Source organism: Niabella hirudinis, from assembly GCF_051201075.1.
Classification (GTDB): domain Bacteria; phylum Bacteroidota; class Bacteroidia; order Chitinophagales; family Chitinophagaceae; genus Niabella; species Niabella hirudinis.
Genome location: NZ_JBPEHJ010000006.1, coordinates 57,672 through 115,342 on the forward strand (window position 1 = coordinate 57,672; position 57,671 = coordinate 115,342).

Annotated in this window: 53 protein-coding genes and 1 tRNA gene (2 of these 54 cut by a window edge); 26 read left to right on the plus strand and 28 right to left on the minus strand. The window is 46.9% G+C overall.

Annotated features, from left to right (window positions below):
- On the minus strand, positions 1–1,691 hold the 5' portion of the coding sequence (locus tag GGU45_RS13035) for a hypothetical protein (protein ID WP_435225371.1). 859 nt of this gene lie to the left of the window's left edge; only the first 1,691 of its 2,550 coding nucleotides appear in the window; it begins with the start codon at positions 1,689–1,691; its stop codon lies beyond the left edge, outside the window.
- Between the two features lie 523 nt (positions 1,692–2,214).
- Positions 2,215–2,298, minus strand: a tRNA-Leu gene (locus GGU45_RS13040).
- A gap of 258 nt (positions 2,299–2,556) precedes the next feature.
- On the opposite strand from GGU45_RS13040, the gene GGU45_RS13045 reads away from it, so the two are divergent.
- The 4 genes from GGU45_RS13045 (at position 2,557) to GGU45_RS13060 (ending at position 6,988) form a co-directional block, all read left to right on the plus strand.
- Positions 2,557–3,777 (plus strand): NAD(P)-dependent oxidoreductase, encoded by a 1,221-nt coding sequence (locus tag GGU45_RS13045; RefSeq protein WP_435225372.1) that lies wholly within the window; start codon positions 2,557–2,559, stop codon positions 3,775–3,777.
- 50 nt (positions 3,778–3,827) lie between these two features.
- Positions 3,828–5,066, plus strand: a complete 1,239-nt coding sequence (locus GGU45_RS13050) for a sterol desaturase family protein (protein WP_435225374.1) — start codon at positions 3,828–3,830, stop codon at positions 5,064–5,066.
- A gap of 207 nt (positions 5,067–5,273) precedes the next feature.
- Positions 5,274–6,527, plus strand: coding sequence for a replication-associated recombination protein A (locus GGU45_RS13055; RefSeq protein WP_435225376.1), 1,254 nt, complete (start codon positions 5,274–5,276; stop codon positions 6,525–6,527).
- The gene (locus GGU45_RS13060) at positions 6,527–6,988 is read left to right on the plus strand and encodes a GNAT family N-acetyltransferase (protein ID WP_435225377.1); all 462 of its coding nucleotides are present in this window, start codon (positions 6,527–6,529) and stop codon (positions 6,986–6,988) included. Before GGU45_RS13055 ends, GGU45_RS13060 begins: the two co-directional genes overlap by 1 nt.
- A gap of 109 nt (positions 6,989–7,097) precedes the next feature.
- On the opposite strand, the gene GGU45_RS13065 is transcribed toward GGU45_RS13060, so the two are convergent.
- Positions 7,098–9,293 (minus strand): M56 family metallopeptidase, encoded by a 2,196-nt coding sequence (locus tag GGU45_RS13065; RefSeq protein WP_435225378.1) that lies wholly within the window; start codon positions 9,291–9,293, stop codon positions 7,098–7,100.
- A gap of 143 nt (positions 9,294–9,436) precedes the next feature.
- Positions 9,437–9,799, minus strand: coding sequence for a BlaI/MecI/CopY family transcriptional regulator (locus tag GGU45_RS13070; RefSeq protein ID WP_435225380.1), 363 nt, complete (start codon positions 9,797–9,799; stop codon positions 9,437–9,439).
- A 139-nt stretch (positions 9,800–9,938) separates the two neighbouring features.
- Between GGU45_RS13070 and GGU45_RS13075 the strand changes: the two genes are divergently transcribed.
- From GGU45_RS13075 to GGU45_RS13090, 4 genes are all read left to right on the plus strand, one after another.
- Complete coding sequence (locus GGU45_RS13075) at positions 9,939–10,430, plus strand: peroxiredoxin family protein (protein ID WP_435225382.1); 492 nt, start codon at positions 9,939–9,941, stop codon at positions 10,428–10,430.
- Positions 10,431–10,635: 205 nt separating this feature from the next.
- Positions 10,636–12,264, plus strand: a complete 1,629-nt coding sequence (gene pafA / locus GGU45_RS13080) for an alkaline phosphatase PafA (protein WP_435225384.1) — start codon at positions 10,636–10,638, stop codon at positions 12,262–12,264.
- 4 nt (positions 12,265–12,268) lie between these two features.
- A complete protein-coding gene (locus GGU45_RS13085; protein WP_435225386.1) occupies positions 12,269–13,303 on the plus strand; it encodes a phosphatase PAP2 family protein in 1,035 nt (344 codons plus the stop codon).
- An 86-nt stretch (positions 13,304–13,389) separates the two neighbouring features.
- Positions 13,390–13,647 (plus strand): acyl-CoA-binding protein, encoded by a 258-nt coding sequence (locus GGU45_RS13090; RefSeq protein WP_435225387.1) that lies wholly within the window; start codon positions 13,390–13,392, stop codon positions 13,645–13,647.
- Here GGU45_RS13090 and GGU45_RS13095 read toward each other — a convergent pair whose 3' ends face one another.
- The 6 genes from GGU45_RS13095 to GGU45_RS13120 all read right to left on the minus strand — a co-directional run bounded on the left by GGU45_RS13095 (position 13,648) and on the right by GGU45_RS13120 (position 18,955).
- Positions 13,648–15,120 carry an AAA family ATPase gene (locus tag GGU45_RS13095; protein WP_435225389.1) on the minus strand — a complete coding sequence of 491 codons (1,473 nt, stop codon included), beginning with the start codon at positions 15,118–15,120 and terminating at the stop codon, positions 13,648–13,650.
- 197 nt (positions 15,121–15,317) lie between these two features.
- On the minus strand, positions 15,318–15,824 hold the full coding sequence (locus GGU45_RS13100; protein WP_435225391.1) for a DinB family protein: 507 nt from the start codon (positions 15,822–15,824) through the stop codon (positions 15,318–15,320).
- Positions 15,825–15,957: 133 nt separating this feature from the next.
- Positions 15,958–16,425 carry a 30S ribosomal protein S7 gene (gene rpsG, locus GGU45_RS13105; protein ID WP_435225393.1) on the minus strand — a complete coding sequence of 156 codons (468 nt, stop codon included), beginning with the start codon at positions 16,423–16,425 and terminating at the stop codon, positions 15,958–15,960.
- A 51-nt stretch (positions 16,426–16,476) separates the two neighbouring features.
- Complete coding sequence (gene rpsL, locus GGU45_RS13110) at positions 16,477–16,851, minus strand: 30S ribosomal protein S12 (protein WP_026310044.1); 375 nt, start codon at positions 16,849–16,851, stop codon at positions 16,477–16,479.
- Between the two features lie 287 nt (positions 16,852–17,138).
- Positions 17,139–17,732, minus strand: a complete 594-nt coding sequence (locus GGU45_RS13115; protein ID WP_435225395.1) for a hypothetical protein — start codon at positions 17,730–17,732, stop codon at positions 17,139–17,141.
- Positions 17,733–17,890: 158 nt separating this feature from the next.
- The gene (locus GGU45_RS13120; RefSeq protein WP_435225396.1) at positions 17,891–18,955 is read right to left on the minus strand and encodes a branched-chain amino acid aminotransferase; all 1,065 of its coding nucleotides are present in this window, start codon (positions 18,953–18,955) and stop codon (positions 17,891–17,893) included.
- Between the two features lie 134 nt (positions 18,956–19,089).
- Here GGU45_RS13120 and GGU45_RS13125 point away from each other — a divergent pair, with 134 nt between their 5' ends.
- From GGU45_RS13125 to GGU45_RS13140, 4 genes are all read left to right on the plus strand, one after another.
- The gene (locus tag GGU45_RS13125; RefSeq protein ID WP_435225397.1) at positions 19,090–19,638 is read left to right on the plus strand and encodes a hypothetical protein; all 549 of its coding nucleotides are present in this window, start codon (positions 19,090–19,092) and stop codon (positions 19,636–19,638) included.
- Positions 19,635–20,231 (plus strand): RdgB/HAM1 family non-canonical purine NTP pyrophosphatase, encoded by a 597-nt coding sequence (rdgB, locus tag GGU45_RS13130; protein WP_435225398.1) that lies wholly within the window; start codon positions 19,635–19,637, stop codon positions 20,229–20,231. The genes GGU45_RS13125 and rdgB overlap by 4 nt, the downstream gene beginning before the upstream one ends.
- An 87-nt stretch (positions 20,232–20,318) precedes the next feature.
- Positions 20,319–20,912, plus strand: a complete 594-nt coding sequence (locus GGU45_RS13135) for an RNA polymerase sigma factor (RefSeq protein WP_435225400.1) — start codon at positions 20,319–20,321, stop codon at positions 20,910–20,912.
- Positions 20,896–21,738 (plus strand): hypothetical protein, encoded by an 843-nt coding sequence (locus GGU45_RS13140; protein ID WP_435225402.1) that lies wholly within the window; start codon positions 20,896–20,898, stop codon positions 21,736–21,738. Before GGU45_RS13135 ends, GGU45_RS13140 begins: the two co-directional genes overlap by 17 nt.
- 70 nt (positions 21,739–21,808) lie before the next feature.
- On the opposite strand, the gene GGU45_RS13145 is transcribed toward GGU45_RS13140, so the two are convergent.
- Positions 21,809–23,713, minus strand: coding sequence for a DNA topoisomerase IV subunit B (locus GGU45_RS13145; protein WP_435225404.1), 1,905 nt, complete (start codon positions 23,711–23,713; stop codon positions 21,809–21,811).
- A 341-nt stretch (positions 23,714–24,054) separates the two neighbouring features.
- On the opposite strand from GGU45_RS13145, the gene GGU45_RS13150 reads away from it, so the two are divergent.
- Positions 24,055–24,573, plus strand: coding sequence for an Xre family toxin-antitoxin system antitoxin (locus GGU45_RS13150; protein WP_435225405.1), 519 nt, complete (start codon positions 24,055–24,057; stop codon positions 24,571–24,573).
- Positions 24,574–24,596: 23 nt separating this feature from the next.
- The gene (locus GGU45_RS13155) at positions 24,597–25,055 is read left to right on the plus strand and encodes an RES family NAD+ phosphorylase (protein ID WP_435225406.1); all 459 of its coding nucleotides are present in this window, start codon (positions 24,597–24,599) and stop codon (positions 25,053–25,055) included.
- A 57-nt stretch (positions 25,056–25,112) separates the two neighbouring features.
- Here GGU45_RS13155 and GGU45_RS13160 read toward each other — a convergent pair whose 3' ends face one another.
- Together GGU45_RS13160 and GGU45_RS13165 are read right to left on the minus strand one after the other, a co-directional pair.
- Entirely contained in the window at positions 25,113–25,364 is a 252-nt protein-coding gene (locus tag GGU45_RS13160) for a hypothetical protein (protein WP_435225407.1), read from the minus strand.
- A 110-nt stretch (positions 25,365–25,474) separates the two neighbouring features.
- The gene (locus GGU45_RS13165; protein WP_435225408.1) at positions 25,475–26,233 is read right to left on the minus strand and encodes a DUF6624 domain-containing protein; all 759 of its coding nucleotides are present in this window, start codon (positions 26,231–26,233) and stop codon (positions 25,475–25,477) included.
- 366 nt (positions 26,234–26,599) lie between these two features.
- On the opposite strand from GGU45_RS13165, the gene GGU45_RS13170 reads away from it, so the two are divergent.
- Positions 26,600–27,238, plus strand: coding sequence for a hypothetical protein (locus tag GGU45_RS13170; RefSeq protein ID WP_435225410.1), 639 nt, complete (start codon positions 26,600–26,602; stop codon positions 27,236–27,238).
- Positions 27,217–27,429, plus strand: a complete 213-nt coding sequence (locus GGU45_RS13175) for a DUF4943 family protein (RefSeq protein WP_435225412.1) — start codon at positions 27,217–27,219, stop codon at positions 27,427–27,429. The genes GGU45_RS13170 and GGU45_RS13175 overlap by 22 nt, the downstream gene beginning before the upstream one ends.
- Positions 27,430–27,518: 89 nt before the next feature.
- On the opposite strand, the gene pyrR is transcribed toward GGU45_RS13175, so the two are convergent.
- The 3 genes from pyrR to prfB all read right to left on the minus strand — a co-directional run bounded on the left by pyrR (position 27,519) and on the right by prfB (position 30,945).
- Positions 27,519–28,046: a bifunctional pyr operon transcriptional regulator/uracil phosphoribosyltransferase PyrR gene (gene pyrR, locus GGU45_RS13180; protein WP_435225413.1), complete on the minus strand. Its 528-nt coding sequence runs from the start codon at positions 28,044–28,046 to the stop codon at positions 27,519–27,521.
- A gap of 51 nt (positions 28,047–28,097) precedes the next feature.
- Entirely contained in the window at positions 28,098–29,729 is a 1,632-nt protein-coding gene (gene pruA, locus GGU45_RS13185; RefSeq protein WP_435225414.1) for an L-glutamate gamma-semialdehyde dehydrogenase, read from the minus strand.
- Positions 29,730–29,855: 126 nt separating this feature from the next.
- Positions 29,856–30,945, minus strand: a protein-coding gene (prfB, locus tag GGU45_RS13190) for a peptide chain release factor 2 (protein ID WP_435225416.1) whose coding sequence is annotated in 2 segments (ribosomal slippage) — positions 29,856–30,884 and positions 30,886–30,945 — 1,089 coding nt in all. Because the reading frame shifts where the segments join, the coding sequence is not laid out codon by codon here.
- Between the two features lie 136 nt (positions 30,946–31,081).
- Here prfB and GGU45_RS13195 point away from each other — a divergent pair.
- Together GGU45_RS13195 and GGU45_RS13200 are read left to right on the plus strand one after the other, a co-directional pair.
- Positions 31,082–32,392, plus strand: coding sequence for a cytochrome ubiquinol oxidase subunit I (locus GGU45_RS13195; protein WP_435225418.1), 1,311 nt, complete (start codon positions 31,082–31,084; stop codon positions 32,390–32,392).
- 74 nt (positions 32,393–32,466) lie between these two features.
- Complete coding sequence (locus GGU45_RS13200; RefSeq protein WP_435225419.1) at positions 32,467–33,480, plus strand: cytochrome d ubiquinol oxidase subunit II; 1,014 nt, start codon at positions 32,467–32,469, stop codon at positions 33,478–33,480.
- 100 nt (positions 33,481–33,580) lie between these two features.
- Here the strand turns inward: GGU45_RS13200 and GGU45_RS13205 are convergent, their stop codons facing one another.
- The 10 genes from GGU45_RS13205 to GGU45_RS13250 form a co-directional block, all read right to left on the minus strand.
- A complete protein-coding gene (locus GGU45_RS13205) occupies positions 33,581–34,264 on the minus strand; it encodes a YdcF family protein (protein WP_435225421.1) in 684 nt (227 codons plus the stop codon).
- A gap of 283 nt (positions 34,265–34,547) precedes the next feature.
- Entirely contained in the window at positions 34,548–36,134 is a 1,587-nt protein-coding gene (locus tag GGU45_RS13210) for a DHA2 family efflux MFS transporter permease subunit (RefSeq protein WP_435225423.1), read from the minus strand.
- A 262-nt stretch (positions 36,135–36,396) separates the two neighbouring features.
- The gene (locus GGU45_RS13215) at positions 36,397–37,506 is read right to left on the minus strand and encodes an HlyD family secretion protein (RefSeq protein ID WP_435225424.1); all 1,110 of its coding nucleotides are present in this window, start codon (positions 37,504–37,506) and stop codon (positions 36,397–36,399) included.
- 22 nt (positions 37,507–37,528) lie between these two features.
- Complete coding sequence (locus GGU45_RS13220) at positions 37,529–38,851, minus strand: TolC family protein (RefSeq protein WP_435225426.1); 1,323 nt, start codon at positions 38,849–38,851, stop codon at positions 37,529–37,531.
- 87 nt (positions 38,852–38,938) lie between these two features.
- Positions 38,939–39,583: a TetR/AcrR family transcriptional regulator gene (locus tag GGU45_RS13225; RefSeq protein ID WP_435225428.1), complete on the minus strand. Its 645-nt coding sequence runs from the start codon at positions 39,581–39,583 to the stop codon at positions 38,939–38,941.
- 268 nt (positions 39,584–39,851) lie between these two features.
- Positions 39,852–41,129 carry an amidohydrolase family protein gene (locus GGU45_RS13230; RefSeq protein ID WP_435225429.1) on the minus strand — a complete coding sequence of 426 codons (1,278 nt, stop codon included), beginning with the start codon at positions 41,127–41,129 and terminating at the stop codon, positions 39,852–39,854.
- Positions 41,130–41,146: 17 nt separating this feature from the next.
- Positions 41,147–44,194, minus strand: a complete 3,048-nt coding sequence (locus GGU45_RS13235; protein ID WP_435225431.1) for an amidohydrolase family protein — start codon at positions 44,192–44,194, stop codon at positions 41,147–41,149.
- 143 nt (positions 44,195–44,337) lie between these two features.
- The gene (locus GGU45_RS13240; protein ID WP_435225432.1) at positions 44,338–45,657 is read right to left on the minus strand and encodes an ammonium transporter; all 1,320 of its coding nucleotides are present in this window, start codon (positions 45,655–45,657) and stop codon (positions 44,338–44,340) included.
- Between the two features lie 469 nt (positions 45,658–46,126).
- Positions 46,127–47,326, minus strand: coding sequence for a pyridoxal phosphate-dependent aminotransferase (locus GGU45_RS13245; protein ID WP_435225434.1), 1,200 nt, complete (start codon positions 47,324–47,326; stop codon positions 46,127–46,129).
- Between the two features lie 90 nt (positions 47,327–47,416).
- Positions 47,417–47,806, minus strand: coding sequence for a DUF1573 domain-containing protein (locus GGU45_RS13250; protein WP_435225436.1), 390 nt, complete (start codon positions 47,804–47,806; stop codon positions 47,417–47,419).
- A gap of 138 nt (positions 47,807–47,944) precedes the next feature.
- Here GGU45_RS13250 and GGU45_RS13255 point away from each other — a divergent pair, with 138 nt between their 5' ends.
- The 4 genes from GGU45_RS13255 to GGU45_RS13270 all read left to right on the plus strand — a co-directional run bounded on the left by GGU45_RS13255 (position 47,945) and on the right by GGU45_RS13270 (position 52,278).
- A complete protein-coding gene (locus GGU45_RS13255) occupies positions 47,945–50,332 on the plus strand; it encodes an alpha-ketoacid dehydrogenase subunit alpha/beta (RefSeq protein WP_435225438.1) in 2,388 nt (795 codons plus the stop codon).
- Positions 50,333–50,611: 279 nt separating this feature from the next.
- Positions 50,612–50,926 carry an L-rhamnose mutarotase gene (locus tag GGU45_RS13260; protein WP_435225440.1) on the plus strand — a complete coding sequence of 105 codons (315 nt, stop codon included), beginning with the start codon at positions 50,612–50,614 and terminating at the stop codon, positions 50,924–50,926.
- A 111-nt stretch (positions 50,927–51,037) separates the two neighbouring features.
- Entirely contained in the window at positions 51,038–51,535 is a 498-nt protein-coding gene (locus GGU45_RS13265; RefSeq protein WP_435225442.1) for a hypothetical protein, read from the plus strand.
- 170 nt (positions 51,536–51,705) lie between these two features.
- Positions 51,706–52,278 carry a cupin domain-containing protein gene (locus tag GGU45_RS13270; protein ID WP_435225444.1) on the plus strand — a complete coding sequence of 191 codons (573 nt, stop codon included), beginning with the start codon at positions 51,706–51,708 and terminating at the stop codon, positions 52,276–52,278.
- A 108-nt stretch (positions 52,279–52,386) separates the two neighbouring features.
- Here the strand turns inward: GGU45_RS13270 and pyrF are convergent, their stop codons facing one another.
- Together pyrF and manA are read right to left on the minus strand one after the other, a co-directional pair.
- The gene (gene pyrF, locus GGU45_RS13275) at positions 52,387–53,196 is read right to left on the minus strand and encodes an orotidine-5'-phosphate decarboxylase (protein ID WP_435225446.1); all 810 of its coding nucleotides are present in this window, start codon (positions 53,194–53,196) and stop codon (positions 52,387–52,389) included.
- 20 nt (positions 53,197–53,216) lie between these two features.
- Positions 53,217–54,425 carry a mannose-6-phosphate isomerase, class I gene (gene manA, locus GGU45_RS13280; protein ID WP_435225447.1) on the minus strand — a complete coding sequence of 403 codons (1,209 nt, stop codon included), beginning with the start codon at positions 54,423–54,425 and terminating at the stop codon, positions 53,217–53,219.
- A 38-nt stretch (positions 54,426–54,463) separates the two neighbouring features.
- On the opposite strand from manA, the gene GGU45_RS13285 reads away from it, so the two are divergent.
- From GGU45_RS13285 to GGU45_RS13300, 4 genes are all read left to right on the plus strand, one after another.
- Complete coding sequence (locus GGU45_RS13285; RefSeq protein ID WP_435225449.1) at positions 54,464–54,820, plus strand: YraN family protein; 357 nt, start codon at positions 54,464–54,466, stop codon at positions 54,818–54,820.
- 323 nt (positions 54,821–55,143) lie between these two features.
- Positions 55,144–55,824 (plus strand): hypothetical protein, encoded by a 681-nt coding sequence (locus tag GGU45_RS13290; RefSeq protein WP_435225450.1) that lies wholly within the window; start codon positions 55,144–55,146, stop codon positions 55,822–55,824.
- Positions 55,825–56,030: 206 nt separating this feature from the next.
- Positions 56,031–56,939: a site-specific tyrosine recombinase XerD gene (gene xerD, locus GGU45_RS13295; RefSeq protein WP_435225452.1), complete on the plus strand. Its 909-nt coding sequence runs from the start codon at positions 56,031–56,033 to the stop codon at positions 56,937–56,939.
- A 76-nt stretch (positions 56,940–57,015) separates the two neighbouring features.
- Positions 57,016–57,671, plus strand: the 5' portion of a protein-coding gene (locus GGU45_RS13300; RefSeq protein WP_435225454.1) for a DUF2911 domain-containing protein. The gene runs 175 nt beyond the window's last position; the window shows 656 of its 831 coding nt (coding positions 1–656); its start codon is at positions 57,016–57,018; its stop codon lies beyond the right edge, outside the window.

The window sequence follows — 57,671 nt, forward strand, 5'->3', positions numbered from 1 at the left end:
TAGTGCATCAGCACATAATCGGTCCAATCGCGCAATGGCAACTCCTTCTCCTTAACCGAGGTCTGAAGGATCCCATGGGTCATCAACCGGGATACCGGTACCAGCGGCCGGTCTGCCGGGTTGCCAAACATCCGCCAGATATAAGTATCCCGGTCGGTGGTAAATAAAGCCTTCTCCGACAACTCGGGCGTATTGCCGTTCTTCCCGTCATCTCCTGCAAGCATCCACAGGTAATCAGCGTACTGCAGCCACCAGGGTGAGAACCATACCCAGTTGGTAAGGTTTTGTATAATGCCGGGCCGCGCATCACGGGTTGCGGTAAGTACCTGCAACGCCACATCCAGGTTAGCCTCATGGCCATGCCGGTCGGTAGGCGGATGGTTATGGCCTTCTCCCAGATCACAGAGCTCATTAAAATCATGCTTATAATAAATAAGGTCGGCTTTTTTTGCCAGCTCCGGCACCCGTTTCAGGATGGCCGCTTTATACTGTTCTGCAGAAAGACTGAAATAACGGCCATACTGTTTAAAGTAAGCGTTGCTTTTTGCAGCGGCATAGCCATTTTCCGCACCCCATTTAATGTCGTTCGTGTATCCGTTCAATGATAACCAAAGCCCCAGGTGCGTTCCTTCTTTTTTCAGCTTATTGCTGAGGGCAATAAGGTCCCTGTCTCCGCCCGGGAAATAGACGGTGGAAGGTTCCCAAACGCTTTTCCGGTTTTGCCAGCCGTTATCCGGAACCATCCCATCCAGCACGATGCCATAGGGCTCCAGCTCTTTTTTATATTTCCGGTAAACGTTCAAAAAACGATCCCCGCTCAGGTCTTTGGCCGATTTATCAAACCAGTTGTTATAGTTGAGAAAAGAAACCGGTTTTTTCCAGATCGTAGCCAGGTATTGCATAAACGCATACGCAACCGGCGCGCTCTTTTCCGCATAACCTGTTACGGAAACCTTGCTGTCGATTTCATACCCAATTGCCGATTTTGCCGCATATCCCGGAAAATGCATCAGGCGTACCAGGCCCTTTACGGGGTGTGGCTCCACATCCCTCCCCTCAAGGTCTATAAAACTGTAATTGCCTACAGAATCATAGTAACGGCCATAGCTGGCCGGCTGGTTGCCATTCCCCCGGCGGCCGTACCCGGCAGGATACTCCAGCCCTGTAAACCATTGTTTTTTTATAAAAACCGGTTCGCCGCGGCCGCCACCAGACTGTTCATCCCCATTTACAAACCGCTCTACTTCCAGCCGGTCCACCGTTGCCGGCTTATCAAATAGCAGCCGCAGTTTTTTCCGTATAAATGGCTGCCCCTTCACCGCAAAATAAGTGATGATCAATTTTTGCGGACAGGCGCTGTTCTTTAAAGCCGCAGCATTGGGCCGGTAGGCAATTTCACAAAAGCTGGTATCGCCTACACGAGCCTGTTTTGGCGTCGCAGCTGCCGTAAAATCAGTTATTGTCAGTCCTTCTGTACTATTCATTGGAAGGATCTGAAATTCATCGCTTCTGACCGATAGAGCAATCTCCTTACTTGCGCCCGAGAATTTGACGGTCCGCCATACCCTTCCATCATAGCGGAGCACTCTTTGTATCCGGTCGTTTTTGATATGCAGCTCCTGGCCCGCAGCCCTGGAAAAGATCAGGCTGAGACATGAAACGAGTACTATTCCAACTGTTTTTTTTGACACGGTTTCGTTATTGACTACGTAAAAGCGCATAAAAGTTTTTCATTTCTCCATTTTTACCAGGCCTCAAAAGCGCAGTATTGAAGCAAGCTGAAAAACTTTTATGCAGGTAACAAATTGCAGATCATTCCAACGTTGGATTCGTTAAATATAGAAATTTTCTTATTTATATAAGGGTACAAGAAAAAAAAATCCCCTAAGGGAGCATTAATTTTTTTTATTTTTTTCCTTACAGGTAAATAGGCCGTTGGGTGAGTTAGGACTGCAATAACGTCTCATTTTTGATCCCGAATACGAATCATAATACCGAAAGTAACGCCCAATGAAATCACTTTAAAAGAAGCCTGTTCATTTTGAGTACTCAAGGAGTTGGTATGTGCAGGTTCGATTCCTGTAAAAGTGCCTGCAAAAGTGCGTGTCATTTGTGTGTCAAAAAATGTGAAAAGAAACGTAGAAAAGCGACACACAAATGACACGCAGAAAAAGAAAAACCCCTGTAAATCAATTATTTACAGGGGTTAAAAAGTGCCCAGAACAGGAATCGAACCTGCACTCCGTTGCCGAAACAAGATTTTGAGTCTAGCGCGTCTACCAATTCCGCCATCTGGGCTTATTGGAGTTTAAGGTTTAATGTTCCAGGTTTAAAGTTAACCGCTGCACATTCAACCATTTAAACGGGCTGCAATATTACAACCTTTCGACCGAAAACAAAGATATTTTTTCATATCTCCGCAGGTATTATTTACAACAACTCTTCCGGGGAATAAAAATCTTCTTAAGAATGGATAATATTTTATTAAGTACTTTCATTACGTAATAATAAAGTTACAATTAAACAGCGCTTTTGTTTAACCAAAAGAGATTTGCGATGAAACAGTGCAAACAGGTTAAAATCGGGCTGATACGGGAAGGAAAAATCCCCTCCGACAGCCGGGTGGCCCTTACTCCGGCGCAATGCAAATGGCTGCAGGCCCACCGCCGCGGTCTTTCGTTTCTTGTACAGCCATCGCCCGGGCGCTGTTACAAAGATGAAGAATACGAACGGGCCGGGATCATACTTAAAGAGGATTTGGCAGATTGCGATATCCTCCTGGGCATCAAAGAAGTGCCTGTAACGGATCTGACTGAACACAAAACCTATCTTTTTTTTTCCCACACTAAAAAGAAACAACCGCACAATCAGAAGCTGCTGCAGGCCATATTGCAAAAAAAAATCACACTGATCGACTATGAATGTCTGGAGCATGACGATGGAAAACGGATCATCGGCTTTGGCTTTTTTGCCGGTATTGTGGGGGCACACAACGGGCTGATGGCCTACGGCAAGCGAACCGGGCTTTTTAACCTGGACCGGGTTTATAAACAAAAAAACTTTAAGGAACTCATCCATACCTACTTTGGCCTGCGATTACCTAATGTGAAAATCGTTGTTACGGGTAGCGGCCGCGTAGCGCATGGTTTGGTGGAGATCATGAACCTCATGGGCGTGCATGAGGTGGAGCCGGATGAATACCTGGAACGGCGGTTTAACTATCCCGTATATACGCAATTAAAAGGTCAGGATCTGTATATCAACCCCCTAACCGGCATGTATAACCGGATGCACTTTCACGGGTATCCACAACAATATATCAGTAAATTCAAACCCTATACCCGCCAAACCGACATCCTGCTTAACGGGGTTTACTGGTATGAAGGCGTGCCCCGCCTCTTTGAAGCGGACGACATTCAACAGGATGATTTTATTATTGAAACTATTGCGGACGTATCGGATGATGAAAACGGTTCCGTTCCTATCAACACCCAAACGCAAAGTATCATCGACCCCGTTTACGGGGTCAGCAGGAACACCGGTTTTATAACGCCCCCTTACCAGGACGGCTCCATCGACATTATGGCGGTGGGCAACCTCCCCAACGAATTACCCAGAGATGCCAGCCGCTATTTTGGTGAGCAGCTGATCAAGTTTGTGCTGGACGACCTCCTGCACAATGGAAGCGAAATATTAACAAGAGCAACGATCGCCCAGAACGGCCTGTTGGGGGCTCAATACGCCTACCTGCAGGATTATGCCGAAAAGCGGGATTAATCAAAACGCTCATTTTTTGTTACATTTGAAAGAGCGGCATACAACGTTATATGGAAACTTACGGAAAGATATTGCTGATTGCGATTCCTGCATTCCTTCTGCTGGTATTGCTGGAGATGATCTACGCATATCGCAAAGAGCAAATAAAAATGCGTACCAATGACATCATCAGCAGCCTGCTGAGCGGTGTTACCAATATTACCAAAGATGTACTGGGCCTCAGTATCGTTATTTACTCCTACTCCTGGATGGTTAACCACTTTGCACTGATGCATGTTGAAGCAACCTGGGTCACCTATGCGATCGCCTTTATAGTGCTTGATTTTTCCGGCTATTGTATACACCGGATCCAGCATGAATATAATTTTTTCTGGAACGGCCACCTCATCCACCACAGCAGTGAGGAGTTTAACCTGGCCTGCGCATTGCGGCAGAGCATTTCCGGCTTTGCCAATATTTTTGTCATCTTCCTGTTGCCCGCCGCGTTACTGGGCGTTCCGCCAAACGTGATCGCCGTTGTTGCCCCACTGCACCTCTTTGCACAGTTCTGGTATCATACCGCGTTCATAAACAAAATGGGGATTTTTGAAAAGATCATCGTTACGCCCTCCCTGCACCGGGTACACCATGCCATTAACCCCGAATACCTCGATAAGAACTATTCCCAGATCTTTATTTTCTGGGACCGGTTATTTGGAACCTACCAGAAAGAACAGGCAAACATTCCACCTGTGTATGGGATCACAAGACCTGTACGGAGCTGGAACCCCGTAAAAATAAATTTTCAGCATTTAACGCTTTTACTAAAAGACGCATGGCGCACACAGAGCTGGCGCGACCGGCTGCGGATCTGGTTGATGCCCACCGGATGGCGGCCCGCAGATGTGCGGGAAAAATATCCCGTTTATAAAATAGAAGATGTCTATAATTTTGAAAAATATAACCCTTTGCTTACGAATAGTACAAAAGCCTGGCTTTGGACACAACTGATCGCACTGTTGTTCTTTATTTGCTTCCTGTTTGGCAATATCGCCATCATTGGGTCGCCCGGCATTTTTTATTATGGGTCATTCATCTTTCTTTTCGTATACGCGCTGGCCGAACTGATGGATGGAAGCCGGTATGCCTTGTTATGGGAAATACTGAAAGGACTTTGCGGCGCAGGGCTCCTATACTCTTATCAGGACTGGTTTATGCTGAAGATCTATTTCCCGGCAGGATGGCTTCTCATTGGCGGCTATCTTTTACTTTCTTTTTTAGTCACCTGCGCCCTTATAAGAAAGCATTAGATTTTTTGGGTAATTTTTTTGTTAACACCTGTCCGGCCGGACAAAGGGCAGAGCGAATACTACTGCTAAACATCTTTGCGCACTTCGCAAATTCCCGGCACCTTGCGGCTAAAACCAACTGCAAACAAAGTTTGTATGAGTATTATCCATCCAGGCAATCACCTGCTAAATAAATTAGCATTATCTTTGTGGGCTAATTCATCCGTTATGACCCCATTGGCAGAGCGGCTAAGGCCCCATCGTTTGGAAGACCTGGTTGGACAGGAACATCTTACCGGCAACGGCAGCATTCTTCAAAAATCGATTGCTACCGGCAATATTCCCAGTATGATTCTTTGGGGGCCTCCGGGTGTTGGAAAAACCACCATCGCCACCATCATTGCCCATACAGTTAACCGTCCCTTTTTATCGTTAAGTGCCATTTCGGCCGGGGTAAAAGATATCCGCGATGCCATTGCCACCGCCAATGCGGCACACGGAGCCATCCTGTTCATAGATGAGATCCACCGTTTTAATAAAAGCCAGCAGGACGCCTTGCTCGGTGCTGTAGAAAAAGGCATCATTACCCTCATTGGCGCCACCACAGAAAACCCCTCTTTTGAAGTAAACAGCGCTTTGCTCAGCCGCTGCCAGGTTTATGTGTTGAAAGCGTTGGAAGAAGAGGTCCTCATTAAGCTGCTGCACCTGGCCGTGGAGCAGGATGAGCTCATCCGCAGCAAAGAAGTACAGCTGCAGGAAACAGAGGCACTGATCAATATTTCAGGAGGTGATGCCCGTAAACTTTTAAATCTTTTTGAAATTGTTTGTGATGCGCTGGAAGCCCCCGCCATCATTACCGATCAAACGGTGATGCGTATTGCTCAAAAAAAAGTGGCGCTCTACGATAAGTCCGGTGAACAGCATTATGATATCATTTCTGCATTCATCAAATCCATACGGGGCAGCGATCCCAACGGGGCTGTATATTGGCTTGCGCGGATGATCGAAGGAGGCGAAGACATTAAATTCATTGCCCGGCGTATGGTCATCTCGGCCAGCGAAGACATTGGTATGGCCAATGCCAATGCACTGTTATTAGCCAATGCCACATTTGAAGCCGTTAATAAAATAGGCAATCCGGAAGCGAGGATCATCTTATCGCAATGCGCCATCTACCTGGCTTCATCGCCCAAAAGCAACAGCGCCTACCTGGCCATAGACGGCGCCCTGGCCACAGTACGGCAAACAGGCGACCTTCCGGTCCCCCTGCATATCCGCAATGCCCCCACAAAACTGATGAAAAACCTGGATTACGGAAAGGGCTATCAATATTCCCATAGCTTTGAAAATAATTTCAGCAAACAGGAATACCTGCCGGAAAAGATAGCAGGAAGAGCCTTTTATGAACCCGGCAATAACGCAAGGGAACAGGAACTGCGGGGTCATTTAAAAAAATTGTGGAAGGATAAATACAACTTTTGATGCAGCAACAACCGGTTATTGAATGGACATGCCGATCCTTTGATCAGCTTTCCACAACAGCATTATATGCGATCCTGCAATTGCGGGCCGCTGTTTTTGTAGTAGAACAAACCAGTATTTACCAGGACCTTGATGGAAAGGACCTCAACGCTTTTCATTTAACCGGCACTCACAACGGTACGGTTGTAGCTTATACCCGGTTGCTGTCCCCGGGAGTCTCCTATAGTGAACCTTCAATCGGGCGGGTGGTCATCGCGGGATCGCATCGTGCTTTCGGCCTGGGCCGGGAGCTGATGAAACGCAGTATCGATGCCTGCCATCTGCGGTTTAAACAAAAAGCCATTCGCATCAGCGCACAACTATACCTCCAATCTTTTTACCATTCACTCGGTTTTGAAGCGGTCGGCGAGCCGTATGATGAAGATGGGATTGCGCATATTGAAATGCTGAAGAGTCATTAAGCGTCCGTGCAACTGATGGCGTTGCGCGCTCTTCCGCTTGCTGGTGCTTTTCCACCTCACCGCCCCACACGCAGCACCAACAAGAGCAGAATACCAAAACAAGACTTGTTTAAAATACGTTGTTCAGGTCAAGCTTGTCATAAATTTTAATCGTATCCTTAACAGTTACTGTTCTTATTTTTGGAGACGCTGCTGTTGCCTTTTCGTTAGCACGAAAAACAAGACGATACTGGTCTGATTTTGCGGCATCTGACTTTTCCGTAAAGCTATAGGTAACCTCCCCCTTAAGTGTATTCATTTTTTTCGCCTCCGGATTTTCAGGAGATGTCGCAGGGTGTATAGTAACTGCCGGAAGCGATTTCTGCTCCCGCATTTGTCCATAACCCACTACCTTCACAGGACTCAAAGAGCTTGCCTTGGCCGGAGCAGAACGCTTACTATGAAGTCCATACCCCACTACTACTACCTCCTTCTGATCTTTAACCGGCTTCGGTGCCGGTTTTTCGTCATCCGGCTTTTTCGTATGGATCTCAATCACCCCATTCTTTGCTTTTTCTCCATACTCAACCTCCTTGGCCGCACCACCTTTAAACACATTAATGGATTGAATATGATCCGGCGGAAGCTCCCTGAGCGATTTTAGCTCCCGCACCTTGCCATCCACTACATACACACCATCAAAACCATCACCTAACGTCACTTCACCCTTGTCTGAATGCATCTTCCCCACTCCGCCGGGTTGCATCAAACCGCTTACATTGCCCTTTGCAACAATGCGAACACCGCTCACCTTACCCTGCAGCGGAAGTCCTGTTACATTCGATGAGTCCATTACGTAGCGCAACTCCAAACGGTGCCGGGAGCTGTCGCTGCTAACAAATGTTCCCTTTTTTGTGGTAATGATCACTACGCCGTTTTTTGCATCTGCTCCATAGAGGGACGTTGCAGACGTACCTTTTAAAACACTAAAGGATTCTATGGCCTCCGGGTTCAGGCCGGCCAGGGTGCTGCCGCTCTGCCTTTTTTCCCCATCAATAACATATAACGGGGGAACGGTATCCTTCCTGCCCGGCTTGATCTGAAGCCCGGTATTATTGTAATAATACAAATTCGAATTGTCGCTGACAAACGATTTTGAAAAAATCTCAACTGCTCCATTCTCCCCTTTCCTTCCATATTTTTTCAATGCCTGTTTCTGGTTTAAAATGGAAACGGAACCAACGGTAGCCGCAGTAAGATGGTTTAACGCCTTATGATTAACGGGCTTCGAGTCCAGAAAATAAACCGGATTTTTCAATGCATTAGCCGAAGCCACTTGTTCCGGAAACGATAAAACGACATTGTCAACACCTCCGGTCTCCGAAGAAGATTCCCGGGCCATGGGCACTGAAGATCGCTGTTCAGCCAACCCCCTCCCACGTGTTTCAAATTCGTTCTTAATTTCCTTTCTGAAAGCCAGCAGCAATACCGCTACCACCGGCAGCAAAAATAAAAATTTGGTCAGGTGCACTTTTGCAGATTTGATGGTATTCATCATCGCAATTCTGTTTTTTAAAGATGAAAAATTAAAATGATTGGCAAAGGCAAATTGACGGTTGCCCATAACTTTTAATAATAAATACTGGTATTCCTTTTTATCCATACCGTTCTGCAGTACCTGTTTGTCTGCAAGGAACTCCAGGTTCTGCTTCAGGCTTTTACGCAGCAGCCATACAAAAGGATTAAACCAAAGCAGGATGCATAACAGTTCGCTCCAGATTATATCAATCGTATGCTTTTGCCGTACATGCACAAATTCATGACGGATGATCTCTTCCAGTTCTTCCCCGCTATGCAGTTCCGTGTTGATAAAGATGGCATTCCCAAAAGAAAAGGGACGGATATCCTCATCCAGCTGGTAAATGCGGGTGTGCGCATCAGAGATCAGCTGTGCTCGTTTTTTTACCCGCATAAAGGAAAGGAACATGATAAAAAAACGCAGCAGCAGGGCCAATGACCCAAGGGCCGCCGCCACCATTACCCAGTCCCATACCGAAAGGGATTCCAGCAGCGATGTGTCGGCCGTATCGGAAGCAAATCCGAATGTGGGAATCATTTGAACCAGCGCACTGCGATCCAGTTCTTTTTTCTGAAGTTCCGGCATAACGTCAATCAGCGGAATAATAAAACTTAGTACGCCGTACCCCAGCAAGTACCAACGGTTCCAGTTATAAAAGGTGAGCCGTCTTAAAAACAGCTGGTAAAACAGGTACACAACGGCCAAACAAACACTTAGCTTAAGAATATAATCAATAATGACAGGCATACGCAAATGTTTAAAGTTTAACGTTTAAAAGCTCCAGGGGTCCTATTCAACATTTAAAGTTCCAGGGTTTGTGGGATACCAGGAGTACGGGATCCAACCCCAAACGTTAAACTTCAAACAAGAAACCGGCCTGGCAGCGGAAATTATTTCTTCTTGCCGCTTTCAATCATCTTCACAATGTCTTTCAGCTCCTGGGCCGACAATTTTTTCTGGTCCACAAAAAAACTGACCAGCTCTTTATAAGAATTGCTGAAATAGTCTTTGACTACAGAACCCATAAATTTCTTTTTATACTCCTCTTCGGAAATGGCGGGCTTATATACATATACGTTTCCAAAAAGCCGTCCCAACACATATCCTTTTTTTTCGAGGTTCTTAATAGTAGAAGCCACGGTAGTATAAGGATATTGCTCCGGCAACTGCTCCATAAACGCCTTCACATTTCCCTCCCCTACCTGCCAAACGGCAATCATTAATTGCTCTTCCTGTGCGGTTAATTTCTTCATCTTTGATACGATTTTGAAGTAAATTTACGAAATATTCGTAATAAACAAAATTTTTTTGAGCTTTTTCAGGCAACCCTATCAACCGAATCCGCATCCTATTGTTATCTTTGGTAGCATTCATTTGCATAAAATCAACAAGATGAAGTATTTATTAGTATTACTGATGACCATTATGAGTTTTAGCGCTGCCCGCAGCCAGGCCCTTCCCCCTTACAAACAATACAAAACCATACCCTCCGTAAGATTACTTTCCGCGGATAGCACCGGGTGGGAGTTAAAGGCCAAACTCCAAAAGAACAAACCGGTAATGATCATGATATTCAGCCCGGAGTGTGACCATTGCAAGCACGAGACCGAAGAGATGATCAAGAATATCGATAAGTTCAAAAATATCCAGATCATTATGGCCACACCGCTGCCGTTAAAAGAAATGGCCGCATTTGCAGCGCATTATAAATTGCAGAACTATCCCAATATCCTGGTAGGTAAAGATTATGCTTTTGCCCTACCCGCTTATTACGGCATCCGGAACCTTCCTTTTCATGCCTTTTACAATAGCAACAAACAGCTGATCAGCGGCTTTGAGGGGTCCATGTCTGTTTCAACGATTTTAAACGTTTTCGGCAAATAGTTTTTTTAATTGTTTTTTTAAGCAAGAGCCTGGCAAAAAGCGGAAACGCTGTTCGCCAGGCTTCTTCATTGCACCTTTCATTGCCGCGGATTGCAACGTTTGAGATCCCCGGCAACAAAAAACAAAAATTCTTCAATGAAACTTTACACAGCCGGCACGTTTTATCCCCTCCCTTTCCCTATTTTTGAGCAAATTGATTATTACGATGAAAAAAATGCAACTTTTGCTGCTTGCGCTTAGCATTGCCATTGCCGGACTTGCGCAAAATACTGTAAAACGCCCCAGGCTGGTTGTTGGTATCGTTGTGGACCAAATGCGCTGGGATTATCTTTATCGTTATGCCGACCGGTACGGTACCGGGGGATTTAACAGGATGCTGAAAGAAGGCTATTCCTGTGAAAATACGTTTATCAGCCACCTTCCTTCTTTTACCGCAGTAGGGCATACTACCGTATTTACAGGATCCGTTCCGGCCATTCATGGCATCACCGGCAACGACTGGATCGATCAGCTCACCGGAAAATCAGTTTACTGTACAGAAGATTCCACCGTGCAGGCGGTAGGCAGCAACTCCAAAGCGGGAAAAATGTCGCCCCGGAACAACCTGTCCACCACCATCACGGATGAACTCCGGCTGGCCACTAACTTCCGTTCAAAAGTGGTTGGCGTTTCGCTTAAAGACCGGGCATCCATCCTGCCTGCAGGACATAATCCCACCGGGGCCTTCTGGTTTGATGATCAAAGCCGCCAGTTCATTACCAGTACCTGGTATATGAAAGAACTTCCCCGCTGGGCAACGCAATTCAATGCAAAAAAAGAACCGGAAGCACTTACCTCAAAACCCTGGACCACTTTATATCCACTGAATACCTATACACAAAGCACCGCTGATGACGTAAAATGGGAAGGTAAATTCAAAGGCGAAAAAACCACCAGTTTTCCGCATGACCTCAGCGAAATATTCAAGCAGGACCCGGACGTGATCCGCAGCTCTCCTTACGGAAACACGCTGACCCTCAATTTTGCAAAAGCTGCCGTTGACGGCTACCAGTTGGGCACCGGCTCATTTACCGATTTTTTGACCATCAACTGTGCTTCAACCGACTATGTGGGACACAAATACGGCCCCAACTCCATAGAAGTAGAAGACGTATACCTGCGTCTCGACAAGGATCTTGACGCCTTCTTTAAATACCTTGATCAAAAAGTAGGCAAAGGAAATTACCTCGTATTTCTAACTGCAGACCATGGTGCAGCACATTCGATCGGGTTTATGCAGGAGCACCAGATGCCCGCTGATTTTTTTCAAAACGGCAAAGTCATCAAAGCCCTGAACGATCTGCTGAAGCAGCAGTTTGGCGAAGATAAACTCGTTCGATCGGGCGCCAACTACCAGGTTCATTTCGACAATGACCGGATCGAAAAAAAGAAACTCGATTTCTCCGCTATCAAAAAGACATCCGTGGCATTCCTGCAAAAACAGGATGGCGTACAGTTTGTAGCAGACGTTGAAAACATTGGCAGCACATCCATACCGGAGCCAATAAAAACAATGATCATTAATGGCCATAATCCCAAACGCTCGGGCCCCATACAAATCGTTTTGGACCCGGCCTGGTTTAGCGGAAGCCCTGGAGGCACAGGTACCACCCACGGCACCTGGAACCCGCACGACACCCATATTCCGCTGCTTTGGTTTGGCTGGGGTATTAAGCCCGGAAGACTGACACGCGAAGTGCATATGACCGATATTGCTCCCACCCTTGCTGCTTTACTTCACATTCAGCGGCCCAACGGCTGTATTGGTTCTGTGATCACCGAAGTAGGACAATAAGTATATGAAACATAAGCTCTGGCTACTACTGTTTGCCGGCGTCTTGTTGGGTACCAATACTTCGGCACAAACAGACAGCTCCATACTGCATACCCCGGGTGGGGAGGCCGATAGCCTGGCACTTCCAGCAAAAGACGAACAGGTTTACCACCTGCGAAAAGGCATCACCCTGGTTTATCCCAAACCCAAAAACTTTGGTTTTATCACGGACCTGCCGGGGGATGGATGGAAATATGTTAAAAACAGTTTTTCCAAAGAAAGCATCAAACCCTGGGTCATGATTGCGGGAGCAACAGGTGTTTTGCTGGCACTGGATCAACCTATTGCCGATGAGCTGCATCGTTTCTCCGACCGGATCCATTTTCACCGGGACAACTCTTACAAAACCGTTTGGGAGTTAAAAATTGGCGGTTCAAAAACCAGCATGTTACGGATTCCCAACAACCTGAACAGTGCCTTTTACCAAATGGGACAGGGTTATATCAGCCTGCTGGTGGGCGCCGGCTTATTCACTTACGGCAAAATAGCCAATGATTATCGGTCGAGGAGTACTGCCAGTCAGCTGCTGGAATCTTTTTTCCTGATGGGCGCCAGTACCCAATTGGTAAAACGGATCTCCGGGCGCCAGTCGCCCTTTATGGCCAGCAATCCGGGCGGCAACTGGCACCCCTTTCCTTCAATCAAAGCATACCAGACAAACACACCCAATTACGATGCCTTCCCCTCCGGCCACCTGGCCACTTTAATGAGCAGTGTCACCATTCTTGCGGAAAACTATCCCGAAAGCCGCTTCATCAAACCCATCGGATACAGCATGGTAGCGCTTTTGGGTCTTTCCATGATCAATAATGATGTACACTGGGCCAGCGACTACCCCCTGGCCCTGGGCATGGGATACCTGAGCGCCAAAACTGTTGCCAACCGGAGCCGCAGACTGTTAAAGTCGATCGGGATGAATAAGAATGATCGTTCCTCCCTGTCTCTGACATTTGTACGCCTGAACAACCAGGTGATCCCCGGATTTCTTTATTCTTTTTAGCCGCTCTTGACGGCAGACAAGAAATGGCACCTGCTGTGCAGTGTCCTGCCACAAGTCGTATTTTAGCAACACCAAATCAGTAAAACATGGAGCTCCATCAGCAATTTGAAACCGCAGTGGCTGCCAGCAAAACGCTGGCCGAAAAACCATCCAATGAAATCCTGCTTCAGTTGTATTCCCTGTACAAACAGGCCACGGAAGGCAATATCCATATTGAAGCGCCTCCCAATCCGTTCGACTTTGTAGCCAAGGCCAAATACAATGCCTGGGAAGAGCAAAAAGGAAAGTCAAAGGAAACAGCCATGGAGGAGTATATAGAACTGGTCGGCAAACTGAAAGGATGATCATCCAAACAGATCCGCCATCGTTACTTCCGATACAATACGTCCGGTGTAATAAATATTTTGGGTAGTACCATAGGTGGTAATCATTGTAGGAAAGATTGTTTTTTTCGTTTTTGTTCGCTCCTTAAAAACGCTTATTTTCCGATCCAGTTCCGCAGCATACTTTTTATCAATAACAAACATCTTATCCGAGAATTTTATTTCACAGATATTGATGCAATGATCCTTCCGGTCTAATAAAAGATCAATCTGAGCGCCCTCCTCCCCAGGCTTTGAAGTATAACGCCAACCTGATGCTTCTGTATACACACCTCTAATACCTAATGCTTCCTTAATTTGTAATACATGTTTTTGACAGATGGCTTCAAACGCATATCCACTCCAACTGTTATAAACATGTCCTGCCGCAAGCTTAAGCCAGGCGCCCGCATCCGTGGCACGGGATCGTTCAACAAATTTCAGGTAAAACAATGAGTATTCATCTGATAGCTTATAAACGGCATCGCGTGAAGTTTTCTCAAAGGGTATATACTGGGAAATAAATCCCGATTGTTCAAGCTCTTCAAACAATCGTGTTGTTGTTCCACCCGTAGTAAATCCGCATGCCTGTATTATTTCTGTCCGGCTCATTCCACTTGCTTTTTTAGCAAGTTGCCGTACAATGGATTCATGATGACTGGGGTTATTAAATAACGATCGATACAGCACATTAAATTCTGCTTTTAGGATCCCATTCCTTTCAAAAAAAAGCCGGTCAATCACCTGGGTGGAGCTTTCTCCATTGTTAATTTGTTTCAGGTACTGGGGGATGCCGCCAATGGCCATATAAAGTTGTAGCAACTGGTAATGATCTAAGCGAACGCCACGGCTTACAAGATAATCCTCCGATTCTTTTAAACTAAACGGCAATAGCCGAATAGTGCGGCTTACCCGGTTATGAAGCCCGCCCCGGTTGTGCAGAACATTTTCAACCATCCAGGACGCCGCAGATCCGCAAATAACCACTTTCAGTTGTGGCTTACGCGATGCCCAGGTATTCCACCAATGCCCAAAGGCCATTAAAAAGCCTGATTTAGGCGTATGCATCCAGGGAAATTCGTCAAACAATACCACAACTGGCTTTGTCTTCATTTTTATTTGCAAAAAACTGCTAAGGAAAGTAAAGGCCTGCATCCAACTATCCGGAGTTGCCGGTGGTATTGGAGACTGCATGGCTTGCTGAAGAGCATTGTTAAAATTCAACAATTGATCCGGCAGGCCGGCTTCATGCAATCCCGTGCATTCAAACACAAGGTGTTGCTGGTAATACCCTCTAATAAGAAACGTTTTTCCAACCCGTCGCCGCCCCAAAATGGCAATTAACTCCGCCTCCTTTGAGTTCAACGCCTCTTTTAAGGTTTTCTTTTCGGCTTCCCGTCCAATAATTGTTTCCGGCATATAATTATGAATAAATCCAAATTTATAATTATCCACAAATATACATTTAAATATACTTATGGACAATTATAAATTTTTATTCCCGTCCACAACTATATATTAAAATAAGCTTGTGGACAATTATAAATCTTTATTTTCATCCACAACTACATCTTAAAACAAACTTATGAACAATTATAAAATCGACTTGCACACGGGTAATGCAACGGCACCCGCACAACGCCTATAGCCGGTTACAAATACTGAAGCACTTTAACCGTTACCAGCAGCTGCCCCGTATGCCGCATGGTATGCTCCGCAGCATGAAAGCAAAGCCCGATCACCGTTGAAGGCAGCCCTGCTCTTCCAACCTGCCGGAGCGCTGTTAATAAAGAAGGATCCAGTTTCCGGTACCGGCGGATCGTTTGTTGGATGCCCACCCGCACTTCCTGCAATAAATCCTGTGCGGTATGCCCCTGGTCAATGGCCTCGCTTTTCAGGTATTCCAGCTGTTCGGGGGAAAGCATCTTCTCTTCGGCATAGGACAGCAAACGATCCAGTACACCGGCAATATGTTTAAGGTGAAAACCCACAGCGGCAACACCAGCAGGGCGCTCCCATAGGCGATCGTCCGGAAAATCTGCCAGCAATGCTTCCAGTTCTTCACCGGCCTGCAGCAGCGCATCTGCTGCGGGCTGCAGCTCGGCTGCCAGATACGGGTCGCTCTCCCCGCGTAACCACACTTCTTTTTTTGTTTCCAATGTTGTTGCTTTTAATTGATACCCTGGTATTCAAACACCGGTTGCAGGCAAATTTACACCACATATTTAAAATACAAAAGCCCGCTCCTTTCGGAACAGACCTCTGTTTAAAGCATCTTTATATCCTAAAACATTATACTCTGAAGTGTGCAAACGCCTTGTTGGCCTCTGCCATACGGTGTGTATCTTCTTTCTTTTTGAAAGCAGCACCCTCACCTTTGCTGGCGGCAACAATTTCGTTAGCCAGTTTATCTGCCATGCTGCGGCCGTTCCGGTCGCGGCTGTAACGGATCAGCCATTTAATGCTCAAAGAAATTTTACGATCCGGACGCACCTCAGAAGGAATCTGGAAGGTGGCACCACCAATACGACGGCTGCGTACTTCAACCGCAGGTGTTACATTGGTCAAAGCCTTTTTCCAGATTTCGTACCCATCTTCATTGGTTTGTTTTGCAACCTTGTCCAGTGCATCGTAAAAAATAGTGAAAGCTCCACTTTTTTTACCTTCCCACATCAGGTTGTTTACAAAACGGGTAACCAGTTTATCGTTGAATTTGGGATCCGGCGCTAACGGAAGTTTCTTGGCTTGTGCTTTACGCATCTTTTATAGTTTATATCTAATGTCTAAAATCTAATGTCTAACGTCTAAAAATTACTTTTTAGCTTTTTTAGTTCCATATTTGGAGCGGCTCTGCTTACGGTCTTTTACACCGGCAGTATCCAGGCTTCCGCGTACAATATGATACCGCACACCTGGTAAATCCTTCACACGACCACCTCTGATCAATACGATCGAGTGCTCCTGCAGGTTGTGCCCTTCACCCGGAATGTAAGCGATCACCTCTACTTTATTGGTCAAACGCACTTTAGCTACTTTACGTAGCGCAGAGTTTGGCTTTTTAGGAGTGGTTGTATAAACACGGGTACAAACACCACGACGCTGCGGACACTGATCCAGCGCTCTGGATTTGCTTTTTGCCCTTATGATTTCTCTTCCTTTACGAACTAACTGATTAATAGTAGGCATTCTTTAATGCTTTAAATTTAGGACGGCAAAGGTAGCATTTGTTCATGAACTTACAAAAATAATTCACATTTTTTCTGACCGGCCTTTATTTTTTGTCCCATCACCGGAATATTGCCCATCCCGGTTGTGTCACTCACTTGTACTGCATAACATCTAATCATCTGTTTTTTAAACAATTACAGCATTCCGCTTTCTAAAGATGCCGCTGCATGCGGTTAATATACCACACCGGCCCCCTCCGTGCCGGCTCCCATCCCCCCTGCGGGAATCAGGGAGTGCTCATTCTCCTAAAACCGGTATTTGAACCCAACACCCGCTTCCGCCTGCGGACGTTTAAAATACTCGCTTCCAAAAACAGACACTTCAGGTTCCAGCACCAGCCGTTCCGTTAACCGGATGGTTTTACTCAACTTGAACTGGTATCCCAGCGCCGGCTTTCTTAACCCTTTCCCAAAGGCTTTTTGCCCCCAGCCTTCCGGAGGAAAGGTTCCCGTCATCAGACTGATGGTTGGTCCCGCTGCAATGTTTACGATCGGAGAACTGTACTTATATAAAACAGGTAGTGTAAAATAATGATACCTTCCATTTGTTGTTCTCCAGTGTTCAGAAGCCGGATCATAGTATTGTCCCCCCGGATAATTGGTATACTTTAAGCCGGTTTCTATACTGCTGTGCGGGGTAAACTTCCATTCATAGCTCAACGTAACAGCGGGTCTTATTCCCCAGCCATCTGCCCACTGCACCCCGGTACTGATCCCTGCCAGGTGCTTCCGGGGCCCGGTTTGTGCATCAGCGGTAAAACAAACGGCGCTAAAAAACAGCAGCCCGGTTATATACCCCCCGGAGGTTCTGCATAAGCGTTTTGCGTTTAATGATCTCATAAAATTATTGTTTTAATTGGTGAATAATCAACAGCAGGCCCCAAAAATAGTCTGGTGCCTGTTAGCAATAATTTAATGAAAACCAAAGGGTTTGTTATTTAACGAAACAGGTCCGAAATTGCTTCCGGACCTGTTTATCTGTTAAAGATCATGATCACCTAAACCCGCTCCAGCCATCCATAAGGGTCGCCGTGTTTATTTTCTTTATAATCCAGCAGGTACTTTTTCATCTCTGCGGAGATGGCCATGCTGTCTACATCAAACTCCATTACAAAATCTTTGTATTTCAATTCTTTTACGTGAGAAATAGTGGCTGCGGTGCCGCACCCGAATACCTCCTTCAGGGTGCCGGCTTTATAAGCACCCATCAGTTCGTCAATTGACACCCTGCGCTCTTCTACTTTAAAACCCTGATCGCGGAACCGCTCCAGCAAACTCAGGCGTGTGATGCCGCTCAAAATGGTACCGTCTGTAAGATCCGGTGTTACCAATGTATCACCTATAATAAACATAATGTTCATGGCTCCTACCTCCTGCACATACCGGTGTTCCAGCGCATCCATCCACAATACCTGATCGTAGCCCTGTTTTTTAGCTTCCGCAGAAGACAGCAGGGAGGCGGCATAGTTGCCTCCTGTTTTGGCAAACCCTGTTCCGCCCGGAGCAGCCCTTGTATACTTTTCCTCTACATAAATGCGGGCCGGTGCAGAAAAATAGGACCCCGCAGGGCCCGTAATGATCAGAAATTTATAAGAAGAAGACTCCTTTACACCCAGGGTTTCTTCGGTGGCAAAGAGAAAAGGGCGTATATAAAGCGATTCATCATAACCGGAAGGAATAAAATCCTTATCCAGCTCCACCAACTGTTTCATCCCGTCTATAAAGATCTCCTCTGGAACCGGGGGCATGGCCAGGCGTTCCGCCGAACGGTTCATGCGCTTCCAGTTCTCCTGTGGCCGGAAGATATGGATGTTCCCATTCTCGTCCTTATGCGCTTTTTGTCCTTCAAATATGGTTTGTGAGTAATGTAATACAGATAGGGCGGGCAGGAAGCCGAGGGACTCATAGGGGCGGATATTAACATTTGTCCACTGACCATCCACGTAATCCGCTTCCAGCATGTGGTCAGAAAAATATTTACCAAAACCCAGGTGGTTAAAATCCACCTTTTCCAGATTGCTTTTACCGATCTTCGTTACCGGTATGCTCATTGCTTCCACCATAAAATATTATTTTTGATCCCGATACCTTTCCGGGAGTCCTGCGAAGATACGAAAACCCCGGACGCAAAAAATCAGGATCAGGCCTTGATCCCACATAAAGTTGAACCACATAGGCAAATAGGAAAACAATAAAAATGAATCTGAATCAAATTGATTTGTCCCCACAACTGATTGTACAATTGTACGCCAGGTCCCTGTCTGTGCCTGGCGTAGATGCTGCCGCCGTTCCTGCGCAGCCGGAGCTGGCTGCTGTTGTTTCTGCAGAAGAAGCGCCCGTTGCTTCCGCAGCAGCCGAATGGAAATGGCTGGGAGGAAATAAGAAAAATATACTGGTAGTGGTGCACTACCAGGAGGACCTGCACCTGCCCGACACAGCATTTCAATTCCTCTCGCAATTGCTCAACGCCTGCAAACTTACGCCCAACGATATAGCCATTGTAAACCGCAATAACGACCCCGGTTTGGATTACAAAGCAATTACGGAGCATTTCCAGAGCAAGGAGGTTTTACTGTTTGGAACTACAACCGCGGCCTTTGGTTTTCCCTTCGAAATTCCGCCGTACCAGGTGCAGCAATTTGCGGGGCTAACCGTGGTACATGCCCCGGCCTTGCATGAACTTAAAGAAGACAAACCGGCCAAGACCCAGCTTTGGGCCAGCCTGAAAAAAATGTTCCATATATGATTGAGCTCATTTTTGCCACCAACAATGACAACAAAGTGCGGGAAATCCGGCAGGCATTACCGGAAGGGTTTTCAATTGTCAGCCTGCGGGAAGCCGGCATTTTTAAGGAAATTCCCGAACCTCACCCCTCCCTGGAGGCTAACGCTACCGAAAAATCGATGGTTATTTACGAACTTTCCGGCAAAAACTGCTTCAGTGAAGACAGCGGACTTGAAGCAGAAGCACTTGATGGCGCCCCGGGAGTGCGCAGCGCCCGCTTTGCGGATGAGGAGCCGGAATATACGTCCAATACGGACAAATTGCTGGCGCTATTAAGGGACAAAGGAAATAGGAAAGCCCGGTTTAAAACCGTTATATCGCTCATCATCGATGGAAAGGAAACCCTTTTTGAAGGACTTTGCAGCGGCACCATTGCGCCGGCCCCCCTCGGGACCAACGGGTTTGGGTACGATCCCGTTTTTATCCCCGAAGGGAGCAATAAAACATTTGGCCAAATGACTTTGGAAGAAAAACAGGAATTTAGCCACCGGAAGAAGGCAGTTAAAAAACTGGTGGTATATTTGACGGGGCTTGCAGGTAGTAAACAAGTTTAAAAGTTTATAAGTTGACAGGGGCGCATTGTTAACCTTTAAACTTTTAAACGTATCAACCAGGCCCGACTTTTTAAAAAATTTAAAAATTTGAACACAGAAAGCAACCATAATATTCAGGACAGCGACTTAATTAAAGGATGTATTGACGGAGACCGGAGGATGCAGGAAGAACTGTACCGCCGCTTTTCTTCCAAAATGTATGCTGTTTGCCTGCGTTATGCCTCTAATACTGAAGAAGCACAGGATATATTGCAGGACGCGTTCATTAAGGTTTATAGGAAGTTGGACAGTTTTCGCGGAGACGGATCATTTGAGGGGTGGGTACGTCGTATTTTTGTAAACACAGCTATTGAGCATTTCCGTCGTAAAAAATACCTGCAACCAGTAACTGAAAAGGAAGAGAATACTATTGAGGGGAAATATGTTTCTGTATTGGACGAACTGGCTGAAAAGGATATTTTACAACTGATTACGCAATTATCTCCCGGTTACCGCACGGTTTTCAATATGTATGTGGTTGAAGGTTACTCACATAAAGAAATCGGCGAAATGCTGGGTATCAGCGAAGGAACCAGTAAATCGCAGTTGTCGCGCGCGAAAGCGATCCTGCAGGACCTGGTAAAAAAATACATTGAGAATAAAGATAAAATGGACACGATAAGCAATGGACAGCCAACATAAATTATATAACCACCAGGTAACGCCCCCGGTTGCAGCATGGAACCATATAGCCGCGGAGCTGGAAGAATGGCAAGCGCTAAAATCATGGGCGCGGCCATTACAGGCGCTTGAAGCGGAGCCGCCTGCAGCCGCCTGGAACCATATTTTTGAACATCTTGAAGGAGAGCAGGCTTTTGCCCCCATTGCTGAAAAACTCCGGGGCCTTGAAGCCCCCCCCCCTCCTTTAGCCTGGGATAAAATAGAAACGGAGCTCCATGCTACCAGGTCCGCGTCAAAATTGCATCCCGTTAAAAAAAGTGTTTTTAATTGGTCAAAATATGCCGTAGCGGCTTGTATTGCTGGATTGCTGGGATTTTCCATTTTTCATCTTGTTGAAAAGTCCCATAAAAACTCCAATAACATGATCTCCGGGCTTTTTGAAAAAAAGGGTCCGGTGGCGCCTCCTCCTATGGCCCATCCGATCCCCGATATCAAGCCCGCAGAAAAACCCCATGTGGAAACAACAGGCGACCTTGCCCTGAATACGCCCATTAAACCCCAGCAAATCAGAACGTCTTCCGGTAATACCTATAATACAACCGTGGAGAAGAACAAAGCCATCCAGGGGCGTTATATTATGCTGATGACAGAGGATGGCAATGTGGTGCGGATGTCAAAAAAATTAGGTAATATGGCAGACTGTGTCGCTGGTGAAAATACCAGCAATGACTGCAATTACCAGATTGAACAATGGCAAAAGGAAATGGCCAAGGCCCCGGTAGCGGCTACTCCGGATAACTTCCTTGACATTCTTGAACTGGCCCGTTCGGAAAATACGGATTTATAAGAATTCTTCCTCAGACGCCAAATGCAAAAACCGGACGCAGACGAACAGCGTCTGCATTGGCCCCATTGCGTTAAGCGGCAGCTTCTTCTGCCTGGTCTATTTCCACAACCAGGTTGTCGATGATAAATTCCTGCCGATCCATTGTATTTTTTCCCATATAATATTCCAGCAATTGCTGAATATGATCTCCCTGCTCCAGCCGCATTAGTTGCTTGCGCATATCACCTGCAATAAACTGGGCAAATTCTTCGGGGCTGATCTCCCCCAGCCCTTTAAAACGGGTCACCTCGGGCTTGCCACTTAGCTTTTTAATCGCCGCTTTTTTTTCTGTTTCGCTATAGCAGTAAATTGTTTCCTTCTTGTCGCGCACCCGGAACAAAGGCGTTTCCAATACATATACTTTTTCCTGTTTTACCAGCTCGGGAAAAAACTGCAGAAAAAAGGTCATAATCAGCAGCCGGATATGCATTCCATCCACATCCGCATCCGTAGCAATAACAATATTATTGAAGCGCAGCCCTTCCATTCCCTCCTCAATATTCAAAGCATGCTGCAACAAGTTAAACTCCTCGTTTTCGTATACCACTTTCTTTGTAAGCCCAAAACTGTTCAGCGGTTTACCCCGCAAGCTAAAAACTGCCTGGGTTTCTACATTGCGGGCTTTGGTAATTGAACCGCTGGCGCTATCTCCTTCGGTAATAAAAATAGTAGTTTCATTTTGCTTTGCAATAAACTCTTCCTTTCCTTTCGAAGGCGTATCATCATTGAGATGATAACGGCAGTCGCGCAACTTTTTATTATGCAGGTTGGCTTTTTTTGCCCGCTCATTGGCCAGCTTTTTAATGCCGGCAAGATCCTTGCGTTCCCGCTCGCTTTGTTCAATGCGCTTTTTGAGTATTTCCGCGGTTGAAGGGTTTTTGTGCAGGTAGTTATCCAGTTCCCTGGAAAGAAAATCGCCCACAAACTGCTTCATGCTGGGCCCGTTGATATCTACGTTCTGCGACCCAAGCTTCGTTTTGGTTTGGCTTTCAAATACAGGCTCTACCACCCGTACCGCTACGGCTGCTACAATGGCCCCGCGAATATCCGAAGCTTCATAATCTTTTTTATAGAACTCGCGGATGGTTTTCACAAACGCTTCCCGGAATGCCTGCTGATGCGTACCACCCTGGGTAGTATGCTGACCATTTACAAAACTGTACAACTCTTCGCCATAATCATTTCCATGGGTAACGGCTACTTCAATATCCTCTCCTTTCAAATGGATGATGGGGTACCTGATCTCGTCTTCATTGGTTTTCCGTTGCAGCAGGTCCAGCAAACCATTACGGCTAACATAGGTCTTGCCGTTAAAAACAATCTTCAGTCCTGCGTTCAGGAAACAATAATTCCAGATGAGGTTTTCAAGGAACTCGGGATGAAATTTAAAATTTTTGAAGATGGTGTCATCGGGAATGAAGGTTACGAGCGTGCCATTATCCTCGCCTGTTTTAGCCTCCTTGCTCTCTTTTACAAGTACGCCCCGCTCAAATTCGGCCATCTTATCTTTACCATCACGTACCGCAACCACTTTAAAATAGTTGCTGAGCGCGTTCACCGCCTTGGTACCTACACCATTTAACCCTACTGATTTCTGAAAAGCGCGGCTGTCGTATTTTGCACCGGTATTGATCTTACTTACCACATCCACTACCTTGCCAAGGGGTATACCACGCCCGTAATCTCTTATTGTAACCGTATTATCTTTAATGGTCAACTCAATGGTTTTCCCATAGCCCATCATGTATTCGTCAATACAGTTATCCATTACCTCTTTTACCAACACATAGATACCATCATCCGGACTGCCGCCATCGCCTAATTTTCCGATATACATCCCCGGGCGAAGCCGGATGTGTTCTTTCCAATCGAGACTTTTAATACTGTCTTCATCATACGTTACGCCTGCCTTGGGTGCTACAATGTCTTTTGCCATGAATCAAATCCTTTTTTAAGTGCCTGCCATATCCGGCAGTCTGTTCCTGCCCGGAATGAAACGCTCAAAAGTAAAAATATTTCAGGAGATTGATCTTTTATATTTTCCCTTCGTATTGTTTTGTTTGCCAATGGACAGGCTTATATTCCTTTACCTTACCAGCGATAGTGCGGGCATGGGTTTGCTGACATTTTTACGATCGCCCCCCAGCTCGCCGGAGGCATTCCCGCCCCTTGTATAAAGCCTTTTAAAAATTATTCATTGGTTTTTATTTGAGTAAAAAGCGACAAAATGTAAAAAAATAAAACAAAATGTCGTAAATTTGAGAAAATGGGATGAACATGAAAAAAGATTCAAAAACAAAACACTTCCCGGTCAATGAAGAAGATTTTCTTTCGGTTGTTAATGAACCCGCCCCGGACCTGCAATATACCGGCCCCAATTTGCGTATCATACTGGGCGGAAACAAGGCCGTAAACCAACCGCTTTCCGGAGATCTTGACTTGATTGCGCTTACGCGAACAGGGATCAAAAAGGCCACTTTAAAATCCCTGGCCATGTATATGGGCATCAGCATGGAGCAGCTGAGCAGCCTGTTGCATTCATCCCATCGCAATATCCAGCGCAAACAGGATAATGAGCTATTAGATACACTCAAAACCGAAAAGGTATTGGAGCTTGCAGCTTTTGTACAACGAGGTATAGAAGTGATCGGTACCGCAGCGTATTTTGCAGAATGGCTGCAGAGCCCTTTACCCGCATTGGACAATAAAAAACCAATCGATTTTCTGGATACTACTTTTGGTATCCAAATACTTTATAAAATACTTGGCCGTTTGGAATACGGGGTATATTCGTAGCATCCCATTTAAAAAATAACACATTGCTTATTTACAGAATTGCCCAGGAGCCCTTTGCTATGGACCTTTCAGGAAAAGGCGCCTGGATGAGCGGGGGACGTTGGAACAACGAAGGCCACTTTGCATTATATACATCAGCAAGCCGCGCATTGGCATTGCTGGAAATACTGGCGCATACTCCCGCAAAAATGCTAACCGTTAAACCTTATATATTATTGACACTCGAAGTTGCGGATACCCAACCAACAGATCAGGTATCATTGGGAATGCTCCCGGCAGATTGGAACCTGTCCGGAAGTGCGCAGGCAACGGCACAATTAGGTGATCTCTTTTTAAAAAGAAGTAAGGCACTCCTGTTGATGGTTCCCAGTATTATAATGCCAGAAGAATGGAACTATGTGCTAAACCCGCTGCACCCCGATATGAAGAAAGTGAGGATTGTACATCGCCGAAACGTAACATTTGATAAACGGTTATTCTAAATCCTCCAGGCACAATCCCCTGCTGAATACGGATACAATGCAGGACAGATTCATGCATCAGGAGACAATTTTATTTTTCTCTGCATAAGAATCAATGATCGCGCCTATCGCCACTATTTCATCGCTATTCAGCGCTCCCCAGATCTGCTTCCAGTACCCTTCGTCATTCCGGATCTGTGTAATTTCCTCTGATCCGGCCATACACTTATAAAACGTAACCCCATCCGTTGTCTCTGCAGGTGTTACCTGTATCTGGGTTCGCTTACCATGGATGGTTGCTTCAATCGAAAACTGTTTTCCCGTTTCCATAACATTTTTTTTAATGATGAAAAAGCCGGGCAGTGCCGACAGGTATCTCTTAAAAACCACCAAGATCAGGCCAAAGAACGCCTTGGTTGTTATGCATCCCGCTCAAACAGTCAGTTTTCGATTAAACGGATGGCGTCATAAAATACTTCTGCCTTTTTGTTATTAAACTGATACCGGAAAGAGTTATATCCCTTTCTTTTGAATAACAGCCCTTTCCGCAATACCTGCCGGTTTGCCAAAACCCTGAAATATCCCTGCGGGCCGGTTTTGCCGGTCATCGCTCCAGATCGCTCACAGATCCGTACTCCGGGAAGTCCGCGCCCCTGCGCATCGCTGACCAGCCCATAAAAAACAATCTTGCCAGCCAGCGAATCATAAGCCGGGTTTGACCAGGAAACCGGGTAATTTTTAAGCGCCTCTTTTATCGGGCTCAATCCCATTGCCTTCCGGCGTGCGTTCAGATGCAACATATCTTTCACCGGCCATAATATCGTATTGCCGGCGTAGTCGCCGCCCAGCTGGGTTCCATAAAGCTGAAACCGTTCCCTGAACATCTGTACCCGGTCGTACAGGTAGGCTGCATGTATTTTGGAAGCCTTCCCTTCCGAAGCCGCCCGCTCCAGTACCGGCAGGTATTTTTCGCGGGTAAGGGAGTCTGCGTGCTGCACAACAAGCCATAATGTTTTTGAAGCTTCCGGCGAAATCCGCCGTTGATCCGGCCAGCCATATTGATCAATAATCCGGGAAATTTTTATGGTATTTAATGCATCTATTTTATGGATATATGCCCAGTAATGGTTTACGGTATCAGCGTTGGCGCCGTAGGTTCCCACCAATGCATTTAAGGTATCGCGAGGGCCCTGATCCATCTTCAGAACATCCTCTAATTCACTGGAAATACGATCATATGGAATCACGTCTGGCTTCGTATTCCTTTATGAAAAAAGAGGCATAAGAAGCACCAAAACAATCGTGTACGACACCGCTCCATACTACCAGGAACAACTTTATCATTCAAAAGTTCGGATCCTGGTTAAAACCCGCTGTTGAATGATCACCGTCCCCTTTTTAATCGCCGCCCATTGGTTTGCTAAACCGGTATACCTCAATGAACGCGCTTGACCAAACCGCCCCGGGAGCCTTCAGACCGGACTATTTTTTAAAGGAATGCCGTACTTTCGGGTATCCTGTTGCGCCTGGCCAGGTTTTTTCGTCTTGAATGAAAAACTAATTTTATGTGTAAAATACATTTTCTGATTGCTTTGAGTATGGTTCTTTTGCTGAGCTGCAAAAAAGACAATCCCGGACCCGCGCCCTGTAAAAACTGTACGATAGCTTACAAGCCCAATGTGTACCTCTACCCATTAAAAGAAACGGATCTTCAGATCAATTTGAGCTTTCCCCTGGGTGGCTCTGTTATTGCGTCCATACCCACCTACCATACCGGCTGGAATGTGCGGGTAGCCCCCTCCGGTAAAATCGACGGACAATACAATTATCTTTTTTATGAAAGCCAACAACCCCATAACTGGCAAAAGAATGCCGGCCGGGTGGTACCGCGCGATAGCCTGCAGCACTTTTTTGAGGCGGATATGACCGCCTGTCAGTTTAAGCCCAATGAGATCGGCGATTTTATTGATTACTGGATCCCCAGGTTAAAGGGAGCTCCTTATTATGCGGTTTATCCACAGGAAAAGCCCCTGATTGAAAAGCTGATCCAACTGCATTTTTCTGAACAACCGGATGCCGTTTTAAGATTATTTTACCTGGTAAAGGCACTTGACAAACCCATACAACTGCCTCCTTATCACAAACAGGAAACCATTCGCAGGGAAGGTTTTCATGTAGCGGAATGGGGTGTGATACTGGAATAATCAGGGGAGTTTCCCCGCTTGCCGGGTATCTCATCGATACTTCCAAATCGATCAACGAAAGATATAAAGGCATTACCGCAGCCGAAATACTGATGCTCAGCGAACGGTACCGGCAATGGTGGAGCGAAAATAAAAATGGCAACTGGAAAACCAAAGGCGCCTTAACCGGCACACCCTACAAGTGGATGTAATGCAAGCGACAGATTGATTGGCAGATATGGCACCCCGAACAGGGAAAGGAATGGTACTCCTTACCCTTTCCTCTATTTCATCAATTCGTTTATCCTTCTATCATAGTCACATGATCCCGGTCGCTGTTTTCTGTCCAGCGTACCAGTACTTTCTGTGTTTCAAAAGAGTCGATATACTTGCCCACATAGTCGGCCTGTATGGGAAACTCCCGGGTAAACCGGCGATCGATCAATACGCAGAGTTCTACTTTTTTTGGCCGGCCATAGTCCAGCAGGGCATCGAAGGCCGCGCGCGTGGTGCGGCCGGTGTACAGCACATCATCTATAAGGATCACGTCCTTTCCTTCAACAGAAAACGGGATATCTGTTTCATTGGCCGTATGCAGTTCATTGCGCACATCATCCCGGTAAAAGGTAATATCCAGTTTTCCGTAATCGATCGGCTGTCCCTTTGATATTTTTTGTATCTCGGCACAAATGCGGTTCGATAAAAAAATGCCTCGTGGCTGCAGACCAATAATGGCGATCTTTGAAAAATCATCATGGTTCTCCACAATCTGGTGTGCCAGCCGCCGGATGGTGATCGCGATCTCTTCGGGTTTTAGAATCAGTTTCAAGACTAAACGGTTTCAGGTTTAACGTTTCAAGTTCCAGGCTTTACACAAATATCACTCCGCCGCCATGAACGGATACCGGTAGTCTACCGGCGGATTAAAGGTTTCCTTAACCGTGCGTACGCTCAGCCAGCGATAAAGGTTCAGGATGGACCCGGCCTTATCATTGGTTCCTGAAGCGCGGGCGCCTCCAAACGGCTGCTGCCCCACTACGGCACCCGTAGGTTTATCGTTAATGTAAAAATTACCCGCGGCATTGGAAAGACGCTTTGTAGCTGTTTCTATTGCTGCCCGGTCGGTAGCAATGATGGAGCCGGTTAACGCATAAGGAGAAGTACTGTCTACCAGGTCCAGGGTCTTTTCAAAACTTCCGGCCGGATATACATATACTGTTAATACAGGACCAAAAATCTCCTCGCACATTGTAATAAATTGCGGGTCTTTCGCTTCAATTACCGTAGGCTGGATAAAATATCCTTCGCTTTTGTCGCAGCTACCACCCGCTACAATACGGGCTTTCGGATCCTTCCGGGCTTTATCAATATAGCCCTTGATCTTATCAAAACTTTTTTCATCGATAACTGCGTTGATGAAATTACTGAAATCTTCTACTGATCCTATTTTAAAGGAGCTGATGCCCTCTATCAGCAATTGCTTCACTTCCTTCCAAAGGTTAGACGGAATGTAGGCGCGGGACGCCGCAGAGCACTTTTGCCCCTGAAATTCAAAAGCCCCTCTCAGCAGTGCAGTGGCCACCACATCCGGGCGGGCACTTTTATGTACCATCACAAAATCCTTTCCTCCTGTTTCTCCCACAATACGTGGATAGCTTTTGTATTTTGGTATATTTTTCCCGATGGTTTCCCACATGTGGTTAAAAACGCCTGTAGAACCTGTAAAATGGACACCGGCAAAATCCCGGTGATTAAAACACACTTCTCCTACTACAGGGCCATCTACATAGATAAGGTTAATGACCCCATCCGGCAGCCCCGCTTCTATCAGGATGCGCATAAAGAGTTGTGCGGAGTAGATCTGTGTATGAGCGGGCTTCCAAACCACTACATTGCCGGACATGGCTGCGGAGGTAGGCAGGTTGCCGCCGATGGCCGTAAAATTAAAAGGGGTAATGGCCAGTACAAACCCTTCAAGCGGGCGGTACTCCAGCCGGTTGTGCATACCAGCGCCGCTAACCGGTTGCTGTTTATAGATCTCGCTCAGGAAATGGACATTGAAGCGCAAAAAATCGATCAGCTCACAGGCGCTGTCGATCTCCGCCTGGTAAGCGTTTTTACTTTGCCCCAGCATGGTAGCGGCGTTCATTTGCCCACGGTATTTGGTAGCGATCAGATCCGCAGCTTTAAGAAAAATGCCGGCGCGGCTTTCCCAGGTCATCGCCTCCCAGCCTTTTTTTGCGGTCAATGCCGCATTTACTGCCTGCTGTACATGTTTTTTTTCGCCGATGGAAAATTTCCCCAGTACGAACTGGTGCTCATGCGGAGGACGCAGGGCTTCTTTTTTTGAAGTACGTACCTCATCGGCGCCAATATACATAGGCACGTCTAATTTCTGACTCTTCAGCAATGCAATGGCTGCTTTGAGGTCTTCCCGTTCTTTACTTCCGGGGGCGTAGTTCAGTACCGGCTCATTGGCCGGCAAAGGATAGGAAAATGATCCCTGGTGCATATTATTTCAATTTGAAGATTTGAAGATTTTTAATTTGAGAATGAAGCCATCCGTTGGCTGAAGCCCTGAACGGTCTCTATCCCCAATGATCCGCTTATTGAACATGGGTTTCGCGTTCCCCATTATTTAAACCGTTTCCTTACGCTGCATCAGATAGGCCTTAATAAACCCATCCAGTTCGCCATCCATCACCGGCTGCACATTTCCTACCTCAAAATCTGTGCGGTGATCCTTGATCATTTTATAAGGATGGAACACATAGCTGCGGATCTGGCTGCCCCATTCAATTTTTTTCTTATTGGCGTTGGCTGCATTTTTCAGCTCCTCGCGCTTGCGCAGTTCTTCCTCATATAACCGGCTTTTCAGCATCTGCATGGCTTTTTCCCGGTTGCCCATTTGGGTACGTTCGGTTTGACAAACCACTACAATACCCGTTGGTATGTGCGTAAGGAATACTTTCGTTTCTACTTTATTTACATTTTGTCCGCCGGCACCACCACTGCGCGCTGTTTCCATTTTCACTTCGGAATCTTTGATCTCAATATCGATCGTATCATCCACCAGCGGGTACACAAATACCGATGCAAAAGAAGTATGCCTGCGGGCATTGCTGTCGAACGGTGATATCCGCACCAGGCGATGTACGCCGCTCTCCGCCTTTAAGAAACCATAAGCAAATGGCCCTTCAAACTGCAGGGTAGCCGTTTTAATACCAGCGCCATCGCCCCATTGCCAGTCGAGTTCGGTGATCTTCCAGCCCTGTTTTTCGCCATACATCCGGTACATACGGGCAATCATCTCGGCCCAGTCCTGGCTTTCCGTTCCACCAGCACCCGAATTGATCTGGATCACCGCCGGCAATTCATCCTCGGCTTCGTTGAGGGTACTCTTGAATTCAGCATCTTCCAGCACACCTAATGCATGATCATAAGCCTCCTGGGTTTCTGCTTCTGTAGCATCCCCGCCCTTCCAAAAATCAAATAAGACCGCAAAATCCTCCACTGCTGTTTCAGCGTCCCGAAACAGGTTCATCCAGTATTCGTTGGTCTTTAAGGTTTTTAAAATATCGGTGGCACGCTGATTATCATCCCAGAAACCGGGACTAAGCGAAAGCTGTTTATCTTCATCTATTTTCTGTTGACGGTTCTCGACGTCAAAGAAACCTCCTTATCCCGAGAACGCGGGACCGCATATCCTGTAATTTTTCCTGTGTCATAGGTTGCAAAGATACATCCTATTTCCGATTTGCGACTGGTTGCACAAACGATTGTTCAATTGGTTTCATCACATAGTTGGACTATCTTTGCAAGTGCCGTTGACCTACGGTTCATTTTTAAACCAATCCATGCATTATGGATGACTTTATTGCGGCGCGGTCGCAAATGGCGCTTTCACTGGGGTTTCACATTATTTTCTCCTGCATCGGCATGATCATGCCTCTTTTTATGGCAGTTTCGCATTTTAAATGGCTCAAAACCGGAGACATTGTTTACCGGAATGTAACCCGTGCCTGGAGCCGCGGTGTGGCCATTTTTTTTGCCACTGGCGCTGTTTCCGGTACGGTGTTGTCCTTTGAACTGGGGCTACTCTGGCCGGAGTTCATGAAGCACGCGGGCCCTATCTTTGGCATGCCCTTTTCATTAGAAGGCACTGCTTTTTTTATTGAAGCCATTGCCCTCGGGTTTTACCTGTACGGATGGAACAAATTTAATAAATGGTTCCACTGGTTTACCGGTGTCATCGTTGGCATTAGCGGGCTGGCATCGGGGATCCTGGTAATTGCCGCCAATGCCTGGATGAACAGTCCTGCAGGATTTGATTATATAAACGGGCAATACCTGAATATTGATCCCATTGCCGCCATGTTTAACGATGCCTGGTTTTCACAGGCCCTGCACATGATACTGGCAGCCCTTACTGCTACCGGGTTTGCCGTGGCCGGCGTGCATGCACTCATGATCCTGAAACGTAAGAATGTCTTGTTTCATACCAGAGCCTTTCGTATTGCCGCAGTCTTTGCCTGTGCCGGCGCTATCCTGCAGCCCTTTAGTGGTGATATCTCAGCCAAAGATGTAGCCAAACGTCAGCCGGCAAAACTGGCAGCCATGGAAGCTCATTTTAAAACAGAAGAAAAGGCGGCGCTCGTTCTTGGAGGTGTTCCGGATGAACAACACGAAACGGTGCATTATGCGCTAAGGATTCCCGGTGCTTTGAGTCTCCTGGCCCACGGTGATTTTAAAACGCCGGTAACCGGCCTGGATGCGTTCCCTAAAGACGTTCGCCCACCCGTTGCCATTACGCACTATGCCTTCCAGCTAATGGTGGGCCTGGGGATGCTGCTGCTGCTGATTGCTGTTTTTTATTTTTTTACGTTATGGAAAAAAAGAAAATGGCTGGAAAAACGATGGCTGCTGAAACTGTTTGCCGTTGCGATCCCTCTTGGTTTTATTGCTGTGGAGGCGGGCTGGACGGTAACCGAAGTAGGCCGGCAACCCTGGATCATCTATGGCATTATGCGCACGCGTGATGCCGTTACGCCCATGCCTGGCATTGTATACTCCTTCTATATATTTACAGCGGTTTATGTTTCACTGAGTATTGTAGTAATGGCCCTGTTATACCGGCAGGTAAAAATGGTGGGTAAATTATATGATGTAGCATAAAAATTTGATGTTTGAGGTTTATCGTTTTACGTCTGAGTTAATGACAAACCAAAAAAATAAACAATAAATAAAACATGCTTTATGTAGTTATGGCCTATTTGTGGGCATCGATCCTCCTTTATGTGTTAATGGGAGGCGCCGATTTTGGCGCAGGCATCCTTGAGTTTCTTTCTACAAGGAAAAGCAAGGAACAAACAAGAAAAGCCATGTACCGCGCCATTGGCCCAATATGGGAAGCCAACCACATGTGGCTGATCATTGCTATTGTGATCCTCTTTGTCGGCTTCCCTGTCATCTATTCCACAATATCCATCTACCTTCATATCCCATTGGTCATAATGCTGCTGGGCATTGTGGCCAGGGGCACAGCCTTCAGCTTTCGGAACTACGATGCGGTGCAGGATAAAATGCAGATGGTTTATTCCAAAACCTTTATGTATTCCAGTGTGATTACGCCTCTGTTCCTGGGCATTATTGCCGGCAGCGCCGTTGCCGGGAGAATCGACCCGCGGGCTACCCATTTCCCCGATGCCTATATTTTCAGCTGGGTGGGGGTGTTTCCTGCAACCGTGGGCATTTTTACCGTTACCATCTGTGGATTCCTGGCAGCTATTTTTATCATTGGGGAAACCAAAACTGAAGCGGAGCGGCGGCGCTTTATCCAGAAGGCCAAACACATGAGCCTTGCCGCTATTGGTGCTGCCCTGTTGGTACTGATTGCCGCACAACGGGATGGGGTTCCCCTGGCACACTGGCTTTTTGGGAACCCTGTAAGTATAACCTGCGTGGTATTGGCGGCCATTTCATTAATATGGATGTGGGTTTCACTCTTCCGCCAGGCAACAAAATGGCTGCGGATCATTGCCGGGGCACAGATCACATTGCTGCTGGTAGCTATTACTTATGAGCATTATCCTGTGCTGATCAACCTGAAAAATACAGACGGTTTATCCCTGTTGATACACAAGGGTACCGATAAAACGATCCATGCACTGGCTGTTGCGCTTTTGGCGGGAAGTATTTTTATTTTGCCGGCCCTGTTTTACCTGCTTTACAGCTTTAACAAGCAAGAAGAGACCGTTGATTAATGCGGCGTTGTTTCCGGTCGGCGCGAACACTAACCGGGGCGCGAGGGTTAACGAAAAAACGGCGCCAGCATAATTACTGCTGACACATAAGGTATACGCACTACAAAGCCCGGGCTTTTCGCCGTCCTTTGCCTTCCCAGGGAATAAAGGCGCCCAGTGTTCCCCTGAAACGCCGAAAAAATCCTTCCCGGTCCAGGATCGAGCGGAACGGCTGCACATAAGCGGGAGCCGGGTCAATGATGAGGTCAATATGATTATACTTCTTTAGTGTATCTACCATAAAAGGAATATGTATCACCGGGGTCCCGAACCTGCGCCGGGTAAATCCTTTTATCATAGACGACTGGAACGGGTCGGTAACCAGAGCAATGGACTTAAACCCCTCCTGCCTTGCGATCTGGTAGGAGTAAAACACATTTTCGGTACTGTGTTCCGCCCTGGTCTCATAAAAAATATGTGTTTCAGGAATGCCCAGTTGCTGCGCATAAAGTCCCATGATCCGTGCCTCATAATACGGCGAATAAACAGCTCCGCCCGAAAAAATAATATTCCGGATGATACCCTGGTTATAAAGCTGTACCGCCCATATCACCCTTCCTTTCATGACCGTATCCCATTTCCCGTTTTGGAACGGAACCCCCGGAACGATACCGGCATCAAAAGTCATTTTTTTTGAGAGGACTTCCTCGTATAAGCGCGTAGGTCGTTTTCTGTAAGAAACACATCCGTTTAAGGAAACCATAACCAATAATATACCCAATGCAGCGATGATTCTTTGTACCATTGATATTAAAAATACGGCAAAGTTTCTGATTGGAGCGAAGAGAGTTGAGACACGAGCGGCCAGCCGCTCTTTTTCAGCTTTTGGCCGCAACCCTTTTCCGGAGCCCAACCTCAAACCTGAAACAGCCCCTCTTCGGGAATCTAAAATATCCAATGAAAAATGTTAAATGTAGAAGTGGAGCGCCCGGTACAACATAGTACGCTCCCTTCGGGCCGGGAATGGAAATAAATCATTGAGTATAAAACGGCATCAAACATGAAATCTCAAACCTGAAACCGCCTTATCAATGCATCATTTCGCTCATATCCATTTTTTCCTGTTTCCCTTTTTTCTTCCTGATAAAAAGAATAAATGGAATACAGATCAGGAACATCAGCCCCAGGTAAAGGAATACATCCATATAGGAAAGAACCGTGGCCTGCTTGGTTACAGTAAAATCGAGGATCTTATGCGCCGAGCCCAGCGCCGCATCCGGTGTCATTCCCTTTGCCATAAAATTATGCTGCAAGCCACTTACCCGCTGCTGTACGTTCAGGTCGTTTACATCCAGTTTTGACACAAGGTCGTTGCGGTACAGCATATTCCGGTTGGCAATAAATGTTGTAATAGCTGCCACGCCAAAGGAGCCCCCCAACTGACGCATCATACCGGTAAATGCCGCCCCCTGGCCAATTTCCTGCCCCTTTAGGGTAGACAGGGCCAGCGTGGTAATGGGAATAAACAGCAGCCCTAACCCAACCCCACGCACGATGAGCATCCAGAAAAACGCATCCTTTCCGGTATCAGGGGTAATGATCTTATATCCCCAGAAACTATAAATAAAGAAGAGGAACAATCCTGTAGCCACCATATACTGCTGGGGCACGCCTTTAGCGATCATTTTCCCGATAAAAGGCATCATGAAGGCCGTTGCCAGCGTGGCCGGTATCATCAGCATGCCTGCCTGAAGCGCCGTCCAACCCAAAATACTTTGCGTATAGAGGGGAACAATAAACGTGGAGCCATATAGCCCGAAGCCGAGGATAAAGGACATCACGGTACCAATACGCAGGTTCCCGTTACGAAGTACCCTTAGTTCTACAATAGGATTTTTATAGGTAAGCTCCCGCCATATAAAAAAGAACAATCCTAAAACAGCGGTAATGGTTAATACAATGATTGCTTTACTGGTAAACCAATCATCTTCATGTCCTCTTTCCAATATGTATTGAAGGGACCCCACCGTTGCACTCAGCAGAAAAATGCCCAGCCAGTCTATTTCATGGGCCGCTTTCTTTTCTGCAAATTTAGGGCTGCGTACAAACTGCAATGTCAGCAACGTAGCAATGATCCCTAAGGGTATGTTTATATAAAATATATATGGCCAGCTAAAGTTGTCGACAATATACCCTCCGAGAGGCGGTCCCAGCGTAGGGCCCGCAATTACACCCAAACCATAAATAGCCTGCGCCATTCCTCTTTTTTCAATCGGGTACGATTCGGTGATAATGGTTTGAGAAGTAACCAGCAAAGCACCGCCACCTACCCCCTGCAGAAAACGAAACGCAACCAGTTCCCAAATACTGGTAGCATTGCCACACAAAAAGGAGCATATTGTAAACAATACGATTGAAACTGCAAAATAATTCCGTCGCCCAAACTGCTGCGAGAGCCAGCTGGTCATCGGTACAACAATCACATTGCCGATAGCGTAGGCCGTGATGACCCACCCAACTTCCGACAGGGTTGCGCCAAGGTTCCCCTTCATATCGTTTAGCGCCACGTTCACAATGGTACTGTCTACAATTTCAAGCAGTGCACAAATAATGGCCGTAACCGTAACAATCACGCGCCGGGCACCATATTCTACAAGAGAGTCTTGCTGTTGCATAAATTCAATAACTGTTTGTGGCGAGGAAGCAATAGTGAATGGGGAATGGTCAATGATGAGATGTTAATAATAAAATATCAATAGTAAAATGTCAGTGGTCAGTTGTCGACCGTGAAACCTGAGATGCGTGATTGCAAATATAAAGTGAGACTATTATTCATTGCCTATTAACCATTGCCGATTAACTATTAACTATTACCTATTGACTATTCACTATTGACTATTCACTATTGACTATTCACTATTGGCCATCGCCTTCTCACTAATTAAGATGCACATCAACCAGCACGTTCATGCCGGCGCGTAGCTTTTGTATTAGCGAATCATTCTTGTTCACAAATTCAATTCTTACCGGAACCCGCTGTACTACTTTTACAAAGTTACCACTGGCATTGTCAGCAGGCAACAAAGCCGATACAGAGCCGGTTGCCGGAGAAAAGGAACTTACCACACCTTCAAAATCATGTTTTGGAAATGCATCCACATTGATGGCTACTTTTTGTCCCGTTACCATGCGCGATAATTGTGTTTCTTTAAAGTTGGCCACCACCCATTTGTCGTTGTCAAGGATGATGCTGAACAGTTGTGCTCCGGCCTGGATAAACTGCCCTGTTTGGAGCGGCACCTTGGAAACCACCCCATCTTCATGTGCCACAATAACGGCGTAACTCAGGTTCAGTTTTGCGTTGGCCACATCTACTTCACGCTGATGTGCCGTTGCCATTGTAACGCCAATTTCCTTTGAGGTTGCTTTTGTCTGAAAGCTAACAGCTCCTGTTTGGGCAGCCGCCTGACCCCGCTGCTCCTTAAGTATGACCAGTTGGCGGTCTGCCGTTTGCTTGGCGGCGAGCGCCTGCTCGTATTGCTGCTGGGTGATGGAATGATCTTTTATCAGGTTTTCATAACGCTTCAGATCTTCCGTAGTACGCCATACATTTACCCTGGCTGCCTCTATCTGCGCATTGGCGGTTGCAACCGCTGCATTGGCTGTACTGATGCTTTTATGAGCCGCTTCCGTTCCCGCCCGGGCGGCAGCTATATTACTCTGCGCCGTACCGAGGGCCGCTTCTGCCTGTTCCAACGCCATTTGCAGATCCCTGGTATCCAGCACTACCAGTGTATCGCCTTTATGTACAAACTGATTATCTTTTACCTTTATTGCCGCAATGTACCCGGAGATCTTGGATATAACCGGGTTTACATTGGCTGCAATCTGCGCATCATCGGTATCCTCATGATGCTTGCCGTAGATATAGGCTTTAATACCAAAATAGCCGCCTCCCAGTATCAGCGCCGCAAGTATGATAAAGAATACGGGGCTCCGCTTTTTCTTTTGATTGGTTTCGTTTGGTTGAACTTGTTCCTTTGCCATGGTATAACGATTTTACAAATTTTTAAAACAACATGCCGGAGCTTTCCAGCAACTTCTGATGTGCCAGGGCCGCATCCGCCCTGGCATTTAATACATTGATCCTGGATGACAACAGCGCCACATTCGCATCCAGCAAATCGGTAATCGTAACAAGGCTGTTATCATATTTATTTTTTGTAATACGGTAATTTTCTTCTGCCTGGGTCAGCGATTTGGCATGCACCTCAATTTTTTTCCGGGCCAGCAGCGCATTCTGGTAATCCCTGTTGATCTGAAGACGGATATTGTCAGACAGCATTTCCCTGGATGCCGACAGCTGCAGCGCCTGCGCTTTTGCCTTTTTGATAGAGGCGCCGGTTTTCCATAAACTGGAGAGGCTGTATTGAACGCCCACCCCCGCATTCACCGCGTTGGTTACCGACAAAAATCCCGGTACATTTAATGCTATATACCCACCGGTAAGCGCCAGGGAAGGAAGATAATTGGCTTTTGCAGCCTTAATACCCAGGTCCGCCGCTTTTTGCTGATACCCCAGCGCTTTTATATCCTGCCGGCCCTCCGCCGCTTTGTCTTCATAATACGTATACGACTGCTCCTGCGGTACTTCGTTAATAAAGGCAGGGTCCACTTCTATTACCGTGTTTTCCGGCAACCCCAGCAACAAATCCATATTTACATTAGCTATCGTGTAGTTGCTTTGCGCTTCCAGCAGCCGTAGTTCTATATCGGAAGTTTGCAGCTGCGCCTTCAGGCGGTCGTTACGGGCCATCAGCCCATTATCTTCCAGCCGGATGAAATTGGAATCCCGGCTTTCAGAAGCCGCCAGGTTCTCCTTGATCACCGTAATTACCTGTGCAGCTTTAAACAGGTTGGTATACGCTTCGATAAGATTATAAACAATCGCATTCTGATCATTTCCCGCATTCAGCTTTTCGGCCTCCAGAAGGTATTTGGCAGACTGGATACCGTACCGGATCTTTCCGCCTGCATATAAAGGGAGCGATAGATTGGCAATACCATACATAGCCTGTGAAATTTCAGGGATCCCCCCACCGGAACTCCCCTCTTGCTTTTGTGTGGCCTTCATATCAATTTTGGCCGTTGTTAACCGCATATAAGATCCGCTGATCTTAAAATCCGGCAGCTGATGATTTTTTGCCTCCTCCAAAGCAGCGGTTGCTTCCAGTACTTTGGCCTGATCTATTTTTAAATGCTTGCTGCTTTGCAAACCAAGCTCCACCGCCTCCTTTACCGAAAGTTTTTTTACATCCTGAGCAAAAAGGTTATTGCTCAACATCGCCAGCATCGAAAACAAGATTGCAATGGCTGTTATTCTTTTATTCATCTGTTTCTTTTTTGTTGATCTTCATTGATCCTTTCCAAACGCCGGAAGGATCCACCAAAAAAATGACCATCGTATGATACCTTCTATTTATTTATCCGTTTCTTTCACCAGCAGGTAGCTTCTGACAATAGATTTCAAATGTGTTTTCAGCCGCGGAATGATCACTTTCAAAAACTCGGCTTCATCCCCGGGATCAATTCGGTACTGTTCGCAAAGAAACCGCTGAGTATTAAACGCCTGGTTAATGGTTCCGAAAACGGTTAGCGCCAGGATGGTAATGTCTACATTCTTTTTAAAAACACCTGCCTGTGCCCCGGCCTTGATGGCCCCTTTAATCAATGAGGTGTTTTTTAGTTTCAGGCTTTTTACGCCATCATACATCACTTTATTTTTCATGACCCCCTGTTCCCTTATCATCAGCAAATGAAAATGGCGGTTGGCCGCAATTGTATCAATATAGGTTTCAATAATGCGGTCAATTTTTTCAGCGGGGGTAACATTGCTGGCAAAGACGATCTCCTCCAGCCGGGTGCGCATGGTGGTTATATACTTAATAAAAATCGCTTCCAGCAACTTTTCCTTTGAACCAAAATAATAGGAGATCATGGCCACATTTACACCTGCTGAAGTGGCTACATCCCGCACCGATGTATTATCGAATCCCTTTCCGGCGAAGAGCTTTACCGCCGCCTCCATAATCTCCAGCTGCTTTTGAGTAAATTCTGCTGACACGTTTAAAAATTTCCTGCACGAAGTTAATTAAACAATCGTTTAATTAATCAAACGATTGTTTAATTTTTTATAAAATCGCAGAAAAATTAACCCACATCAAGCCCTGAAATTCAACCACTTAAAGCCGGGTGCGTTTGGCCATAAAGGCTCATTTGCTTCTATTTAATTGAAATACAAAAGGGAATACCGTCTCACTCAGGCTTGGAGACCATAGTAAATCAAGAGATTCTTTCCGCTAATTAATCCAGTGAGATTACCGGTTCATTTTTTATGGCAGCTGGTAGCGATGCCGGTAGCGGTCGTAGAGTTGTTTATGTTTATTATCAAGATTGATTTTGCGACCCTGGATATAGGCCTCCGTAACCACACTTTCCTTCATATCGAGGATATCTCCGGTGGTGATTACAATATTGGCATCCTTGCCTGCTTCGAGCGAGCCCGCGCGATCATCGATGCCGAGGATGCGGGCCGCATTCAGGGTAATGGCCTGCAGGGCTTCCTGCTTTGACAATCCATAGGCCGCCGCCGTACCGGCAAAAAAAGCCAGGTTGCGGTAGCGGGCCGAGGTTTCATCATCATTTAACGCAAAAAGTACCCCGGCTTTTTGTAATATGGCAGGGGTTTTAAAGGGCTGGTCCACATCATCATCTTCGAGGGTAGGCAATGCATGGATCGAATTCAGGATCACCGGGATATTGTTCTGCCTCAGAAGACCCGCCAGCAGGTAGCTATCGCTGCCCCCCACAATTACCACCTGAATGTCGAACGTTTTTGCAAGATCGATGGCCATCAGGATTTGCCGGGATATATTGGCGTTAATAAATAATTTTTGTTTTTTTGCAAACAGGGGCCGCAATGCTTCAAACTTCAGGTTCACTTCTTTTTTTTCGGCAGACCGGCTATACGCTTTTGCTTCCTGTAAAAACAACTTCAACGTTTCAATCCGTTTCATTCCTTCTTTTACCGGATCTGCAGCACCGGCGCGCGGCGACTTCAGCAACATCGGCAAGTCCAAAAACATGCCATTATCCGCCTTATACAGGGCATCTTCCCAGGTCCATGCATCTAATTGTACCACCGAGGAACTGCCCGTAAGCAGGCGTCCGGCGGGAACAATATTGGCCAGCAGGATCCCGTTTGACCTTAGCGTATTGATGACCCGTGAATCCGTATTGTAGGCCACAATGGAACGAACATCCGGGTTATAATCGCCCAGCTCATAATAATCATTGCTGCCTCTTACCCCGCTTATGATTTCCCGCAGCCCCAGGTCGGTATTGGCCAGGATCAGGCCCGGGTAAACGTGTTTGCCCGCGGCATCTACCTCTGCGGCTCCCGGCACCGCTTCAACCTGGTCCCCTACTTTTTGAATTTTTCCGTCTTTAATTACCACAACGCCGCCCTGTATCACCTGGCCGGTACCGGTGTGAACAATGCCATTGCGGATCACCAGGGTACCTTCTTGTTTCTTTGCAGGATACACATTATCCTGGGCTATTACCGGCACCGTAAAAAACAATACCATAATATATACTAAAAACTTCATCGGTTTAATTTTGAGATTTAAAATTCAAACGCATCTGCTGCCAGTACACCATCGGCATGTTCATGATCTTCGCAATGCAATACCACCTGGGCGGTTGGTTTTACCTGCACTGTGGGTACCCCGGCTTTTGTCGCCGACAGCATTTTCTGGATCAGGCGGTTGCGTTCTGCAGTTCTGTGCCCACGATTCTCACTGTCTTTTTGCCGGTCGAAGTAAACAGCGCCATCTACCATGGTGTATAGCGCCCGGGCATAAATGCTAAGCGGGTTGCTGCTCCATAATACGAGGTCGGCATCTTTTCCCACTTTGATGCTTCCAACGCGGTTGCTGATATGCAATGCCTTTGCAGGATTGAGCGTTACCATTTTAAAGGCTTCTTCTTCAGAAACGCCGCCGTATTTGATCGTTTTGGCCGCTTCCTGGTTCAGCCGCCGGGCCATCTCCGCATCATCGCTGTTGATGCAAACATTGAGCCCGAGCTGATGCATAATGGCTGCGTTGTAGGGTATCGCATCCCGCACTTCGTTTTTGTAGCCCCACCAGTCGGAAAAGGTAGATACATTAGACCCATGTTGTTTGATACGATCTGCTACCTTATAGCCCTCCAGGATATGCGTAAATGTATTTACTTTAAATCCATATTTTTCGGCTATATTGATCAGCCCGAGTATTTCACTTTGCACATAACTATGGCAGGTAATAAATCGTTTGTTGTTCAGAATTTCCACAAGGGCATCCAGTTCCAGATCCCGCCTCACCGTTTTATCGCCCGACTTTATGGCTTTTTCGTAATCGCGTGCCCGCTGAAAGGCATCATTGAGTACCTCGTACACGCCCATTCGCGTATCGGGATAACGGCTGTTACCCTGCGTGGCGGCTGTTCGTTTTACGTTTTCGCCCAGGGCAAATTTTATAAAGGGATCGGCTCCTTTAAACTTTAGTCCTTCGGCATCTGCTCCCCAGCGCAGTTTGATCAGCTGGCTTTGCCCGCCAATGGTGTTGGCCGATCCGTGCAGGATCTGGGAAGTGGTGACGCCACCGCTCAGTTGCCGGTAAATATTAATATCATCAGGATTCAGGTTGTCGCCGATCCGCACTTCCGAAGTAACCGACTGCGCCCCTTCATTGATAGAGAAAACGGCGATATGAGAATGTTCATCAATAATACCGGGCGTAAGATGTTTGCCGGTGCCATCAATTACCCGGGCCCCGCCCACAGAAAGTCCCTTTCCTACCTGTGCGATCTTTCCTTCTTTTACCAACACGTCCGTCTGCACCTGTATTCCCCCCGGTTCATTTGTCCATACAGTAGCGTTTTTTATGAGGATGGTTTCCGGCTGAGGCAGCATGGCCGTGCCATAGCTGCTGAAGGGGTAAACAGTTTGGGCTTCGGGTTTTATAAAAGTTTGTTTTGCTGAATCTTTTGTTGCAGGTGTTGAACTGATCTGCGAAGCCACCCAGCTCACCGGCGCTCCCTTTTCATTAGCGCCAACCCCCTGCCAACTGGCGCCATAGTTAACTCCGCTTAGCCGGATCAGCGCTCCGGCCTGTTTATTATCAAATACAGAATCTTTTTGTCCGGTGCCGATCACTTTGGTTGTTGGCTTTAACGAAAAGCTGAGGGAAACCAGGTTTCCGTCTGTACTAAACCTGGTAGTAAGCGCCTCCTGCGCCTTTACCGTGGCTGATGTATTATTCTTTACCTCCAGCTGATACTGCGTTACAGTACTTCCTTCGGTAATCGCCAGGGTGTATTGTCCTTTTAATTCACTGCTGTTCTTTGCGTTGATATCATACCGCTCGCCCTGTATCCAGTTTTCGAGTATACTTGTTTTTTCGGCAAACAGGTCACCGTTCGTGATCAGGAAGTTGGCCAGCCGCCCCGGTTCAAGGCTTCCTACTTTATCCGCGATCTTTAACAAGGTGGCGGGCGTTTTCGTTAAGGCCTCCAGCGCCGTTTTTTCCGAAAGCCCGTTCTGTATAGCTTTCCTGAGGTTGGGCCAAAAAGATTTCACATCCTTCAGGTCTGCCGTTGTAAGCGCAAACAGGATCTTCGCTTTTTCGAATACGGCCGGGTTGGTGGGCGCCAGTTCCCAATGTGCCAGATCGCTCCAGGCCACAAACCGGGCGTCGGCCGGGTCTTCCACTTTCTGCGCATCCGGAAAATTCAGGGAGAGGATATAGGGTGCTTTGGTAGCGGCGACCTCGCCGATTCGCTGGTACTCATTACCTCCTCCTTTTATAATGTACTGCACGCCAAACTCATCGCCAATGCCATCGGCCCTTAAGCCGCTCCACTTATCTGTTGTTTCAAAAACCTGTGGCAGGGATTGCTCATCATTCCATGCTTCCAGGGTTTTGTTAATGCCTTCTTTTTCCGGCCGGTTCTTATACCATTGTGCATCCAGGTAGTTTTGCCTTAACAAAGCCACGGCACCCATCATACTGGTGGGATAGCTTTGAGTAGATGAGCCTTTTGAAAAGGAATAGAATGCCGCAGCTTTTTCTTTCAGGATAACCATGTTCTCTTTTTTACCCGAAAGCGTAGCCACTACACCGGTACCCCGTGCAATGCCATCTTTCTGGTGTGAGAGCACGGTTCCAAAGCCCAGTTCTCGCAGTGGCTGGGCTTTGGAATCATCAGTACCAAAGAGGTCGGCTGCATTTACTTCGCTCCTGATCGCCTGGTTCCAGTTGTACGGTCCTTTGGTGTTACTATTAAATTGCTGAGGGCCAAAAAAAGCAAAAGTCCCGCCCGCCCGCTGGGTAGCCGAAACACCATAATCGCTGTACATGTCAATCAGCGAAGGGTAAATATATTTCCCCTTGCAATCAATCACTACTGCGTCCGGAGGAATACTGCCGTTGCCTGCACTAATGATCTTGCCCTCTTTTATCACCAGGGTGCCATTCTGAATGGTGGTGGAGGCATCTTTTATGATAGTGGCATTGGTAAAAGCAAAGCTCCCGGGCCGGGGATCGGCTACTCCATTTACCGGAAAGGTGGTCTGGGCCGCCGCCATCAGCCCCGGCAGCAGCCCCAGGAGCAACAACAATTTTTTCATCCGCAAATAATTTTTCAGGAAAATAGGAAAAATAATCGGTATCCCTGCCCTGAAATTGCATTGTCCTTAAATAGTTGTAGGAGACCCAATGATCTCCTACGGTACTCCTGCATCCTTGCAGCAGTATTATTAATTAAATGTGTTTATAAACTTTCTCCATGTTGCGACCGGTCCAGCCCCTCCAGTTCTTCATCCTCACTGGCACGCAGCGGAGTGATGAGGTCGGTTATTTTCAGTAGTATAAAAGACATCACCAATACGAAAACAATTACGCCCAGCAACACCAGCACATGAGTGGTAAACAATTTTGTTTCACCAAAAAACAGTCCGTTTCCGGTAGTGTTTGCCGGGTTGATGGCCTTATTGGCAAAAACACCGGTCAGCAGCATGCCCACCATTCCGCCCACGCCATGACAGGGAAATACATCCAGTGTATCATCAAGGGAGGTTTTGGTTCTCCACTCTACCATCAGGTTGCTGATGATTGCCGCTACCACGCCTATCACCAGGGCATGGGGAAGACTAACGAACCCGGCTGCCGGCGTAATGGCCACCAGTCCTACAACAGCGCCGATACTGGTACCCATTGCGGAAGGTTTTTTACCCCTGAGGGCGTCAAAAATAATCCAGGAAAATGCAGCCGCGCCGGAAGCCACTGCTGTTGTAGCCAGGGCCGATGCAGCCAGGGCATTGGCCCCCATCGCAGATCCGCCATTAAAACCAAACCAGCCAAACCAAAGCAGCCCGGTACCCAATAACACATACGTAATACGCGCGGGTTTATTCTCTCCCGTGTCCGTTCGCTTTTTAAGGTAAATGGCACCCGCCAAAGCTGCCAGCCCGGCGCTCATGTGCACCACCGTTCCTCCGGCAAAATCAAGCACGCCCATTTTAAACAGGATGCCATCCGGATGCCAGGTTGCGTGCGCCAGCGGGCAATAGATAAATATGATAAACAGGCAGATAAATAAAATATAAGAAGTAAAACGGATACGCTCGGAAAAAGCTCCCGTAACCAGCGCCGGGGTAATAATGGCAAATTTTAACTGGAAAAAAGCAAATACCGCCAGCGGCACGGTGGGCGCCAATGACCAGGGTTTGCCCTCCAGCACTCCATTCATGAGGAAAAAGGTTCCGGGGTTGCCAACTACACCACCAACCGAATCCCCAAAGGCCAGGCTAAATCCAAAAACCACCCAAATCATGGACACAATGGCCATACAAATATAGCTTTGGAGCATGGTGGAGATCACGTTTTTCTTTTTAACCATACCGCCATAAAAGAACGCCAGTCCGGGCGTCATAATCAAAACCAGGGCGGCTGATGTCAGCATCCAGGCCGTGTCGCCTGAGTTGATTTCAGGAAATTGCTTTAACGCAGTTGGGTTGTGTCCAAACACAAGACTTAAGATCACCACCAGGATCAAAAGAACAAAGGGAATAATAGCCAGTTTTCGGGTCATTGACATATTGTATATATTTTACATTTATAATTATTAGTAAACAGAGATCAATTAATATATATTTCTTACATTATTTACTCAAAAATACGATTAGAAATAAAAAAACAACAATAAATCAAATAAATATTTTACATATTATTTTTTATAATATAATTTATGTGGCATTTCAGCTGGTTTTTAGTGAGCCGACACCTTTTTCATACATATTTAAAATTATTATACTATTTAAAATTCCGGGCCTGTAAATCGGCATGCCGGCTGTTTAAGCGGCAAGAAAAAGTGGGTGTCCCAAAAGCTGCTTTATAATGTGTTGACATTCTGAAGATGTCATTCCGGGCTTGACCCGGAATCTATTCTTGTTTCAGCATCTATTGACAATCAAATCTCATGTCCGGTGCTGAAATAAATTCAGCACGACAATGACGACTTTTGAGACGCCTGCTTCTATTATTTTTAAAGGGATTATTTTTCAGCTCCTGCCGGGATATACTTTTAGCGCCTCTTCAAGACAATCCATTGCGGCATTGATGGCCGTTGTATTGATTACATAAGCCAGTCGTACTTCATTGAGCCCCAATCCCGGGGTTGCATAAAACCCCGTTGCCGGGGCCAGCATCAGAGTCTGGTTTTTATATGCAAACGATTCCAGCAGCCATTGGCAAAACCGGTCGCAATCATCAATAGGCAGCCGCGCCATTGCATAAAAAGCGCCTCCTGGGTTGGGGCAAAACACCCCATCCATGGCATTTAACCGCTGCACCAGCAGGTTGCGCCGGCGGCGGTACTCATCACGGGTACCATCAAAATAATTTGCAGGAAGATCCACAGCGGCCTCCCCCAACACCTGGGCCAGGCCCGGCGGGCTCAACCGTGCCTGTCCAAATTTGAGCGCCGTTTGGTAAACCGCTTTATTGCGGGTAACCAATGCCCCAATCCGGGCGCCACAGGCACTATACCGTTTACTGATTGTGTCCATCACAACCACATTTTGCTCCAGGCCCGGCAATTGCAGCGGGCTCAGGTATTCGCTATCATCCTCATACCGGAACTCCCGGTAGGCTTCATCAGAAAAAAGGAACAGGTCGTGTTTTTTACAAATGGCGCCCAGCGCCGTTACCTCCTCATTGCTATACAAATAGCCGGTAGGGTTATTGGGGTTGCAAATCAGGATGGCCCGGGTCCGTTCTGTAATAACCTGCTCAAAGTCCGCTATCGGCGGTAAGGCAAAACCGGTATCAATACCGGAAGGTATGGGCACCACTTTTATACCCGCCTCACAGGCAAATCCATTATAATTGGCATAAAAAGGCTCGGGCACAATGACTTCATCGCCCGGGTTTAGGCAGGCCCAGAAAGCGAAGAGCAGGGCCTCGCTGCCTCCGGTGGTGATCATGATTTCTTCGTGCGTTACCGCAATCCCGATCCTTTTATAATACTCCACCAACTTACGGCGATAGCTCTCATTGCCCGCACTATGGCTGTACTCCAGCACCCGCATGTGCACATCCCTTACTGCCTGCATAGTGGCTGGCGGTGTTTCTATATCCGGCTGCCCGATATTTAAATGATACACCGTTACCCCCCTGCGCTTGGCAGCCTCCGCGTAAGGCACCAGCTTCCGGATAGGTGAAGCCGGCATTTCCTCTCCTCTTTGAGAAATTTGAATCATACAGAAAAATAAGAGGGCAAAAATAAAAAAATTCCACCTTTACAGATGGAATAAGTTGGGACTATTCAATAAAACTAAAAAACTAAACTCCTAAATGATCTCGCCGGTAAAATATACCGTTTTAGGCTGGGCGCCTTTTATCTTGATTGTTACATCTTTTTTAAAAGTACTGCCTGCAGCAGCGGTTGCATCATAGGCCACTTTTATTTTGCCGACCTTACCGGGCATAACAGGAGCCGATGGTTTTTCTGCCACCGTGCATCCGCATCCCACCAATACACTTTCCACAATTACCGGTTTTTTACTAATATTGGTAAACTCCATAAAAAAAGTAGTACCTTCTTTAAACTTCAATTTTCCTACCTTGTATTCTTCCTTTGCCATTTTGATCATCTTGTCTGCCGATACCGCTTCCTGTGCTTTGGTGGTAACTGCAAAACTCATAAAAAACAAAACCGCTAAAAGGTAAAAATGCTTCATATTCTTATTTTTTTATTGGTAACAACTGTAAAAACAACAAAATTACAGGATAGATGTTCAACAGTTTCCAAAAGTTGCACGTTTCTTTCAAAAATTATTCAGTAATGAGTATATTGTGATATCCCTATTTTTGCCAATATGGAGAATAAGACTTCCAACCTCACTACCCCGGGGGAGATGCTTTCTTTTGATAAATTTAAAGATGGCATTCTGCACGATTACTACATTGCCTGCCTGAGTCGTGAAACCAGTCTTCTGGGCCGGAGAGAGGTATTAACGGGCAAAGCAAAATTCGGCATCTTTGGAGATGGGAAGGAAGTAGCCCAGATTGCAATGGCCAAGTTTTTTAAACCGGGCGACTGGCGCAGTGGTTATTACCGCGACCAAACGTTTATGTTTGCCTTAGGGGTAGGTACCGCTCAGCAGTATTTTGCACAGCTGTATGCAGATCCCAACCCGGATCATGAGCCCTTTAGTGTGGGCCGGCAGATGAACAGTCATTACACCAGCAGGAATGCAGATGCTGAAGGCAACTGGCTGAACCTGACCGAGATCAAAAATACAGCTACTGATATGGCGCCCACTGCCGCGCAAATGCCGCGTTCCTTCGGACTGGCTTATGCATCCAAAAGCTTCCGGGAAGTGCCGGAACTGCATCAGTTCAAAAACCTGTCCAACAATGGAAACGAGGTTTGCTTTTGCACCATTGGCGATGCATCTACCAGCGAAGGGCATTTTTGGGAAACGGTTAACGCCGCAGGAGTTGCACAGGTGCCGTTGGTTATTTTTGTATGGGACGATGGCTACGGGATTTCTGTTCCGCGGGAAATGCAAACGACCAAAGGATCAATTTCCGCAGCATTAAAGGGCTTTGAAAAAGAGGAAGGAACCAATGGCTTTTATATTTCGAAGGTAAAGGGCTGGGATTATATGGGGATGATTGAGGCCTTTGAAGAAGGAGTGAGCCTGGCGCGGGAAACACATACCCCCGTTCTTTTTCATGTAGATGAATTAACGCAGCCGCAGGGCCATAGCACTTCCGGAAGCCATGAGCGGTACAAATCGACCGAACGTCTGGAATGGGAGCGGGAGCGGGACTGCCTTAAAAAAATGAAGGAGTGGATCCTTAAAAACGGGCTGGCCGATGAAGCCACGCTTGAGAAGATCGAAACCGATGCCCGCAATAATGTAAAAGAAGGCCGCGACAATGCCTGGAAAGCCTACCTGGAGCCCATCAAGGAACAGGTAGAACATACCCGCAACCTGCTGAACCAGCTGATTGTTGAGGTACCCGAAAAGAGCGCCGAATTAAAAAAGCTGCTCCCGGACCTGGTAACCAACCGCGAGCCGCTTCGAAAAAATGTGTTGCAAACCCTCTATAAAGCCATTCTTATTTGTGGCAACAAAGCCGGCAGCGTTCATACTTATTACGATGCGCTCTGCAGGGAAAATGCCGCTATTTATAATTCAAATTTATTGAATGAAGGAGCTAAAAGCGCTTTAAAAGTACTACCCGTGGCACCTGTTATAACCGGGGAGTCCCCGCTGATTAATGGTTATGAAATTCTGAACCACTACTTTGACCGGCTTTTTGCCAGCAACCCTAAAGTGCTGGCTTTTGGAGAAGACCTGGGGCAGATCGGAGACGTAAACCAGGGGTTTGCAGGCCTGCAGAAGAAACATGGTGCCGAACGGATATCGGATACCGGCATTCATGAGCTTAGCATTATGGGGCGTGGCATTGGGCTGGCCTTAAGGGGCCTGAGACCTATTGCCGAAATTCAGTACCTCGATTACCTGGTATATGGATTGCAGCCGCTGACAGATGATGTAGCCTCCCTTCAATATCGTACGGGCGGCCAGCAGTTTTGCCCACTTATTATCAGGAGCAGGGGGCACCGGCTGGAGGGCATCTGGCACAGCGGGTCTCCCATGGGAATGATCATCAATTCCCTAAGAGGTATCCATGTTTGCGTGCCCAGGAATATGGTACAGGCGGCAGGTATGTATAATACCTTATTGCAAAGCAATGATCCGGGGCTGGTAGTAGAAAGTCTTAATGGCTACCGGTTGAAAGAACGGTTGCCTGAAAACCTGGAAACCATGACGGTTCCACTGGGCATACCGGAACTATTGCAGGAAGGCTCCGATATTACTATTGTAAGCTACGGCTCTACCCTGCGTATCATCCAGGATGCCCTCAATAAGATTGCTCCACTGGGCATTCATTGTGATCTGCTCGATGTGCAGACCCTGTTGCCTTTTGACATCCATCACCGGATTCTTGACTCGCTCAAAAAAACCAACCGCATTGTATTTATTGATGAAGATGTACCGGGCGGGGCTGCGGCTTTTATGTTTAACAAAGTGATGGAAGAACAGGGTGGCTACCGGTACCTGGATGTAGCGCCGCGTACCATTACCGCTAAGGAGCACCGGCCCGGCTACGGCAGCGATGGAGATTATTTTAGTAAACCGAACGCGGAAGAAATTGCAGCCGTACTCATCGACATGATGCGGGAGTAGTTTTCTGCTCAAAGTTCAAGGTTTAACGTTCAATGCTAATATGAAAATGTGGAAATGTGAAAATGTGAGGATGTGAGGATGTGAGGATGTGCTGATTTGAAAATTTGAAAATGGGGGTTTCGTTTGTTAACGCAGTCATCGTACCTTAGAAGGTTCATCAGACATCAGACATCAGACATCAGACATCAGACATCAGACATCAGACATCAGACATCAGACATCAGACATCAGACATCAGACATCAGACATCAGAAAATGGAACCATTAAAAAGATATTGTTTGGCCCTGGATCTAAAAAACGACCCGGCCCTAATTGCCGAATACGAAGCATATCATCTGGCGGTATGGCCGGAGATCCGGCAAAGCATCCTCGACTCCGGCATCCGGTGTATGGAAATTTTCAGAGTTGAAAACCGCCTGTTCATGATTATGGAAACAGCACCGGAATTTTCCTTTGAGAAAAAACAAGCCGCCGATGCCCAAAACGCCCGGGTACAGGAATGGGAAACGCTCATGTGGAATTACCAGCAGGCATTGCCTACTGCAAAGCCGGGCGAAAAATGGGTGCTGATGCAGTCGATCTTCAGGATCTGACGGGGTATTGTACGCAGGATTTTAACAACCGGCACCAAACCTTTCACCACAACAAGCCGTCTATCCTCAAAATTTGGCATTTCAATTGCATAAAGCATAAAAACAATGATTATGAAAAGAATTTCGCAATTCGCCCTGCTTCTGATAACCGTTTCCGTTATAAGCGCCGCCTGCTCCAATAGTAAAAAAAGTGCATCCTCCACGGTTCCCCGGCAGGATTTTAAAGGGACCTGGGTCGTAACCGGCGTCAGCATAGAAGGCACTAATACCAAAAATCTTAAGGTGGAGGCTTTTGACGATGTGGCTCTCGGATGTTTTGAGGGCAGTGTTTGGGTCTTCCCAAATAACGGCTATGGAAGCTATACCATCAACGGACAAGGCTGTTCGGCAGGAGCGCGCGAAATCCTGTGGTCTACCCGGAACTCCAACGGAACTACACACCTTAATTTTAAGCGGGTAGACGGGTTAAAAAAGAACCAGTCTAAAAATGTGGCCGAAGGATATTCGCTGGAAGTCACTTCAGCAGGAAAGGATCAGTTCATAGCGCAATCGCCTATATCCTTTGAAGGAAGAACTATTTATATCGTTTACAATTTCGAAAAAAAATAACCATTAACCATCCAAATAACAAAGGCCGTTTCTTCGCCGGAACGGCTTTTTTATGTATGTTTTAACCTTCCGCCTCCTGTCAAACAGCCTTTGTTGCTGATTTTTCAAAAAGTATTGGTATAAATCTGTTGCGGGGCGGTTACTGGCATGTAGCTTGTAAGGATTATAACATGCCCAAAAAACAGAAACCACAAGAATGGGTCCCGTGGGAGTTAAGAAGAACCAATCCCGATATTTTTTATTTTAAAGAAGACCTACGGATCCCCAGCAGCCTGCTCCCCCTGTTGGTGTACCGGGGCTTTTTTGATAAAGAATATGGCTCCTGTGAGGGTTGGCTAACGAAGAAGTTCCGCTCCAACAAATGGTTTCCGGCTCCTGCCCTACAGGCGCATGATTTTACCCATTATTATGCAAACACGCATATTGTCCTGGGCATTTGTGCCGGAGAAGCTAAATGGCAACTGGGCGGAAGGCTCGGCATTAGCACGATCCTTGAAAAAGGCGATGTAATGGTGATTCCCGCAGGGGTAGCGCTCCGGTGTATTGAATCGGACGCAGATTTTAAGATGGTGGGCGCCTGCTCTGTAAATGTGGTTCCGGAGCTCCGGGGTAACAAACCAGGCAATCCCAACCAGGCGGATCCTATCATTGCCAACATTGCCATCCCTGATAACGACCCCATCCTTGGCCCCGGAGAAGGGCTGCTTACCATCTGGCAGCCGGCAGAGACCTACCTCCGGTAAAACAGGCAAAACGTTGGACGGCCGTTAAAAAACAGAGGTGCATAACATTTTTTGTATCCCCTTTTTAACGCAAAGACGCCATGGATCCGCAACGATCGCAATGGATCGTCAGAACCGCTCTAAATACTTTCCCATTTCGGCCTGGTACTGGCCTGCTGCTGTTGCTGCTGCTACTGCAAAGTCTTCCCCGCCCGAAGCATAAATAATGGCCCTGCTGGCATTCACCAGCAATCCGCAGTCCTGGTTCATGGCCTTTTCAGAAACTTCCTCAAGGCTTCCTCCCTGGGCGCCCACACCGGGCACCAGCAGGAAATGATCCGGTACCAGCTCCCGGATGCGGATAAACGCATCGGCCTGCGTGGCTCCCACCACAAACATGAGGTTTTTATCGGTGCCCCATCCCGATACGGTTTTTAATACCCGCTCATACAAAAGGCCTTCGCCGCTGGGCTGCAGCTCAAAATCCTGTGCTCCTTTATTGGAGGTGAGCCCCAGCACAATGGCCCACTTTCCTTCATACTCCAGGAAGGGTCTTACACTGTCTTCCCCCATATAAGGCGCCACCGTAACGGCATCAAAGGGCAGTGTTTCAAAAAAGGCACGGGCGTACTGGGTGCTGGTATTGCCAATATCGCCCCGTTTGGCATCGGCAATTTTAAAATGATCATCCCCAATATAATGAACGGTTTTCTCCATCAGCTCCCAGCCCTTTGCTCCCAGCGCCTCATAAAAAGCGGTATTGATCTTATAGGAAACACAGGCAGCGCGGGTAGCATCAATAATAGCTTTATTAAAATGGAATATGGCATCAGTATCTCCGGATAAATGTGCCGGCAATTTTGCGGGGTCGGTATCCAATCCCACACACAAATAAGATCCTTTCCGGCGGATCAACGCCACTAATTTTTCCCGGGTCATTGCTATATAGTTTATTAAATTTATAATGGCACCGTTGCACGAAACAACAGTGATGGTGCGCCTGCCCGTACTTTCACCTCCATGCCCGGAAAAGCTACCGCCGCAATGGAGCCGGCTTTCAGCACCGCAAGGTTATCGCCGGAACTAAGCGCCACTTCCCCCTCTGTAAGTAAAAAAAGTTCTGCCGTGGCGGGCTGCAATAAGGCTTCATCGCCCGCATTCAGTTCATAGGAATGCAGTTCAAAATCCGTAACCGGCGCCGGGTACCGTTTTGCTTTCCTGTTGCCTCCGGCCGGAATGATCTGCGGATGCGTGGCTTCGCATTTTGTATGTTTCAGCAACTCCGCCGTATCAATATGCTTGGAGGTTAACCCGCCGCGCAGCACATTATCGGAGCTGGCCATGATCTCCACGTTGTATCCTTCCAGGTAAGCATGCGGCACCCCGGCATCCTGAAAAATGGCTTCCCCTGTTTTAAGGTGAACGATATTAAAAAAATAGATCGAAAAAATTCCCCGGTCAATGGACCCCGGCTGAACAAAAGTCTGAGCCGCCCGCGCCGCCCAAAAATCCTCCGAAGCCTTGTCCAGTTTCTCCTGTTGATACAGGGGAATGATCCGGTTAATCAACGGCTGCAGCAGTATATTTACCTCCTCCTGCGGCAATTCCATGGCCCTTTTATACAGGCCTTTATACCCTTCACTTTTAAACACCGGTATAAAAGAATGCAGCTCCGGAACAGCTTCCAGCGTTTGCAGCAATTGCGTTTCCGGCTTAAAGCCATGCAACAGGTAAAAACCGCTCAACGCCACCATCAGCTCGGGCTTATGATTGGCGTCTTTGTAGTTGCGGCCGGGAGCATTCAGAGGAATACCCCGGCTGTTTTCTGCCTCAAAACCGAGCACAGCCCCAGCCCTGGAAGGATGCACCTGTATGGAAAGCATATCCTTTACATCCAGCACTTTTAATAAATATGGCATCTGGCCAAATGCGGCATTTACAGCCGCTCCCAGCAATGCTTCGGGCGATGATTGGATATAGTCGCGCAGTAACAGCTCCCTGCCATCGTCCATTACCAATATACAGTGAGCGCCCGGATGCACGCCCAGCCAGTATTCGGCAAAGGGTTTCATCTGCGGGTTTTCTACCTGGAGCAGGGAGGGTATCAACGACACACCACCCCAGTCGTAATGCTTGACAGCTCCTTTTAGTAATGCCAGTTTCTGCATATCAAAAATTAGATTAACTTGGGGGTAAAGATAACTGAATGGCTACACATAATCAATTGGGAAAACACGGTGAACAGCTTGCTGCCGTTTACCTGGCGCAGAAGGATTATACGATCCTGTTTCAGAACTGGCGGTATTCCTATTACGAAATTGATATTATTGCTACCAAAAACAGCAAATTGCATTTTGTGGAAGTAAAAACCCGGAGCGGCGCCCAGTTTGGCTACCCGGAGGAAAGCGTCACCAAAAAAAAATTCCGGTATTTACAGCAGGCTGCTGATGAGTTTCTGCATCAGCACCCGGGGCATTACCGCATCCAGTATGATATCTTATCCATTACCATTGAAACAGGCCAGCCTCCTGAATATTTTTTGATTGAAGATGTGTTTTTGTGAGAGATGAGACGTGAGAAATGAGATGTGAAATGTGAAATGCGAGACACTGAAAATCCAATTCTGATTTTAAATGCCGGATGCTTTTGCAGTTTGATAACTGAAAACTGACGTTAACATCTCCCGAATTTCTCAAATCTGAAATCTCAGATCTCACATCTAAAAACCGACGACCTGCTACTCTGCAAAAATCTCGTTAGCACCGAACATGAAACATGAAACCTTAAGCTGAAACACTTCTGTCTCAGGTCTGATATCTCAAGTCTCATTTTTAATTTGTAAATTAGCGATCTGCATTTATTTTATAACGATCTTAAACGACAAGAATGAAACGAAATTCCCTTGCATTAAGTGCCATTACCCTGGCTGTGCTGCTGGCTTCCTGTGGTGGCAGCTCCGAAGGCACCACCGAAACCGCTTCCTCCTCTTTTTGTACCGATTCTGCCTGTATTAAAGAGCCCCTGCGTTTGGGCAGCCCTACGCCAGACAAACCATCTGTTACCGTAAGTTTTAAAGATTGCCAGATCGATTCGATCCTTTTCGACAATGGAAAAGCAGGCAATGCAAAAATCGGGTTTACCGAATTCTTCCAGGGCCGCAAAATCAAACCCGGAAAAGCACTTTTTGGTTATGAATTTGCTGAGGGCCAGGCTGCATGGCTCAAATTCAACGACTGCGGTACCGGCCGCGGCTATCTTATAAAAGTACCCGTGGGCAAAGGCATCAGCCCCATGAAATACTTTAGCGCGGTAAACAGCTTTGATCCAAAGTTCAAAGTAGCAGAGGGCCTGGTTTCTTATTATGACAATACCTTCCTTTATGTGCAAGATGTTCAAACAGGAAAAGAGGCAAAGACCTTGCTTACCGATACTGGCGTGAAGGGTGTAGACCACGACAATGTACACTCCTTCATAGATTCAGTAAACATCAGCAAGGATCATCTTTACGCTAAGATCCGGTATGAAGATAAAGACATCATTCATGATGTGCCCCTCACCTTTAAATAATCAGAACCCTGGTTAAAAAAGTCATTGCAATAACCGGGAACAATTAATAGCCTGGAAGACGATATGTGGCAATGGAAATGTAAAATATGAAATATCCGATAAGAAATGCAGAAATGAGTCTGGTTAAAACCGACAGGTTCCTTTTCATAAACAGTGCTCCTTTTTCATTTTACATTCTTCATTTCATATTTTACATTTGTTAATTTATGTGGGACTCCTATAAAAAAGGTTTTCAGGCTTATTTAAAACTGGAGAAATCGCTTTCGGGCAATTCTACAGAAGCCTATCTGCGGGATGTGGACAAACTTACGGAGTACCTGCAACTTCAGTCGTTGGCCCTGGCGCCGGCCGATATTACGCTGAAACACCTGCAGTCCTTTATCGGCTGGATAGCGGAACTGGGGATGCAACCTGCTTCACAGGCCCGGATCATTTCCGGTATCCGTGCTTTTTACCGCTATTGCCTGCTGGAAAATATTGTTCAGCAAGACCCCGCGCTCCTGCTGGAAGCTCCCAAAACGCGGCGCAACCTCCCGGATGTGCTGAGCTTTGAAGAAATAGAAAGCATCGTTGCGACCATTGATCTCAGCAAGCCTGAAGGCACGCGTAACAAAGCGATTCTTGAAACGATGTATAGCTGCGGCCTGCGGGTAAGTGAAGTAGTGCAATTGCGTATTTCGCAGCTTTATATGGATGTGGGTTATATACGGGTGATTGGCAAAGGAGATAAGGAGCGGTTGGTTCCCATTGGCGATGCGGCCACCAAATACATAAAGATCTACCTGCAGGAGATCCGGCGGTATATGGCCGTAAAACCCGGCAGTGAGGACATCCTGTTCTTAAACAAACGGGGGGCAAAGCTTAGCCGGGTAATGATCTTCCTGATCATCAAAGATCTGGCGGCAAAAGCCCGGATCACAAAAACCATTTCTCCGCATACCTTTCGTCATTCCTTTGCCACCCACCTGGTAGAAGGAGGCGCCAACCTGCGTGCCGTACAGGAAATGCTGGGGCACGAAAGCATTACCACTACTGAAATTTATACCCACCTGGACCGGGAGTTTCTTCGAAAAACGCTGCATCAGTTTCACCCGCTTTTCAACAAAAACAACTAAATGTTGTTAGGTTGCGGGAGCACAGGCTCCACTCATAATATTACATTATTTTTACAGGTATCAAAAACAAGTAACAATGAAACGTATCTTCTTTTCGCTCCTTCTTGCAGGCACCATCTCCATTACCCAGGCACAGGTAAAAGCACCGGTTCCCAGCCCGGCGCAAACCATTAAACAGGATTTCGGATTGGGCACACTCGAATGGTCTTACAGTCGCCCCAGCCTCAAAGGCCGGAAATTATACACCGATCTTGCTCCTGCCGGAAAGCTCTGGCGCACAGGCGCCAATAGCGCCACCACGCTCACCGTAAGCGATGAGGTGATCATTGGCGGCAAAACGATCCCTGCCGGAAAATATGGGCTGCTGACCATTCCGGGGCCAAAATCATGGACAGTGATCCTCACCAAACAGACAGATGTAACCAGCGACCCAACGGCCTACAAAGAAGCTGATGACGTGGTAAGAGTTCAGGCAGTTCCCGTAACTGTAAAAAACAGCACCGAGACGTTTACCATCCAGCTGGCCAATATTACGCCAACCACGGGTGAGCTGCAATTATCCTGGGGTAATATAGTGGTTCCCGTGCCTATTAAAACCATTATTGATGCCCGGATCATGGCATCCATTGATGCATCGATAAAATCTGAAAAACCGGCGTATTTCCAGGCAGCAACTTATTACCTGGAAAATAATAAAGACCTTGACAAAGCCATTGAATGGTTTGCTAAAGC

What these genes read in the sequence shown, in the direction of transcription:
- GGU45_RS13045 (WP_435225372.1), top strand. Translation starts at nt 2,557, where the DNA reads ATGAAACAGTGCAAACAGGTTAAAATCGGGCTGATACGGGAAGGAAAA.
- GGU45_RS13050 (WP_435225374.1), top strand. Translation starts at nt 3,828, where the DNA reads ATGGAAACTTACGGAAAGATATTGCTGATTGCGATTCCTGCATTCCTT.
- GGU45_RS13055 (WP_435225376.1), top strand. Translation starts at nt 5,274, where the DNA reads ATGACCCCATTGGCAGAGCGGCTAAGGCCCCATCGTTTGGAAGACCTG.
- GGU45_RS13060 (WP_435225377.1), top strand. Translation starts at nt 6,527, where the DNA reads ATGCAGCAACAACCGGTTATTGAATGGACATGCCGATCCTTTGATCAG.
- GGU45_RS13065 (WP_435225378.1), bottom strand. Translation starts at nt 9,293, where the DNA reads ATGCCTGTCATTATTGATTATATTCTTAAGCTAAGTGTTTGTTTGGCC.
- GGU45_RS13070 (WP_435225380.1), bottom strand. Translation starts at nt 9,799, where the DNA reads ATGAAGAAATTAACCGCACAGGAAGAGCAATTAATGATTGCCGTTTGG.
- GGU45_RS13075 (WP_435225382.1), top strand. Translation starts at nt 9,939, where the DNA reads ATGAAGTATTTATTAGTATTACTGATGACCATTATGAGTTTTAGCGCT.
- pafA (WP_435225384.1), top strand. Translation starts at nt 10,636, where the DNA reads ATGAAAAAAATGCAACTTTTGCTGCTTGCGCTTAGCATTGCCATTGCC.
- GGU45_RS13085 (WP_435225386.1), top strand. Translation starts at nt 12,269, where the DNA reads ATGAAACATAAGCTCTGGCTACTACTGTTTGCCGGCGTCTTGTTGGGT.
- GGU45_RS13090 (WP_435225387.1), top strand. Translation starts at nt 13,390, where the DNA reads ATGGAGCTCCATCAGCAATTTGAAACCGCAGTGGCTGCCAGCAAAACG.
- rpsG (WP_435225393.1), bottom strand. Translation starts at nt 16,425, where the DNA reads ATGCGTAAAGCACAAGCCAAGAAACTTCCGTTAGCGCCGGATCCCAAA.
- rpsL (WP_026310044.1), bottom strand. Translation starts at nt 16,851, where the DNA reads ATGCCTACTATTAATCAGTTAGTTCGTAAAGGAAGAGAAATCATAAGG.
- GGU45_RS13115 (WP_435225395.1), bottom strand. Translation starts at nt 17,732, where the DNA reads ATGAGATCATTAAACGCAAAACGCTTATGCAGAACCTCCGGGGGGTAT.
- GGU45_RS13120 (WP_435225396.1), bottom strand. Translation starts at nt 18,955, where the DNA reads ATGGTGGAAGCAATGAGCATACCGGTAACGAAGATCGGTAAAAGCAAT.
- GGU45_RS13125 (WP_435225397.1), top strand. Translation starts at nt 19,090, where the DNA reads ATGAATCTGAATCAAATTGATTTGTCCCCACAACTGATTGTACAATTG.
- rdgB (WP_435225398.1), top strand. Translation starts at nt 19,635, where the DNA reads ATGATTGAGCTCATTTTTGCCACCAACAATGACAACAAAGTGCGGGAA.
- GGU45_RS13140 (WP_435225402.1), top strand. Translation starts at nt 20,896, where the DNA reads ATGGACAGCCAACATAAATTATATAACCACCAGGTAACGCCCCCGGTT.
- GGU45_RS13145 (WP_435225404.1), bottom strand. Translation starts at nt 23,713, where the DNA reads ATGGCAAAAGACATTGTAGCACCCAAGGCAGGCGTAACGTATGATGAA.
- GGU45_RS13150 (WP_435225405.1), top strand. Translation starts at nt 24,055, where the DNA reads ATGAAAAAAGATTCAAAAACAAAACACTTCCCGGTCAATGAAGAAGAT.
- GGU45_RS13160 (WP_435225407.1), bottom strand. Translation starts at nt 25,364, where the DNA reads ATGGAAACGGGAAAACAGTTTTCGATTGAAGCAACCATCCATGGTAAG.
- GGU45_RS13165 (WP_435225408.1), bottom strand. Translation starts at nt 26,233, where the DNA reads ATGGATCAGGGCCCTCGCGATACCTTAAATGCATTGGTGGGAACCTAC.
- GGU45_RS13170 (WP_435225410.1), top strand. Translation starts at nt 26,600, where the DNA reads ATGTGTAAAATACATTTTCTGATTGCTTTGAGTATGGTTCTTTTGCTG.
- GGU45_RS13175 (WP_435225412.1), top strand. Translation starts at nt 27,217, where the DNA reads ATGGGGTGTGATACTGGAATAATCAGGGGAGTTTCCCCGCTTGCCGGG.
- pruA (WP_435225414.1), bottom strand. Translation starts at nt 29,729, where the DNA reads ATGCACCAGGGATCATTTTCCTATCCTTTGCCGGCCAATGAGCCGGTA.
- GGU45_RS13195 (WP_435225418.1), top strand. Translation starts at nt 31,082, where the DNA reads ATGGATGACTTTATTGCGGCGCGGTCGCAAATGGCGCTTTCACTGGGG.
- GGU45_RS13200 (WP_435225419.1), top strand. Translation starts at nt 32,467, where the DNA reads ATGCTTTATGTAGTTATGGCCTATTTGTGGGCATCGATCCTCCTTTAT.
- GGU45_RS13205 (WP_435225421.1), bottom strand. Translation starts at nt 34,264, where the DNA reads ATGGTACAAAGAATCATCGCTGCATTGGGTATATTATTGGTTATGGTT.
- GGU45_RS13210 (WP_435225423.1), bottom strand. Translation starts at nt 36,134, where the DNA reads ATGCAACAGCAAGACTCTCTTGTAGAATATGGTGCCCGGCGCGTGATT.
- GGU45_RS13215 (WP_435225424.1), bottom strand. Translation starts at nt 37,506, where the DNA reads ATGGCAAAGGAACAAGTTCAACCAAACGAAACCAATCAAAAGAAAAAG.
- GGU45_RS13220 (WP_435225426.1), bottom strand. Translation starts at nt 38,851, where the DNA reads ATGAATAAAAGAATAACAGCCATTGCAATCTTGTTTTCGATGCTGGCG.
- GGU45_RS13230 (WP_435225429.1), bottom strand. Translation starts at nt 41,129, where the DNA reads ATGAAGTTTTTAGTATATATTATGGTATTGTTTTTTACGGTGCCGGTA.
- GGU45_RS13235 (WP_435225431.1), bottom strand. Translation starts at nt 44,194, where the DNA reads ATGAAAAAATTGTTGTTGCTCCTGGGGCTGCTGCCGGGGCTGATGGCG.
- GGU45_RS13240 (WP_435225432.1), bottom strand. Translation starts at nt 45,657, where the DNA reads ATGACCCGAAAACTGGCTATTATTCCCTTTGTTCTTTTGATCCTGGTG.
- GGU45_RS13245 (WP_435225434.1), bottom strand. Translation starts at nt 47,326, where the DNA reads ATGATTCAAATTTCTCAAAGAGGAGAGGAAATGCCGGCTTCACCTATC.
- GGU45_RS13250 (WP_435225436.1), bottom strand. Translation starts at nt 47,806, where the DNA reads ATGAAGCATTTTTACCTTTTAGCGGTTTTGTTTTTTATGAGTTTTGCA.
- GGU45_RS13255 (WP_435225438.1), top strand. Translation starts at nt 47,945, where the DNA reads ATGGAGAATAAGACTTCCAACCTCACTACCCCGGGGGAGATGCTTTCT.
- GGU45_RS13265 (WP_435225442.1), top strand. Translation starts at nt 51,038, where the DNA reads ATGAAAAGAATTTCGCAATTCGCCCTGCTTCTGATAACCGTTTCCGTT.
- GGU45_RS13270 (WP_435225444.1), top strand. Translation starts at nt 51,706, where the DNA reads ATGCCCAAAAAACAGAAACCACAAGAATGGGTCCCGTGGGAGTTAAGA.
- pyrF (WP_435225446.1), bottom strand. Translation starts at nt 53,196, where the DNA reads ATGACCCGGGAAAAATTAGTGGCGTTGATCCGCCGGAAAGGATCTTAT.
- manA (WP_435225447.1), bottom strand. Translation starts at nt 54,425, where the DNA reads ATGCAGAAACTGGCATTACTAAAAGGAGCTGTCAAGCATTACGACTGG.
- GGU45_RS13285 (WP_435225449.1), top strand. Translation starts at nt 54,464, where the DNA reads ATGGCTACACATAATCAATTGGGAAAACACGGTGAACAGCTTGCTGCC.
- GGU45_RS13290 (WP_435225450.1), top strand. Translation starts at nt 55,144, where the DNA reads ATGAAACGAAATTCCCTTGCATTAAGTGCCATTACCCTGGCTGTGCTG.
- xerD (WP_435225452.1), top strand. Translation starts at nt 56,031, where the DNA reads ATGTGGGACTCCTATAAAAAAGGTTTTCAGGCTTATTTAAAACTGGAG.